Annotated in this window: 55 protein-coding genes (2 of these 55 running past the window's edge); 27 read left to right on the forward strand and 28 right to left on the reverse strand. The window is 59.5% G+C overall.

Annotation, left to right across the window (positions count from 1 at the left end):
• From purT to ACA056_RS23440, 5 genes are all read right to left on the reverse strand, one after another.
• Positions 1-471, reverse strand: the start of a protein-coding gene (purT, locus tag ACA056_RS23420; RefSeq protein ID WP_497268114.1) for a formate-dependent phosphoribosylglycinamide formyltransferase. The gene continues 711 nt to the left of window position 1, outside the view; the window shows 471 of its 1,182 coding nt (coding positions 1-471); its start codon is at positions 469-471; its stop codon lies beyond the left edge, outside the window.
• 99 nt (positions 472-570) lie between these two features.
• A complete protein-coding gene (locus ACA056_RS23425; protein WP_497268116.1) occupies positions 571-1,038 on the reverse strand; it encodes a preQ0 transporter in 468 nt (155 codons plus the stop codon).
• 255 nt (positions 1,039-1,293) lie between these two features.
• A complete protein-coding gene (locus tag ACA056_RS23430; protein WP_497268118.1) occupies positions 1,294-1,515 on the reverse strand; it encodes a DUF1289 domain-containing protein in 222 nt (73 codons plus the stop codon).
• A complete protein-coding gene (locus ACA056_RS23435) occupies positions 1,512-2,036 on the reverse strand; it encodes a gamma carbonic anhydrase family protein (protein WP_497268120.1) in 525 nt (174 codons plus the stop codon). Before ACA056_RS23435 ends, ACA056_RS23430 begins: the two co-directional genes overlap by 4 nt.
• A 68-nt stretch (positions 2,037-2,104) precedes the next feature.
• Positions 2,105-2,704 (reverse strand): CoA pyrophosphatase, encoded by a 600-nt coding sequence (locus tag ACA056_RS23440; protein WP_497268122.1) that lies wholly within the window; start codon positions 2,702-2,704, stop codon positions 2,105-2,107.
• Positions 2,705-2,850: 146 nt separating this feature from the next.
• Between ACA056_RS23440 and ACA056_RS23445 the strand changes: the two genes are divergently transcribed.
• The 7 genes from ACA056_RS23445 to nagE all read left to right on the forward strand — a co-directional run bounded on the left by ACA056_RS23445 (position 2,851) and on the right by nagE (position 11,452).
• Positions 2,851-3,402, forward strand: a complete 552-nt coding sequence (locus tag ACA056_RS23445; RefSeq protein WP_497268124.1) for an NUDIX hydrolase — start codon at positions 2,851-2,853, stop codon at positions 3,400-3,402.
• A gap of 64 nt (positions 3,403-3,466) precedes the next feature.
• Complete coding sequence (locus tag ACA056_RS23450; RefSeq protein ID WP_497268126.1) at positions 3,467-3,970, forward strand: L,D-transpeptidase family protein; 504 nt, start codon at positions 3,467-3,469, stop codon at positions 3,968-3,970.
• A 308-nt stretch (positions 3,971-4,278) separates the two neighbouring features.
• Positions 4,279-5,010, forward strand: coding sequence for a GntR family transcriptional regulator (locus ACA056_RS23455; protein WP_008151596.1), 732 nt, complete (start codon positions 4,279-4,281; stop codon positions 5,008-5,010).
• Positions 5,011-5,043: 33 nt separating this feature from the next.
• The gene (gene nagA, locus ACA056_RS23460; protein WP_497268128.1) at positions 5,044-6,150 is read left to right on the forward strand and encodes an N-acetylglucosamine-6-phosphate deacetylase; all 1,107 of its coding nucleotides are present in this window, start codon (positions 5,044-5,046) and stop codon (positions 6,148-6,150) included.
• Positions 6,131-7,153, forward strand: coding sequence for an SIS domain-containing protein (locus ACA056_RS23465; RefSeq protein ID WP_497268130.1), 1,023 nt, complete (start codon positions 6,131-6,133; stop codon positions 7,151-7,153). The genes nagA and ACA056_RS23465 overlap by 20 nt, the downstream gene beginning before the upstream one ends.
• Before the next feature lie 37 nt (positions 7,154-7,190).
• Entirely contained in the window at positions 7,191-9,707 is a 2,517-nt protein-coding gene (gene ptsP / locus ACA056_RS23470) for a phosphoenolpyruvate--protein phosphotransferase (RefSeq protein ID WP_497268132.1), read from the forward strand.
• A 29-nt stretch (positions 9,708-9,736) separates the two neighbouring features.
• Positions 9,737-11,452, forward strand: coding sequence for an N-acetylglucosamine-specific PTS transporter subunit IIBC (nagE, locus tag ACA056_RS23475; protein WP_497268134.1), 1,716 nt, complete (start codon positions 9,737-9,739; stop codon positions 11,450-11,452).
• A 200-nt stretch (positions 11,453-11,652) separates the two neighbouring features.
• On the opposite strand, the gene ACA056_RS23480 is transcribed toward nagE, so the two are convergent.
• Both ACA056_RS23480 and purL read right to left on the reverse strand, forming a co-directional pair.
• Complete coding sequence (locus tag ACA056_RS23480; protein ID WP_497268136.1) at positions 11,653-11,964, reverse strand: NGG1p interacting factor NIF3; 312 nt, start codon at positions 11,962-11,964, stop codon at positions 11,653-11,655.
• A gap of 5 nt (positions 11,965-11,969) precedes the next feature.
• The gene (gene purL / locus ACA056_RS23485) at positions 11,970-15,866 is read right to left on the reverse strand and encodes a phosphoribosylformylglycinamidine synthase (protein WP_497268138.1); all 3,897 of its coding nucleotides are present in this window, start codon (positions 15,864-15,866) and stop codon (positions 11,970-11,972) included.
• Between the two features lie 274 nt (positions 15,867-16,140).
• Between purL and mltF the strand changes: the two genes are divergently transcribed.
• Positions 16,141-17,601, forward strand: a complete 1,461-nt coding sequence (mltF, locus tag ACA056_RS23490) for a membrane-bound lytic murein transglycosylase MltF (RefSeq protein WP_497268140.1) — start codon at positions 16,141-16,143, stop codon at positions 17,599-17,601.
• Positions 17,602-17,725: 124 nt separating this feature from the next.
• On the opposite strand, the gene pdxJ is transcribed toward mltF, so the two are convergent.
• The 8 genes from pdxJ to lptF all read right to left on the reverse strand — a co-directional run bounded on the left by pdxJ (position 17,726) and on the right by lptF (position 26,301).
• On the reverse strand, positions 17,726-18,469 hold the full coding sequence (pdxJ, locus tag ACA056_RS23495) for a pyridoxine 5'-phosphate synthase (protein ID WP_095130562.1): 744 nt from the start codon (positions 18,467-18,469) through the stop codon (positions 17,726-17,728).
• Between the two features lie 209 nt (positions 18,470-18,678).
• Positions 18,679-19,362 (reverse strand): DNA repair protein RecO, encoded by a 684-nt coding sequence (recO, locus tag ACA056_RS23500; protein ID WP_497268142.1) that lies wholly within the window; start codon positions 19,360-19,362, stop codon positions 18,679-18,681.
• A gap of 166 nt (positions 19,363-19,528) precedes the next feature.
• Entirely contained in the window at positions 19,529-20,431 is a 903-nt protein-coding gene (gene era, locus ACA056_RS23505; protein ID WP_008151577.1) for a GTPase Era, read from the reverse strand.
• Positions 20,424-21,113, reverse strand: a complete 690-nt coding sequence (gene rnc / locus ACA056_RS23510; RefSeq protein WP_010463056.1) for a ribonuclease III — start codon at positions 21,111-21,113, stop codon at positions 20,424-20,426. The genes era and rnc overlap by 8 nt, the downstream gene beginning before the upstream one ends.
• A 184-nt stretch (positions 21,114-21,297) precedes the next feature.
• The gene (gene lepB, locus ACA056_RS23515) at positions 21,298-22,152 is read right to left on the reverse strand and encodes a signal peptidase I (RefSeq protein ID WP_497268145.1); all 855 of its coding nucleotides are present in this window, start codon (positions 22,150-22,152) and stop codon (positions 21,298-21,300) included.
• Between the two features lie 5 nt (positions 22,153-22,157).
• Positions 22,158-23,957: a translation elongation factor 4 gene (lepA, locus tag ACA056_RS23520; RefSeq protein ID WP_497268147.1), complete on the reverse strand. Its 1,800-nt coding sequence runs from the start codon at positions 23,955-23,957 to the stop codon at positions 22,158-22,160.
• Positions 23,958-24,128: 171 nt separating this feature from the next.
• Positions 24,129-25,190: an LPS export ABC transporter permease LptG gene (gene lptG / locus ACA056_RS23525; RefSeq protein WP_497268149.1), complete on the reverse strand. Its 1,062-nt coding sequence runs from the start codon at positions 25,188-25,190 to the stop codon at positions 24,129-24,131.
• On the reverse strand, positions 25,183-26,301 hold the full coding sequence (gene lptF / locus ACA056_RS23530) for an LPS export ABC transporter permease LptF (protein WP_497268151.1): 1,119 nt from the start codon (positions 26,299-26,301) through the stop codon (positions 25,183-25,185). Before lptF ends, lptG begins: the two co-directional genes overlap by 8 nt.
• A 306-nt stretch (positions 26,302-26,607) precedes the next feature.
• Between lptF and ACA056_RS23535 the strand changes: the two genes are divergently transcribed.
• From ACA056_RS23535 to ACA056_RS23550, 4 genes are all read left to right on the forward strand, one after another.
• Complete coding sequence (locus ACA056_RS23535; RefSeq protein WP_497268153.1) at positions 26,608-28,098, forward strand: leucyl aminopeptidase; 1,491 nt, start codon at positions 26,608-26,610, stop codon at positions 28,096-28,098.
• Between the two features lie 60 nt (positions 28,099-28,158).
• Positions 28,159-28,587 carry a DNA polymerase III subunit chi gene (locus ACA056_RS23540; protein ID WP_046048214.1) on the forward strand — a complete coding sequence of 143 codons (429 nt, stop codon included), beginning with the start codon at positions 28,159-28,161 and terminating at the stop codon, positions 28,585-28,587.
• 8 nt (positions 28,588-28,595) lie between these two features.
• Complete coding sequence (locus tag ACA056_RS23545) at positions 28,596-28,991, forward strand: DNA polymerase III subunit chi (protein ID WP_497268155.1); 396 nt, start codon at positions 28,596-28,598, stop codon at positions 28,989-28,991.
• Positions 28,992-29,129: 138 nt separating this feature from the next.
• Positions 29,130-31,976 (forward strand): valine--tRNA ligase, encoded by a 2,847-nt coding sequence (locus tag ACA056_RS23550; RefSeq protein ID WP_201185831.1) that lies wholly within the window; start codon positions 29,130-29,132, stop codon positions 31,974-31,976.
• A 58-nt stretch (positions 31,977-32,034) separates the two neighbouring features.
• Here the strand turns inward: ACA056_RS23550 and ACA056_RS23555 are convergent, their stop codons facing one another.
• Positions 32,035-32,445: a hypothetical protein gene (locus ACA056_RS23555; protein WP_497268157.1), complete on the reverse strand. Its 411-nt coding sequence runs from the start codon at positions 32,443-32,445 to the stop codon at positions 32,035-32,037.
• Positions 32,446-32,663: 218 nt separating this feature from the next.
• Between ACA056_RS23555 and rlmF the strand changes: the two genes are divergently transcribed.
• Entirely contained in the window at positions 32,664-33,686 is a 1,023-nt protein-coding gene (rlmF, locus tag ACA056_RS23560; RefSeq protein WP_056743581.1) for a 23S rRNA (adenine(1618)-N(6))-methyltransferase RlmF, read from the forward strand.
• A gap of 207 nt (positions 33,687-33,893) precedes the next feature.
• Here the strand turns inward: rlmF and ACA056_RS23565 are convergent, their stop codons facing one another.
• Complete coding sequence (locus ACA056_RS23565) at positions 33,894-34,175, reverse strand: HU family DNA-binding protein (RefSeq protein WP_007905514.1); 282 nt, start codon at positions 34,173-34,175, stop codon at positions 33,894-33,896.
• 394 nt (positions 34,176-34,569) lie between these two features.
• Between ACA056_RS23565 and yejK the strand changes: the two genes are divergently transcribed.
• Positions 34,570-35,574 (forward strand): nucleoid-associated protein YejK, encoded by a 1,005-nt coding sequence (gene yejK, locus ACA056_RS23570; RefSeq protein ID WP_008147593.1) that lies wholly within the window; start codon positions 34,570-34,572, stop codon positions 35,572-35,574.
• On the forward strand, positions 35,574-35,924 hold the full coding sequence (locus tag ACA056_RS23575) for a glutaredoxin family protein (RefSeq protein ID WP_497268160.1): 351 nt from the start codon (positions 35,574-35,576) through the stop codon (positions 35,922-35,924). The genes yejK and ACA056_RS23575 overlap by 1 nt, the downstream gene beginning before the upstream one ends.
• 48 nt (positions 35,925-35,972) lie before the next feature.
• On the opposite strand, the gene ACA056_RS23580 is transcribed toward ACA056_RS23575, so the two are convergent.
• The 5 genes from ACA056_RS23580 to ACA056_RS23600 all read right to left on the reverse strand — a co-directional run bounded on the left by ACA056_RS23580 (position 35,973) and on the right by ACA056_RS23600 (position 39,918).
• Positions 35,973-36,908, reverse strand: coding sequence for a glutathione S-transferase family protein (locus ACA056_RS23580; protein ID WP_497268161.1), 936 nt, complete (start codon positions 36,906-36,908; stop codon positions 35,973-35,975).
• Between the two features lie 88 nt (positions 36,909-36,996).
• Positions 36,997-37,317, reverse strand: a complete 321-nt coding sequence (locus tag ACA056_RS23585; protein WP_497268162.1) for a GIY-YIG nuclease family protein — start codon at positions 37,315-37,317, stop codon at positions 36,997-36,999.
• Positions 37,318-37,357: 40 nt separating this feature from the next.
• Positions 37,358-37,828, reverse strand: a complete 471-nt coding sequence (locus ACA056_RS23590) for a nuclear transport factor 2 family protein (RefSeq protein ID WP_497268164.1) — start codon at positions 37,826-37,828, stop codon at positions 37,358-37,360.
• 124 nt (positions 37,829-37,952) lie between these two features.
• Positions 37,953-39,269 carry a CynX/NimT family MFS transporter gene (locus tag ACA056_RS23595; protein ID WP_497268166.1) on the reverse strand — a complete coding sequence of 439 codons (1,317 nt, stop codon included), beginning with the start codon at positions 39,267-39,269 and terminating at the stop codon, positions 37,953-37,955.
• On the reverse strand, positions 39,259-39,918 hold the full coding sequence (locus tag ACA056_RS23600; protein WP_008147581.1) for a FadR/GntR family transcriptional regulator: 660 nt from the start codon (positions 39,916-39,918) through the stop codon (positions 39,259-39,261). Before ACA056_RS23600 ends, ACA056_RS23595 begins: the two co-directional genes overlap by 11 nt.
• A 167-nt stretch (positions 39,919-40,085) precedes the next feature.
• On the opposite strand from ACA056_RS23600, the gene ACA056_RS23605 reads away from it, so the two are divergent.
• On the forward strand, positions 40,086-40,397 hold the full coding sequence (locus ACA056_RS23605; protein ID WP_497268168.1) for a type II toxin-antitoxin system MqsR family toxin: 312 nt from the start codon (positions 40,086-40,088) through the stop codon (positions 40,395-40,397).
• Entirely contained in the window at positions 40,394-40,876 is a 483-nt protein-coding gene (locus tag ACA056_RS23610) for a type II toxin-antitoxin system MqsA family antitoxin (protein WP_076029853.1), read from the forward strand. Before ACA056_RS23605 ends, ACA056_RS23610 begins: the two co-directional genes overlap by 4 nt.
• 55 nt (positions 40,877-40,931) lie before the next feature.
• Here the strand turns inward: ACA056_RS23610 and ACA056_RS23615 are convergent, their stop codons facing one another.
• From ACA056_RS23615 to ACA056_RS23630, 4 genes are all read right to left on the reverse strand, one after another.
• A complete protein-coding gene (locus tag ACA056_RS23615; RefSeq protein ID WP_008147575.1) occupies positions 40,932-41,696 on the reverse strand; it encodes an amino acid ABC transporter ATP-binding protein in 765 nt (254 codons plus the stop codon).
• 10 nt (positions 41,697-41,706) lie between these two features.
• The gene (locus tag ACA056_RS23620) at positions 41,707-42,804 is read right to left on the reverse strand and encodes an amino acid ABC transporter permease (RefSeq protein ID WP_497268171.1); all 1,098 of its coding nucleotides are present in this window, start codon (positions 42,802-42,804) and stop codon (positions 41,707-41,709) included.
• 10 nt (positions 42,805-42,814) lie between these two features.
• Entirely contained in the window at positions 42,815-43,996 is a 1,182-nt protein-coding gene (locus tag ACA056_RS23625) for an amino acid ABC transporter permease (RefSeq protein ID WP_497268173.1), read from the reverse strand.
• A gap of 65 nt (positions 43,997-44,061) precedes the next feature.
• Entirely contained in the window at positions 44,062-45,090 is a 1,029-nt protein-coding gene (locus ACA056_RS23630; RefSeq protein WP_309677008.1) for an amino acid ABC transporter substrate-binding protein, read from the reverse strand.
• Positions 45,091-45,557: 467 nt separating this feature from the next.
• Between ACA056_RS23630 and ACA056_RS23635 the strand changes: the two genes are divergently transcribed.
• From ACA056_RS23635 to ACA056_RS23655, 5 genes are all read left to right on the forward strand, one after another.
• Positions 45,558-46,214: an alpha/beta hydrolase gene (locus ACA056_RS23635; protein WP_046048230.1), complete on the forward strand. Its 657-nt coding sequence runs from the start codon at positions 45,558-45,560 to the stop codon at positions 46,212-46,214.
• Positions 46,215-46,312: 98 nt separating this feature from the next.
• Positions 46,313-47,800, forward strand: coding sequence for an ATP-dependent RNA helicase RhlB (rhlB, locus tag ACA056_RS23640; protein ID WP_497268176.1), 1,488 nt, complete (start codon positions 46,313-46,315; stop codon positions 47,798-47,800).
• Positions 47,801-47,926: 126 nt separating this feature from the next.
• Positions 47,927-48,883 (forward strand): ornithine cyclodeaminase family protein, encoded by a 957-nt coding sequence (locus ACA056_RS23645; RefSeq protein WP_497268178.1) that lies wholly within the window; start codon positions 47,927-47,929, stop codon positions 48,881-48,883.
• Between the two features lie 23 nt (positions 48,884-48,906).
• On the forward strand, positions 48,907-50,034 hold the full coding sequence (locus ACA056_RS23650; protein ID WP_497268180.1) for an NAD(P)/FAD-dependent oxidoreductase: 1,128 nt from the start codon (positions 48,907-48,909) through the stop codon (positions 50,032-50,034).
• Between the two features lie 92 nt (positions 50,035-50,126).
• A complete protein-coding gene (locus ACA056_RS23655; RefSeq protein WP_497268182.1) occupies positions 50,127-50,783 on the forward strand; it encodes a helix-turn-helix transcriptional regulator in 657 nt (218 codons plus the stop codon).
• 53 nt (positions 50,784-50,836) lie between these two features.
• Here ACA056_RS23655 and hmpA read toward each other — a convergent pair whose 3' ends face one another.
• The gene (hmpA, locus tag ACA056_RS23660; protein WP_497268184.1) at positions 50,837-52,018 is read right to left on the reverse strand and encodes an NO-inducible flavohemoprotein; all 1,182 of its coding nucleotides are present in this window, start codon (positions 52,016-52,018) and stop codon (positions 50,837-50,839) included.
• Between the two features lie 156 nt (positions 52,019-52,174).
• Between hmpA and norR the strand changes: the two genes are divergently transcribed.
• The 5 genes from norR to ACA056_RS23685 all read left to right on the forward strand — a co-directional run bounded on the left by norR (position 52,175) and on the right by ACA056_RS23685 (position 56,637).
• Complete coding sequence (norR, locus tag ACA056_RS23665; protein WP_497268185.1) at positions 52,175-53,728, forward strand: nitric oxide reductase transcriptional regulator NorR; 1,554 nt, start codon at positions 52,175-52,177, stop codon at positions 53,726-53,728.
• A 317-nt stretch (positions 53,729-54,045) separates the two neighbouring features.
• Positions 54,046-54,948 carry a chemotaxis protein CheV gene (locus ACA056_RS23670; RefSeq protein WP_008147551.1) on the forward strand — a complete coding sequence of 301 codons (903 nt, stop codon included), beginning with the start codon at positions 54,046-54,048 and terminating at the stop codon, positions 54,946-54,948.
• Between the two features lie 27 nt (positions 54,949-54,975).
• Positions 54,976-55,434: a GNAT family N-acetyltransferase gene (locus ACA056_RS23675; protein ID WP_497273590.1), complete on the forward strand. Its 459-nt coding sequence runs from the start codon at positions 54,976-54,978 to the stop codon at positions 55,432-55,434.
• A gap of 43 nt (positions 55,435-55,477) precedes the next feature.
• Positions 55,478-55,804: a hypothetical protein gene (locus ACA056_RS23680; protein WP_497268187.1), complete on the forward strand. Its 327-nt coding sequence runs from the start codon at positions 55,478-55,480 to the stop codon at positions 55,802-55,804.
• A gap of 83 nt (positions 55,805-55,887) precedes the next feature.
• Positions 55,888-56,637, forward strand: coding sequence for a YkgJ family cysteine cluster protein (locus tag ACA056_RS23685; RefSeq protein WP_497268189.1), 750 nt, complete (start codon positions 55,888-55,890; stop codon positions 56,635-56,637).
• A 67-nt stretch (positions 56,638-56,704) separates the two neighbouring features.
• Here the strand turns inward: ACA056_RS23685 and ACA056_RS23690 are convergent, their stop codons facing one another.
• A protein-coding gene (locus ACA056_RS23690) for a transporter substrate-binding domain-containing protein (RefSeq protein ID WP_497268191.1) crosses the window boundary here: on the reverse strand, positions 56,705-57,671 show its 3' portion. The gene runs 173 nt beyond the window's last position; only the last 967 of its 1,140 coding nucleotides appear in the window; its start codon lies off the right edge, out of view — the gene reads right to left on this strand; it ends in the stop codon at positions 56,705-56,707.

Genomic DNA, 57,671 nt, shown 5'->3' on the forward strand with positions numbered 1-57,671 from the left:
CACCGGTTTAACCACACATGGGAAGCCGAGGTCTTCGACAGCCTTGCTGTAATCCTCAAAGGTGTCGGCGAAGTGGTACGGCGAGGTCGGCAGGTCCAGCTCTTCGGCGGCCAGGCGACGGATGCCTTCGCGGTTCATAGTCAGCTGCGCGGCGCGAGCGGTCGGGATCACGGTGAAGCCTTCGGCTTCCAGCTCCACGAGGGTCGCGGTGGCAATAGCTTCGATTTCCGGCACGATGAAATGCGGCTTTTCGGCTTCGATCACCGCACGCAAGGCGGCGCCGTCGAGCATGTTGATCACATGGCTGCGATGGGCAACCTGCATGGCAGGCGCATTGGCGTAGCGATCCACGGCAATCACTTCAACGCCCAGGCGTTGCAGCTCGATCACCACTTCCTTGCCCAACTCGCCACAGCCACACAGCAATACGCGGGTCGCGGTTGGCGACAATGGAGTTCCGATACGGGTCATCTCAGGTCCTCAAGAAGCGGATCATCGAGGGTAGCTGCGCCTGGCGCGCTTCCCATGGGGAGAAAGCGCGGCATTTTACATGAACCGAGGGGTTTGGCTTTAACCGGGAATCGCGTTCTTGCGCAGACGCCAGGCCATTGCGATCCACACAATGGTCACGCCGGCGAACTTCGAGCCCAAGGCGGTGAGGATCACGCCTGGAGTGAACACATCGATCATGCCGAAGAAGATGAAGGTATCGAGGGGAATACTCAGGGCCGAACTTATCCACAGGCGGTCGTGCAAGGGACGCTTGGTGATGCTGAACACCAGCCAATCGATGCATTCGGACACCGCGAACGCAGTGGCGCTGGCCAGCGCGATGGAGGGATCGGATGTCACGTATGACAACACCAGCGCTGCCAGCATCGCCGCGATCGCGCCATGGCCGAAACGGGTTTGCACCATGTCGCGTAAAACGAACACCAAACCACCCCAGGCCGACCAGATGATGTCCAGGTGCGGAGCGGTGGAAAAGGCGAAGTTGATCAGCACGACGCTGCTGATGTAAGCGATCAGGAAGAGCATGGGGTGGCGGGATACCTGTCAATTTGGCGCACAGGTTACTTCAGGGGGTGGGGGTGGACCAAGGAAGGGGTGGTGGTCGTTCGAGTTTTTTGCTGGATTCAGGAGCCACCCCTCACCCCGGCCCTCTCCCCACGGGGGAGAGGGGGAAAGGGAGCCGATCGGGGACGTTTCAAAACCTGAGTCCGACTCGATATTTCAGGTCGATGTAGCTCAAAAGAACGACCTGGTCAGTCCCCTCGCCCCTCGGGGAGAGGGTTAGGGTGAGGGGGTGGATTTCGAAGGCAACATCCAGAGCAGACCACTCGATTTGGCCCGCTCATGACACAACCCCAACACCTTGCGGCGCTCTTCGTTGTCCATCCGGCTCCAGCGCGTAATCTCCTCGACCGTGCGCTGACACCCGGTGCAGATATCATCCTCATCCAGCGCACAAATATTCACGCAGGGCGATAGCACCGGTCGTTCGGTGGCGTTCATTCTTCCTGCTCAGCCAGATCGCGGGCATAACGCTGCGAGTTGTGCACATAGTGCGCAGCGCTGGCCTCCAGCATTTTCTTTTGCGGTTCGGTCAGCTCACGAACCACTTTGCCCGGCGAGCCCATGACCAGCGAACCGTCTGGAATCACCTTGCCCTCACCGATCAGTGAGTTGGCGCCGATGATGCAGTTCTTGCCGATTTTCGCGCCGTTGAGGATCACCGCGTTAATCCCGATCAAGCTGTAATCACCCACCGTGCAGCCATGAAGCATGGCGTTATGGCCGATGGTCACGCCGGTGCCGATGGTCAGCGGGTAACCCATGTCGGTGTGCATCACCGTGCCGTCCTGGACGTTGCTGTTCTTGCCGATCAGGATCAGTTCGTTGTCGCCACGCAGCACAGCGTTGAACCAGACGTTGGCGCCCTCTTCCAGCCTGACCTTACCCACCAGCACGGCATTGGGTGCGACCCAGCTCTGCGGATGGGTTTCGACGCGGGCGTCGCCCAAGCGATATTTCATCTTATTGTCCTCAAGGCCAGGCTGGCTCACTTGCAAAGAGCGGGGTTCACGCCATACGAGCGATGGCTTCAGGTATTGATAAACGTCTTGGGTGGCTGGTGCAGGCTGATTTTGGCGTCATAGAGCAGGTTGATCAACTCGACGATCATAATCGCCGTCAGGCCCCAGATTTTGTACTCGCCATATCGATAGCTCGGCACATACCAACTGCGACCCTGGTAATCGATGCGATGGGTGTGTTCGCGCGGATCCTTGCGGAAGAACTCCAGCGGTACGTTGAAGACTGCGGCAATCTCGGCATCGTTGGCCCGGTACTCGACAAAGTCCGGAATCACACCGACATAGGGTGTGACCTTGATGCCGTGCAGGGAGATCAACGGGCTCAGCGGGCCGATCACTTCGACCAGCCCCGGCGGCAGGCCGATTTCTTCTTCGGCTTCGCGCAGGGCGGTGAAAATAAGGTCCGGGTCTTCAGGGTCGCGTCGCCCGCCGGGAAAGGCGACTTCGCCGCCATGGGTCGAGAGCCCGCTGGCGCGCAGGGTCAGAACCAGTTCCGGTTCGTCACTGCGAGTGATGGGCACCAGTACCGCGGCTTCAGGGAAACGTTTGTCGGTTTCCAGTGTGCGTGGGGTGTGGTTGCTTACTCGATGCAGTAGCTCGTCCAGCATGAGACTTCTCGATTTATTCGCTACCTCGCATCATGCACCAATCGAACCGACCGCCCAACCCCATAACCACTGCATGTCGCTAAACGACAACTTGCCGACAGACACCGCCGCACGCCAAGATAGGCGCAGCATTCAGGAACCCAAGCATGAAATTTTGCAGTCAGTGCGGCAACCCGGTGACCCAGCGCATTCCCGAGGGCGATTCGCGCCTGCGTTTTGTCTGTGACAGCTGTCAGGCGATTCACTACCAGAACCCCAATATCGTCGCCGGTTGCGTGGCGACCTGGGGCTCCAAGGTCTTGTTGTGTCGACGCGCCATCGAACCTCGGCTCGGTTACTGGACCCTGCCCGCCGGTTTCATGGAAAACGGTGAAACCATCGAGCAGGCGGCCATTCGCGAGACAGCCGAAGAAGCCTGCGCGCGGGTGCGCAACCTGAACATCTATACGTTGATCGACGTGCCGCATATCAGCCAGGTGCATGTGTTCTTCCGCGCCGAGCTGGTGGACCTGGATTTTTCCGCCGGTCCCGAGAGCCTGGAAGTAGCGCTTTTCGAAGAAGCCGACATCCCTTGGTCCGAGCTGGCTTTCCGCACGGTGGGCCGTACCTTAGAATGCTTCTTCGCTGACCGGCGGACCGAGGTCTACCCCGTGCGGTCAGAATCGATCCCGCCGCTTGCCCAGCCTGCCATCACATAAAGCTCCTTGAGCTAAAATCACCTATAACTAAATAGTCGCGACACCTCTTAGGGATATCGTTTCAATGCGCTGGTTGCTTGCCCTGTTTTGCTTGTCGTTCGTCGCTGTCTCCCAGGCTTCCGTTGCGGAAACGCTGGACGGCAAAGTCATCGAAAAAGTTCTCGTGCTCAAGTCCGCCCACCAATTGCAATTGATCAATGACGGCAAGCCGCTCAAGACCTATCGCATCTCGTTGGGAAAAAGACCCATCGGCCCGAAACTCATGGAAGGCGACAAACGCACGCCTGAAGGTTTCTATTGGCTGGACTGGCGCAAGGTCAGCGATAAATTCAATCTGGCGATGCACATCTCCTACCCGAACATCAGTGACTCCGTGCGCTCCCGGCGTGAAGGCGTCGAACCCGGTAGCATGATCATGATCCACGGCACCCCGGACACTGAAGAAAACCCCGAAGACCTGTTCCACACGCTGGACTGGACCGACGGCTGCATCGCCATGCGCAATATGGACATGCGCGAGGTTTGGGGTTTGGTGCCGGACGGCACGATGATCGAAATCCGTCCGTAATCCCCCCCGCAAACTGGCTACCGTTGGTCGCTCCTCGAAAAATAAAATCAAAAGATCGCAGCCTTCGGCAGCTCCTACCGGGTAGATACCACTCCCATCGGTAGGAGCTGCCGCAGGCTGCGATCTTTGCTTTCAAAACCCGCACCGCTAATACCACTTCAAACCAGCAGCCCTATTGCCCATCAATCAGGGCAGGCTTACCCGCGCCAACAGCAAAGTGGTCTCATTGACATGGTATTTAAGTGGTATTAGGTTTCACCCCACCACCGGGCGACAACACTCCAATATCCGCATCGGACCAAACCTACATGAATGACCTCCAGGCCCTACGCCCTGACGACACCCAGCCGACGCCGTTGTACTTGCAACTGGCGCGCAATCTGGAAGCGGCGATCCATGCCGGCCAGTGGAAAGCCGAACAGGCCATGCCGTCGGAGCGCAACCTCAGCGAAATGCTGGGCATCTCCCGCGTCACTGCACGCAAAGCGCTGGAAGTTCTGTTCGAGCAAGGCCTGATCCGCCGCAACCAGGGTTCCGGCACCTTTATCACCCCTCGCCTGGAACAACCGCTGTCGCGCCTCTCGGGTTTCAGCGAGATGCTGCGCCTGAAAGGTTTCGTCCCCGGCTCGCAATGGCTGGAGCGTGAAATCACTCCGCCGACCCACGAAGAACTGATCCGCCTGGGTCTCTCGCCGAACGACAAGGTCGCGCGGCTCAAACGTCTGCGTAAAGCCGATGACACGGTAATGGCGATCGAGATGAGCACCCTGCCCGCCTCGATCATTCCAAAGCCGCAAGCGGTGGGCGACTCCCTGTACGAATACCTCGACGGCATCGGCAAACCGATCGTCCGTGCCCTGCAGCACATTCAGGCGATCAACGCCTCGGACGAATTCGCCGCTCTGGTAGGTATCGCCCCCGGCACCGCCATGCTGTTGATGACCCGGGTCGGTTACCTGGAAGACAACACGCCGATCGAAGTCACCGACACCTATTGCCGCAATGACTACTACGACTTTGTCGCAGAGCTTCGTCGATAACCCGCTTCGCCGCTAAAGAACCGAGAACCGATCATGTCCGAAGACAACATCCTCACCGCCCGCGGCTGGATTCGCGGCCGGCTGATTCACGAACACGGCAAGGTCGTGTCGATCGAAGGCCAACCGTGCGATCCGGCCGACAACGACCTGCCTTACCTGCTGCCAGGTTTCATCGACCTGCACGTTCACGGCGGTGGCGGCAAAGACATCATGGAAGGCGCAACCGCCTTCGAGACCATCACCAAAACCCACGTGCGTTTCGGCACCACGTCGCTGCTGGCGACCACCATGACCGCGCCGCCTGCAGAAATTTCCAGCGTGCTCAAAGCCGTCGGCGAATATTGCGAACAGCGCCCGAAAGGCAGCGCCCGAGTCCTCGGCGTGCACCTAGAAGGCCCGTACATCAACCCCGGAAAACTCGGCGCCCAACCGAATTTCGCCCACACCGCGTTGATGGCCGAAGTTGAAGAATACTTGGCACAGGCGCCGATCCGGGTGATCACCATCGCCCCGGAAATCGCCGGCCACGACGCGTTGATCCGTGACCTCAGCGCTCGCGGCGTGCGCATGCAAATCGGCCACACCCTCGGCAGCTACGAGGAAGGCGTTGCCGCGCTGAACGCCGGCGCCAGCAGTTTCACCCACCTCTACAACGCCATGAGCCCGCTGCATCACCGCGAGCCGGGCATCGTCGGCGCGGCACTGGCTCACGCCAAATACGCCGAACTGATTCCGGACTTGCTGCACGTACACCCCGGCGCCATCCGCGTGGCCTTGCGCTCGATCCCATGCCTGTATTGCGTCACCGATTCCACCGCCGCCGCTGGTATGCCCGACGGTGAATACAAGCTCGGCAGCCACACCGTGACCAAATGCCTGGGCGGTGTGCGCTTGCCCGACGGTACTTTGGCCGGCAGCACCCTGACCATGGATCAGGCCCTGCGCAATCTGGTGAAGATCGGTTTGCCAATCGCCGAGGCCTCGCAACGTCTTTCGCAATTCCCCGCCGACTACCTCGGCCTTACCGAACGCGGGTGCCTGCAACCGGGCAGCTGGGCCGACTGCGTGCGGCTCGATCGCTCACTCACACTGACCGCCGTCATGGTCGAAGGAGAAGACATTGACTTCAAAAATGCTTGAAGAGGCGCTGTCCTCGTTCGAGGCCGTGCAAGCCCAACTTCAACAACTCGACCCGCAGATGATCGAGATCGCCGGGCGCCTGCGCCGTCAGCCGCCGCAAGTGGTAATGACTGTCGCTCGCGGTAGCTCTGATCATGCCGCCAGTTACTTCGCCTACCTGACCATGCAGCAATTGGGCTTCCCGGTGGCGTCGTTGCCGATGTCGGTGGTGACCATGCTGCAAGCGCCGTTGAAGGTCAGCGGCCAAGTGGCGTTCGCCTTCTCGCAGTCCGGGCAAAGTCCCGATCTGGTGAACAGCATGCGTCTGCTGCGCAAGCGCGGTGCCCTGAGCATCTCGATGGTCAACGCCGAGAGTTCGCCGCTGGAGGCCGCGTGTGAGTTCAGCTTGCCGCTGTGTGCCGGCACCGAAAGCAGCGTCGCCGCGACCAAGAGTTTTATCGCCACCCTCAGCGCCAGCGCCCGTTTGATCGCCCACTGGAAAGAGGACGTGGAATTGCTGGAGGCCGGCCTCGCGCTGCCAGAAGGTTTGCGCGAGGCGGCGAAACAGGACTGGAGCCTGGCCATCGACGCCCTGCGTGATTGCCAGCGCCTGATGGTGATTGGTCGTGGCGCCGGTTTCGCCATCGCCCAGGAAGCCGCGTTGAAATTCAAGGAAACCTCGGCGATCCAGGCCGAAGCCTTCAGCAGCGCCGAGGTCCGTCACGGTCCGATGGCGTTGATCGATGAAAATTATCCACTGCTGATCTTCGCCCCTCGCGGTGCCGAGCAGGCCGGTTTGCTGAGCCTCGCCGCCGACATGCGCCAGCGCGGTGCCCGCGTATTGCTGGCCGCACCGGATGACATTGCCGAACGCGACCTCACCCTGACCCGCGCCGAACACCCGGCCCTCGACCCGATTCTGGCAATCCAGAGTTTCTACGTCATGGCCGCCGGTTTGGCCGTCGCCCGAGGCATGGACCCGGACCAGCCGCGGCACTTGAGCAAAGTGACCCGCACGCACTGAGTCCGAATCCGTACGTATTTCCTGATGAGACCGAGCCATGCACAACAATAATAAAGAGCTGACCCTCAGCGCCCCGCTCAGCGGCCCGGTGCTCACGCTCGCCAAAGTCCCGGACCCGGTGTTCGCCAGCGGCGCCATGGGCGACGGGATCGCCATCGACCCGCTGAATGACACCCTCCACGCCCCGTGCGCCGGCGTCGTGGTGCACGTCGCGCGCACCGGCCACGCCGTCACCTTGCGTGCCGACAACGGCGCCGAATTGCTGCTGCACCTGGGCCTCGACACGGTCGAGTTGCAAGGCGAAGGCTTCTCGATGCTGGTCAAGGAAGGTGCGCGGGTCAGCAACGGCCAACCGTTGTTGCGCTATGACCTGGACAAGGTCGCGCAACAGTGCAAAAGCCTCGTCAGTTTGATGATCCTGACCAACAGCCAAGACTTTCAGGCGCGGCCGATCACGCTGAAGTCGGTGAAAGTTGGCGAGCCATTGCTGCACATCATTCGTCGGCACGCGTCGGGTGCGCAGGCTGAAGCGGAGCTATCCGGGGAAGAAATTCATGGCTACGTTCGCGTCGCCCATCGGGGCGGTTTGCATGCTCGTCCGGCAGCGCTGATACGTCAGACAGCGCAAGGTTTCAAAAGCAAATCGCAGCTGCACTTCTCTGGCAAATCGGCGACCTGCGACAGCTTGATCGGACTGATGGGTTTGGCCATCGGCGAGCAGGACGAGGTTCAGGTCAGCTGCCAGGGGCCGGACGCCGAAGCCGCGTTGCAAGCGCTGCTGATCGCGTTATCCACAGCGCTGGCCGAAGACAGCCACGCCGCCGCGCCGACACCGATTACCCGACGCAATCGAGCAGCCGAGGCGGGCGTGCTGCACGGCGTCTGCGCCGCTCCCGGTTTGGTTGGCGGGCCGTTGTTCCGCTTGAACGCAATCAGCCTTCCGGTGGACGCTGGCAACCATGATCCCGAGCAACAGCTGCTCGTTCTCGACACCGCGCTGACCGTTGTGCGCAGTGAAATCGACCACACGCTGGCCCAAGCCAGGAAACATAAAAACACCGACGAAGAAGCGATCTTCGCCGCGCACCTCGCCTTGCTCGAAGACCCCGCGTTGCTAGACGCGGCGAACACTTCCATCGACCAAGGCATGGCCGCGACCCACGCCTGGAGCCAATCGATCGACGTGCAGTGCGAGGTTCTCCAGCAACTCGGCAGCCCGCTGTTGGCAGAACGCGCCAACGATCTGCGCGACCTCAAACAACGCGTGCTGCGTGCCCTGCTCGGCGAAACCTGGCACTACGACGTGCCGGCCGGCGCCATCGTTGCCGCGCATGAGTTGACGCCGTCCGACCTGCTGCAACTCAGTCAGCAAGGTGTCGCCGGGTTGTGCATGGCCGAGGGCGGTGCGACTTCCCACGTGGCGATTCTCGCGCGCGGCAAAGGCTTGCCGTGCATGGTGGCACTGGGTTCGACGCTGCTGGATCAGCAGCAAGGCCAATCGGTTGTGCTGGATGCCGATGGCGGTCGCCTCGAACTGATGCCAAGTGCCGAACGTTTGGCCGAAGTGCATCAGGCACAACTCGATCATCAACAGCGCCGCGCCGAGCAACAGGCTCACGCTCACACCCCGGCGCTGACGCTCGACGGTTTGCAGATTGAAGTCGCCGCCAATGTGGCCTCCAGCGCTGAAGCGGCCGAGGCGTTGGCCAATGGTGCAGACGGCGTCGGCTTGCTGCGCACCGAGTTTCTGTTTGTCGATCGCAACACTGCGCCGGACGAAGAAGAACAGCGGATCGCCTATCAAGCCGTGCTCGACGCCATGGGCGACAAGTCGGTGATCATCCGCACCATCGACGTTGGCGGCGACAAGCAACTCGACTACCTGCCGCTGCCGGCTGAGGCCAATCCAGTACTCGGCCTGCGCGGTATTCGCCTGGCTCAGGTCCGTCCGGAAATCCTCGATCAGCAATTGCGCGCGCTGTTGCACGTCAGCCCGTTGTCGCGCTGCCGGATCCTGTTGCCGATGGTGACCGAGGTCGATGAGTTACTGCACATCCGCCAGCGCCTTGATGCGTTGTGTACTGAGCTCGGTATCAGTGAACGCCCGGAACTGGGGGTGATGATCGAAGTCCCGGCCGCCGCGCTGCTGGCCGAACAACTGGCCGAACACGCGGACTTCCTGTCCATCGGCACCAACGATCTGTCCCAATACACCCTGGCCATGGACCGCGACCACGCCGGCCTCGCCTCGCGCGTCGACGCCATGCACCCTGCCCTGTTACGGCTGATCGCCCAGACCTGCGCCGGGGCGGCGCTGCATAACCGTTGGGTCGGTGTCTGCGGCGCGCTCGCCTCCGATCCGCTGGCCACGCCAGTTTTGATTGGCCTGGGCGTCAGCGAGTTGTCGGTCAGCCCGGTGCAGATCGGTGAAATCAAGGACCGCGTCCGCCACCTGGATGCGAGCGAATGCCGACGCATCAGCCACGACCTGCTCAAGTTGAGCAGCGCCGGGGCGGTACGTCACGCCTGTCACCAGCAATGGCCTCTGAGCTGAACAACTACAAAAATCCAGGGAGAACCGCCATGTACCAATACTTCATCGAAGGCCTGCAACGCCTCGGTCGCGCACTGATGCTGCCGATCGCGATCCTGCCGATTGCCGGCCTGTTGCTGCGCCTGGGCGACACCGACCTGCTGAACATCGCGATCATCCACGACGCCGGCCAGGTGATCTTCGCCAACCTGGCGATGATCTTCGCCATCGGCATCGCGGTCGGTTTCGCCAAGGACAACAACGGCACCGCGGGCCTAGCCGGAGTCATTGGCTACCTGGTGATGATCTCCACCCTCAAGGTGCTCGACGCGAGCATCAACATGGGCATGCTCGCCGGGATCGTCAGCGGCTTGATGGCGGGCGCGCTGTACAACCGTTTCAAGGACATCAAACTGCCGGAGTACCTGGCATTCTTTGGCGGCCGGCGCTTCGTGCCAATTGTCACCGGGTTCGCCGCCGTCGGCCTGGGCGTCATCTTTGGCTTGATCTGGCCGCCCATCCAACACGGCATCAACAGCTTCGGCACGTTGATGATGGAAAGCGGCAGCTTCGGTGCGTTCGTCTTTGGCCTTTTCAACCGCCTGCTGATCGTCACCGGGCTGCACCACATTCTCAACAACATGGCGTGGTTCGTCTTCGGCAACTTCACCGACCCGACCACCGGCGCCATCGTCACCGGCGACCTGTCGCGCTACTTCGCGGGTGACCCGAAGGGCGGCCAGTTCATGACCGGCATGTTCCCGGTGATGATCTTCGGCCTGCCCGCCGCCTGCCTGGCGATGTACCGCAACGCCCTGCCGGAACGCCGCAAGGTCATGGGCGGGATCTTCCTGTCGATGGCGCTGACTTCATTTTTGACAGGTGTAACTGAGCCGATCGAATTCGCCTTCATGTTCCTCGCGCCGCTGCTTTATCTCGTGCATGCGTTGCTGACTGGCCTGTCGATGGCAATCACCAACCTGTTGAATATCCATCTCGGCTTTACGTTTTCCGGTGGTTTGATCGACATGATTCTCGGCTGGGGAAAATCCACCAACGGCTGGTTGATGGTACCGGTCGGCCTGGCGTATGCAGTGATCTACTACGTGGTGTTTGATTTCTGCATTCGTCGGTTCAACTTGAAAACGCCGGGGCGTGAAGATGTTCTGCATGGCGACAAAGTGGTCATCGCTGAGAATGAACGGGCCGGGGCTTACATCAAGGCGCTGGGTGGTGCGCAGAATTTGATCACCGTGGGTGCGTGCACCACTCGGTTGCGGCTGGACATGGTGGATCGCAACAAGGCAAACGATGCGGAGTTGAAAGCCCTGGGTGCGATGGCGGTGGTGCGTCCGGGCAAGGGTGGGAGTTTGCAGGTCGTGGTCGGGCCGATGGCCGACAGCATTGCCGATGAGATTCGCTTGGCGATGCCTGCGCTGGGGCGCGCACTTGTTTCCTCCCCTCCTGCTGTTATCGATGCGCCGAAACCTGCTGCGGTGGCGAATTCAGAAGCACAGCAATGGCTGAATGCGTTGGGCGGTGGCGAGAACGTATTGCAGATGGATTGCATCGCCATGACCCGGATTCGATTGCAACTGGCGGATGGCAAGGCGTTGTCGGAATGTGATTTGAAGGCGTTGGGTTGCCAGGGTGTCAGTCAGTTGGAAGGCAGCGTTTGGCACCTGTTGATTGGCGATAAGGCGCCGAGTCTGAGTCATGCGCTGGAGGTGTTGGTCAATCGCAGTGAGGTGAGCGCCAAGGTTTAACCCTCACCCCCCTGTAGGAGCTGTCGAGTGAAACGAGGCTGCGATCTTTTGATTTTGATTTTCACAAGCAAGATCAAAAGATCGCAGCCTCGTTTCACTCGACAGCTCCTACAGGGGTTGGGGGTGTTTCTTGATTTTTCGGCAATAAAAAACCCGCTGAAATCACTTCAGCGGGTTTTTCATTTCAGCGATCCGGAAGATCAGAAATCCTCCAGCCGCCACACCTCATAAGCCGGTGTCTCGTAGGGATGACTGAGTTTCAATGCAGCCACCACGGCCACCATCAACTCATCCGCCACCACCAGCTCAACCTTCCATTCCTCAACCTGCTCGACCTGCCCCGCTTCACCAATGAACGGCTGACTGCCATCCAATGGACGAAACTGGCCAAGGCCGAGCACTTGCCAGGCGCAATGGTCATAAGCGCCGATCCGTCCGCCACCAGCGGCGAATACGGCACTTTTGACCTGTTCCACATGACTGGTCGGAACAAAGAAGCTGAGCTTGTACACGGCGCTTAGTTAACCCAGACGCGCGCATTACGGAACATACGCATCCAAGGTGCGTCTTCGTTCCAGTCTTCCGAACGCCACGAGTTCTGCACCGCGCGGAACACACGCTCCGGGTGCGGCATCATGATCGTCACGCGACCGTCACGGCTGGTCAAACCGGTGATCCCGCGCGGCGAGCCGTTCGGGTTGGCCGGGTAGTTTTCGGTGACCTTGCCGTGGTTGTCGACAAACCGCATCGCCACGCAACCCGACAGATCAGCTTCCAGCAACGCTTCTTCGCTGGCGAACTCGGCATGACCTTCACCGTGAGCAATGGCGATCGGCATACGCGAACCGGCCATGCCTTGCAGGAAGATCGAGTTCGATTCCTGAACCTGAACCATCGCCACGCGCGCTTCGAACTGCTCGGAACGGTTACGCACGAAGTGCGGCCAGAACTCGCTGCCCGGGATCAGCTCGTGCAGGTTGGACATCATCTGGCAACCGTTGCACACGCCGAGGGTGAAGCTGTCGTTACGTTCGAAGAAGCCCTGGAACGCATCGCGAGCGCGGCTGTTGAACAGCGCGGACTTGGCCCAGCCTTCGCCGGCACCCAGTACGTCGCCGTAGGAGAAACCACCGCAAGCGACCAGACCTTTGAACTCGTTCAGGTCGACACGGCCGGCCAGAATGTCGCTCATGTGCACGTCGATTGCGTTGAAACCGGCGCGGTCGAACGCGGCCGCCATTTCCACCTGACCGTTGACGCCCTGCTCACGCAGCACGGCAACCTGTGGGCGGATGCCTTTCTTGATGTAAGGCGCGGCGACGTCCTGGTTGACGTCGTAGCTCAGCTTGACGCTCAGGCCCGGGTTGTCTTCTTCCAGCAGCACGTCGAACTCTTGTTCGGCGCAGTCGGCGTTATCACGCAGACGCTGGATCTGGTAGCTGGTTTCAGCCCACTGACGTTGCAGCAGACGACGCTGGCCTTCGAACACGGTTTCGCCGTTGAAGGTGATGTTGATCTGGCCGTTGTTCATCGGCTGACCGACCACCGAAACGCAGTCACCCAAACCGGCAGCACTGAACTGCGCGAGGATGTCTGGAGTAGCGTCCTGGCGAACCTGGATCACGGCACCCAGTTCTTCGTTGAACAGGATTGCTGCGATGTCGGCAGAAGTTTCTGCCAAACCGTCGAGGTTCAGGCTCAGACCGCAGTGGCCGGCGAAAGCCATTTCCACGGTGCTGGTCAGCAGACCACCGTCGGAACGGTCGTGGTAAGCCAGCAGGTGACCGTCGGCGTTGAGGCCCTGGATCACGGCGAAGAAAGCTTTGAGGTCTTCGGCATCGTCGACGTCCGGCGCTTGCGAACCGAGCTTGCCGTGTACCTGGGCCAGGATCGAGGCGCCCATGCGGTTCTGGCCACGGCCCAGATCGATCAGGATCAGGTCGGTGGTGCCCTTGTCCATGCGCAGTTCCGGCGTCAGGGTCTGACGGATGTCAGCCACAGGCGCGAAACCGGTCACGATCAGGGACATCGGCGAGGTGACGGTCTTGTCGACGCCTTCGTCGTTCCAGCGCGTGGCCATGGACATGGAGTCCTTGCCCACCGGAATGGTGATGCCCAGCTCAGGGCACAGTTCCATGCCGACCGCTTTCACGGTGTCGTACAGACGCGCGTCTTCACCCGGGTGACCGGCAGCGGACATCCAGTTGGCCGACAGTTTGATGTCGGAGATTTTGTTGATGCGCGAAGCCGCGATGTTGGTCAGGGTTTCGCCGATGGCCATACGGCCCGACGCCGGAGCGTCCAGCAGAGCCAGCGGAGTACGCTCGCCCATGGCCATGGCTTCACCGGTGTAAACGTCGAAGCTGGTGGCGGTGACGGCAACGTCGGCCACCGGAACCTGCCACGGGCCGACCATCTGATCGCGGGCCACGAGGCCGGTGATGGTACGGTCGCCGATGGTGATCAGGAAGCTTTTGCTGGCCACGGCCGGGTGATGCAGAACGCGTTCGACGCAGTCTGCAATCTCCAGAGTCGACGGATCGAAATCGTCGCCCAGTTCGTTTTCGCGAACGGCCGAACGGTGCATGCGCGGGGCTTTGCCCAACAGCACTTCCAGTGGCATGTCCACCGGGCTGTTGCCGAAGTGACTGTCGGTGACGGTCAGTTGCGGCTCGGCAGTGGCTTCGCCGACGACGGCAAACGGGCAACGCTCGCGCTCGCAAATAGCCTGGAAGCGTTCAAAGTCAGCCGGACCGACCGCCAGAACGTAGCGTTCCTGGGATTCGTTACTCCAGATTTCGTGCGGGGCCATGCCCGGCTCGTCGTTTGGAATGTTGCGCAGTTCGAAGCGACCGCCACGGTTGCCATCGTTGACCAGTTCCGGGAAGGCGTTGGACAGACCGCCCGCGCCGACGTCGTGGATGAAGCTGATCGGGTTGTGTTCACCCAACTGCCAGCAACGGTCGATGACTTCCTGGCAGCGACGCTCCATCTCAGGGTTTTCGCGCTGAACAGAAGCGAAGTCCAGGTCTGCCGAGCTGGTGCCGGTGGCCATGGAGGAAGCGGCGCCGCCGCCCAGGCCGATCAACATCGCCGGGCCGCCGAGTACGATCAGCTTGGAGCCAACGGTGATCTCGCCTTTCTGTACGTGTTCGGCACGGATGTTACCCATACCACCGGCCAGCATGATCGGCTTGTGGTAACCGCGAACTTCGTCGCCACGCGGGGTGGTGATCGACTGTTCGAAGGTACGGAAATAACCGGTCAGGGCCGGACGACCGAATTCGTTGTTGAACGCGGCGCCACCCAGTGGGCCTTCGATCATGATGTCCAGCGCAGTAACGATGCGCTCAGGCTTGCCGTACGGCACTTCCCATGGCTGTTCGAAGCCCGGGATTTGCAGGTTGGACACGGTGAAACCGGTCAGGCCAGCCTTTGGCTTGGCGCCGCGACCAGTCGCACCTTCGTCGCGAATCTCGCCGCCACTACCGGTGGACGCGCCCGGGAACGGGGCAATCGCGGTCGGGTGGTTGTGCGTTTCGACTTTCATCAGGATGTGCACCGGTTCCTGCACCGCGCCGTACTGGCGGGTTTCAGGGTCCGGGAAGAAACGGCCGGCGACGTTGCCGACGATTACCGAAGCGTTGTCCTTATAAGCGGACAGAACGCCTTCGCTGTGCATCACGTAGGTGTTCTTGATCATGCCGAACAGGCTTTTTTCCTGGCTCTGACCGTCGATGTCCCAACTGGCGTTGAAGATCTTGTGACGGCAGTGCTCGGAGTTCGCTTGGGCGAACATCATCAGTTCGATGTCGTGCGGGTTGCGCTTCAAGCCGACGAAGGCGTTGACCAGGTAGTCGATTTCGTCTTCGGCCAGGGCCAGGCCCAGCTCGGTGTTGGCTTTTTCCAGCGCGGCGCGGCCGCCACCCAACACGTCGATCGCGGTCAGCGGTTTCGGCTCGGCATGGCTGAACAGGCCGGCGGCTTGTTCAAGGTTGCCGAGGACGATCTGGGTCATGCGGTCGTGCAGCGCATCGGAGATCAGTTGCGCTTCGGCGTCGCTGAACTGGCCGGCGACGTAGAACGCGATGCCGCGTTCCAGGCGCTGGATTTTCGTCAGGCCGCAGTTGCGAGCGATGTCGCTGGCTTTACTGGACCATGGCGAGATGGTGCCGAACCGCGGCAACACCAGGAACAGACGACCGGTCGGCTCTTGTACCGGAACACTTGGGCCGTACTTCAGAAGGCGCGCGAGCACCTGCTGTTCGTCGCCGGTCAGGACGCCGGTAACTTTGGCGAAGTGAGCGAATTCAGCATACAAGCCGCTGACAGCCGGAACTTTCTGGCTCAGTTGCTCAAGGAGTTTGCTGTGGCGAAAGGCAGAAAGGGCAGGAGCGCCGCGCAGGATCAACATCTTCGGGACAGCCTCGGGAAGGGGTGTGCTTTGAGGCCGTGCATTCTAGCCTAAACGGGCCGCGACATCACCCGAAACGGTACGGGCGGCTGCACCCGGGCGTCGGGCCGGGTGTTCGGACAACAAACAGGTGCGCGCCGAGGGTTATTTTTTCTGTCGCAAAATGCTGCTCGGGCCCATTCCTGCGGGCTCCGGAGAGGTTTTCAGTTGCCTAGCAGACAAGCCCTTCGCTGTCGAGATATGGCGCTCGTGGTCCTTTGCGTATACTGCGCAAATGTTTTCCCCAACGGCTTTGCGTCCGCGGTTCGCCAAATGGCTGATCGCAACCGGACTCTTCCTGGTGCTCAGTGGCTGTGTTGATAAACCCAACACGCTGGAGCGCGTAAAGGAGGATGGCGTGCTGCGGGTGGTTACCCGTAACAGCCCCGCCACCTACTTTCAGGATCGCAACGGTGAAACCGGCTTCGAATACGAGCTGGTGAAGCGCTTCGCCGACGATCTGGGGGTGGAACTCAAAATCGAAACCGCCGACAACCTCGACGACCTGTTCAATCAGGTGGGCAAACCCAACGGCCCGGTGATCGCTGCTGCCGGCCTGGTCAGCAGCGACAAACGCAAACAGCAGGTGCGGTTTTCCCACTCTTACCTCGAAGTCACCCCGCAGATCATCTATCGCAACGGCCAATCGCGGCCGACCGACGCGAAGGATCTGGTGGGCAAGAAGATCATGGTGCTCAAGGGCAGCACCCACGCCGAGCAATTGGCGGAGCTGAAAAAGAAATATCCCGGCATTGAATACGAAGAGTCCGACGCCGTTGAAGTCGTCGACTTGCTGCGGATGGTCGATGAAGATCAGATAGATCTGACCCTGGTCGATTCAAACGAAGTCGCGATGAACCAGGTCTACTTCCCCAAAGTACGGGTAGCCTTCGACCTCGGTGACGCCAGCAACCAGAGCTGGGCGGTGGCCGCCGGCGACGACAACAGCTTGCTCAACGAGATCAACGACTACCTCGACAAGGTGAAGAAAAACGGCACCCTGCAACGCCTGAAAGACCGCTATTACGGGCATGTCGATGTGCTGGGTTACGTGGGCGCCACGACCTTTGCCCAACACTTGCAGCAACGTCTGCCCAAATACGAACAGCACTTCAAGGCGTACGCCAAGAAAGAGAAAGTCGATTGGCGCCTGCTGGCCGCGGTCGGCTATCAGGAATCGCTATGGCAAGCGGCCGTCACGTCGAAGACCGGTGTGCGCGGCCTGATGATGCTGACCCAGAACACTGCGCAGGCCATGGGTGTGTCCAATCGACTGGACCCTAAACAAAGCATCATGGGTGGCGCCAAGTACCTGGCCTACATGAAGGAACAGCTGGATGAGTCGATCCAGGAGCCGGATCGCACATGGTTTGCACTGGCGGCCTACAACGTTGGCAGCGGTCACCTGGATGACGCGCGCAAACTGGCGGCCAAGGAAGGACTGAACCCGGACAAGTGGCTGGATGTGAAAAAGATCCTGCCGCGGCTTTCAGAAAAGAAGTGGTACAGCAAGACGCGTTATGGCTATGCCCGGGGCGGCGAACCGGTGCATTTCGTGGCGAACATCCGTCGTTACTACGACATCCTGACGTGGGTCACTCAGCCGCAGCTTGAAGGCAATCAGGTGGCTGAAGGCAACCTGCATGTGCCGGGGGTCGACAAGACCAAGCCGAATCAGGAAACCCCTCAGCTCTAACGATCACCACAACACATTGTGGGAGCGAGCTTGCTCGCGATAGCAGTCTTTCAGTCAACATCTTCGTTGAATATTAAGACGCCATCGCGAGCAAGCTCGCTCCCACAGGGTTTTGTGTTTGGCTTTAGGCTTTTGCGGCGGCCAGGATCAATGCCTTCATCTCCGAAACCGCCGACTTGAACCCGACAAACAACGCATGAGCCACCAGCGCGTGGCCGATGTTCAGTTCGTTGATGCCCTTGATTGCTGCGACCGCTTCAACGTTATGGTAATGCAGACCGTGACCGGCATTGACGATCAAACCTTGAGCCAGACCAAACGCCACCCCATCCGCCACACGCTTGAGCTCTTCAGCCACATCGGTCGGCGTCTCGGCATCGGCATAACGACCGGTATGCAGCTCAATAGCCGGCGCACCAACACGACGGGACGCTTCGATCTGCCGCTCGTCAGCATCAATGAACAGCGACACTTCACAGCCGATCTTTGACAGGCGATCCACCGCAGCCTTGATCCGCGCTTCCTGCCCCGCCACGTCCAGACCACCTTCGGTCGTCAGCTCCTGACGGGTTTCCGGTACCAGGCAAATGTGCGCCGGACGAATGCGTTCGGCGAACGCCATCATCTCTTCGGTGACGCCCATTTCGAAGTTCATGCGGGTTTGCAGCACATCCTTGAGCAGCAACACGTCGCGCTCCTGAATGTGCCGACGGTCTTCGCGCAGGTGCACAGTAATGCCGTCAGCGCCCGCCTCTTCCGCGTCCAGTGCTGCCTTGACCGGATCCGGATAGCGCGTGCCCCGGGCCTGACGCAAGGTGGCAACATGGTCGATGTTCACGCCAAGAAGAATGCGATTGCTGGTGGTCACGGAAGCGCTCCTGAAAATGGAAAAGTTCGGCGCACAGCATACACGGGGAGATAGGGTCTGTTGATGTTTGGCAGCGGCCGCGACGGATGACCACTTGGCGCAGGGCAAGGCGCGAGGAACGTAGTTTGGTTGTTCCAAATAAGTTCCGAGCAACGCAGCCCTGCGCCAAGTGGGCGCCCGGCGCGGCCGCTGCCAAGCATCAACAGACCCTATGGCTTGCGAAACAACTCGCGACTGACCAAGGGACGACCGCCCAGATGAACGGCCAGTGCCTGGCGCATCAATCGCTTGGCTGCCGATAGCGCGCCAGGGGCTGACCAATCTGCATCGGCCATGGCCAACAGCTCGGTGCCATTGAACAGACCGGGTTGCAGCAGGTAAACCCGTTCGAGCCCTGCATCCACTTGCAAACGGTAAAGACCGTCCGGCGCGATCGGATCGCCATGGATGTCGGTGGTCAAGGCGAAGCCGTAACCGAGATCATCGAGCAGCCGCCACTCGAAAGAACGCAACAACGGTTCCAGCGGACGACCTTCGGCCAGCGCAAGCAGGGTCGCGGCGTAGTGCTCAAACACAGCAGGATGCGGGTCTTCGGACGGCAACAGCCGAATCAACAGCTCATTGAGGTAGAGACCGCTGAACAGCGCCTCACCATTGAGCCAGGTGGAGACGCCAGCGCTTTCCATGCGACCGACGTTCTTCAATTCACCACGCCCCCGGAACTCGACTTCCAGCGGCACGAACGGCCGCGCCAACGTCCCGGCCTTGCCTCGTGCACTGCGCAACACCGCCCGCAGCCGACCTTGCGGCGTGAGGAAATCCACCAGCGCGCTGTTTTCGCGGTAGGCGCGACTGTGGAGCACGAAGGCGGGTTGGCCGAGGGGTTGGGACATGGAGTTCTCAATGACGGAACGCAGTTTTACAAACAACCCAAACCCAATGTGGGAGCGAGCTTGCTCGCGATGAGGGCATGACATTCAACATCGATGTTGACTGGCAGACCGCTATCGCGAGCAAGCTCGCTCCCACAGGGGTTCTTCGGTGTATCAGGAACCGGTGTTACAGGTCGCCGTAACCCAGCGAACGCAAGGCGCGTTCATCGTCGGACCAGCCGCCTTTCACCTTGACCCAGAGGTTGAGCATGATCTTGGAGTCGAACAGCAACTCCATGTCCTTGCGTGCCTCGGTGCCGATGCGCTTGATCCGCTCGCCCTTGTCGCCAATAATGATTTTCTTTTGGCCGTCGCGCTCGACGAGGATCAAGGCATGGATGTGCAGGGTTTTGCCTTGTTGCTTGAACTCTTCGATTTCGACCGTGATCTGGTACGGCAGCTCGGCGCCCATCTGGCGCATGATTTTCTCGCGAACCAGTTCAGCGGCGAGGAAGCGGCTGCTGCGGTCGGTGATCTGGTCTTCCGGGAAGAAGTGATCGTTTTCCGGCAGGTAACCGGCAATCACGCGCTCCAGCGTTTCAAGGTTATGCCCGTGCTGGGCCGAGATCGGCATGATCTGCGCGTTCGGCAACTGTTCCTGCAACCAGGTCAGGTGCGGCATCAGCTCGGCTTTATCTTCGATGCGGTCAGTCTTGTTCAGCGCCACGATCAGCGGGCCGGTCACGTATTGAACGCGCTCGAGCACCATCTGGTCTTCGTCGGTCCACTTGGTGCGGTCAACCACAAAGATCACCACGTCGACGTCTTTCAACGCCGCCGAAGCGGTCTTGTTCATGTAGCGGTTCAGGGCTTTCTCGCCACCTTTGTGCATGCCGGGGGTGTCGACGTAGATCGCCTGCACGGCGCCTTCGGTCTTGATGCCGAGCATGTTGTGGCGAGTGGTCTGAGGCTTGCGCGAGGTGATCGCCAGCTTCTGACCGAGGATGTGGTTCAGCAGCGTGGACTTGCCCACGTTGGGACGGCCGACGATGGCGACATAGCCACAGCGAGTTGCAGTTGAATCAGTCATTGCCATTCTCCACACCCAGGGCAATCAGTGCTGCGGCGGCCGCTACCTGTTCGGCAATACGACGACTCACACCCTGACCTCGGCTTTTTTCATTCAGTAAGGTGATTTCACATTCGACGAAGAACGTCCGGCAATGCGGCTCACCCTGGATATCCACCACTTCGTAACGCGGCAGCTCACAACCACGCGATTGCAGGAATTCCTGCAAGCGGGTTTTTGGATCTTTGTTGGTGTCGACCAGCGTCAGGCCTTCGAACTCACCGGCCAGCCAGGCCAACACGCGCTCGCGCGCCATGTCCATGCCGGCGTCCAGATAGATCGCACCAATCAGCGCTTCAAGGGCATCGGCCAGAATCGACTCGCGACGGAAGCCGCCGCTTTTCAGTTCACCGGAGCCCAGGCGCAGGTATTCGCCCAGGTCAAAACCGCGAGCCAGCACGGCCAGCGTCTCGCCTTTCACCAGACGTGCGCGCAAGCGCGACAACTGACCTTCGCGGGCCAGCGGGAAGCGATCGAACAGCGCCTCGCCAGCGACAAAGTTAAGGATGGCATCACCGAGGAATTCCAGGCGTTCGTTGTTACGCCCGGCAAAGCTGCGGTGAGTCAGGGCCAGGACCATCAGTTCCTGATCCTTGAAGGTGTAGCCGAGCTGACGCTCTAGACGGCTTAAGGAGACGCTCACGGTTTACCCACGCTGAGTTCGTGGCTGGATTCCACCGCCATGGCCGTGATGCGGCGCAGGCTTGGGACAATTAACGCTGTGTTCAAAAATTACGTCCTGAATATCATTGTTTTCATGCTTTCGGCGCCGATTATGCCGACTCCAAAAATGCATTCGGCGCTGTGTTCAACAGCGCCGTGTGTGATTACTTGATCAGGCCAACCCGCGAGAAATTCGGCAGGTGACTGAGTTTGGGTTCCGGCCAGCTCATCCAGACTGCGAAGGCCTTGCCGACGATATTCTTGTCGGGAACCATGCCCAGCAGATCCTTGGGAATGCTCGGATCATCCCAGTAGCGACTGTCGTTGGAGTTGTCGCGGTTGTCGCCCATCATGAAGTAATGCCCGGCCGGCACGGTCCACGAACGGTCCGGCGTTGCGCGGTAACGGCTCATTTCCTTGCGGATCAGGTGCTCTGCGACGCCGAGTTTTTCCTTGTAGAGCTCGGCGCTGCCCAACGTGCCCGGCTCGGAGCCGACCAGTTTTTCGGCAATCGACTCACCGTTGACGAACAGACGCTTGTCGGCGGTGTAACGAATCTGGTCACCCGGCAGGCCCACCACACGTTTAATGTAGTTGACGTTCGGATCGCTCGGGTAACGGAACACCATCACATCGCCGCGCTGTGGATCACCGACTTCGATGACTTTCTTGTCGATCACCGGCAAGCGGATCCCGTAAGAAAACTTGTTTACCAGAATGAAGTCGCCAACGTCCAGGGTCGGTTTCATCGAGCCGGAAGGAATCTGGAACGGTTCCACCAGGAACGAACGCAGTACCAGCACGATGAACAACACCGGGAAGAACGACTTGCCGTATTCGACCAGCAGCGGCTCTTTGTTCAGTTTCTCGACCACCACTCCATCAGGCTGGCTGACGCTGCCCTGATAGGAGGTAATGGCGGCACGCCGACGCGGCGCCAGGAAAACCAGATCGAGCAACGCCAACAGACCGCAGACGAACACGGCGATGACCAGCAACAGCGGGAAATTTAGTGACATAGGACCTAACTATCCAACCTGAGCACTGCAAGGAAGGCTTCTTGTGGAATTTCCACGTTACCGACTTGCTTCATGCGTTTCTTACCGGCCTTTTGCTTTTCCAACAGCTTGCGCTTACGGCTAACGTCACCGCCGTAGCATTTGGCCAATACGTTCTTTCTGAGCGCCTTGACAGAGGTCCGCGCAATAATCTGCCCGCCAATGGCGGCCTGGATTGCTACGTCGAACATCTGACGTGGAATCAGTTCTTTCATCTTCTCGGTCAACTGGCGACCTTTGTAGTGCGCGTTATCCTTGTGCACGATCAACGCCAGGGCGTCGACCTTGTCACCGTTGATCAGCACATCCAGTTTCACCAGATTAGCCGATTGATAACGATCGAAATGGTAATCCAGCGAAGCATAGCCACGACTGGTGGACTTCAGACGGTCGAAGAAGTCCAGGACCACTTCGTTCATCGGCAAATCGTAGGTCACTTGAACCTGGGTACCGAGGAACAGCATGTCGTGCTGTACGCCACGCTTCTCGATGCACAGGGTAATGACGTTGCCCAGGTGTTCTTGCGGCACAAGAATATTGGCCCGCACGATCGGTTCGCGCATGTCTTCGATCGAGGACAGGTCTGGCAGCTTCGACGGGTTGTCGACGTAAATCGTTTCACCGGTTTTCAGCAGCAGTTCGAAAATTACCGTCGGCGCCGTGGTGATCAGGTCCAGGTCGTACTCGCGCTCCAGGCGCTCCTGGATGATTTCCATGTGCAGCATGCCGAGGAACCCGCAACGGAAACCGAAGCCCAGGGCGTCGGAGCTTTCCGGGGTGTATTGCAGGGACGAGTCGTTGAGCGTGAGCTTTTGCAGGGCTTCACGGAAATCTTCGAAGTCGTCGGAGCTGACCGGGAACAGGCCGGCGTATACCTGCGGCTGAATGCGTTTGAAACCTGGCAGCACGTCGACGTCCGGCGTGGCGCTCAAGGTCAGGGTGTCACCGACCGGTGCACCGTGAATGTCCTTGATGCCGGCGATGATGAAGCCCACTTCGCCAGCCTTCAGGTCAACGGTGGCGGTGTGTTTCGGGTTGAAGACACCGACGCTGTCCACGAGGTGGATCTTGCCGGTGGACTTGACCAGGATCTTGTCGCCCTTCTTCACACGACCGTGGCGCACGCGAACCAGGGAAACAACGCCCAGGTAGTTGTCGAACCAGGAGTCGATGATCAACGCTTGCAGCGGATCTTCATAGTTGCCGGTCGGCGCAGGAATGGTCTTGACCAGACGCTCCAGCACTTCGTCGACACCCAGACCGGTCTTGGCACTGCACTCGACCGCGTCGGTGGCATCGATGCCGATGATTTTTTCGATTTCTTCTTTCACGCGGTCCGGATCGGCCTGAGGCAGATCGATCTTGTTCAGGACCGGCATCACTTCCAGGCCCTGCTCAATCGCGGTGTAGCAGTTGGCTACCGACTGCGCTTCAACGCCCTGACCGGCATCGACCACCAGCAACGCGCCTTCACAGGCCGCCAGCGACCGGCTGACTTCATAGGTGAAGTCGACGTGGCCCGGGGTGTCAATGAAGTTCAGCTGGTACTTGATGCCATCGCGAGCGGTGTAATACAGGGTGACGCTGTGGGCCTTGATGGTGATCCCGCGTTCACGTTCCAGGTCCATGGAGTCCAGAACCTGGGCTTCCATTTCGCGCTCGGCAAGGCCGCCACACATCTGGATGAAGCGATCGGCCAGCGTCGACTTGCCATGGTCAATGTGGGCGATGATGGAGAAATTGCGGATATGACTCAAATCACTCACGGATCAACACTCAAAAAGGCTGCAGGCATAGCCCGCCGAAAAATAGCCGGGAATTGTACCTGATCCACGGCGCAAGCGTCACGTTCGCAGGTCAGACGGCGCTTACAAAAACGCCCCGGTCTTGCGACAGGGGCGTTTTGAGTGACCATCAAGGTCAGGAGAAACCCTTGATCAACCGGCCCGGCGCAACAACCAGACCCCGGCCAAGGCACAAACACCCGCCGGCACAAGTACCGCAAACAGTGGCGAGAAACCGAACACCAGGCTCGAAGGACCGAGCAAATCCTGGACGATGCGGAAGGTGAAGCCCACCAGCACGCCGGTGAACACTCGCTGACCGAGGGTCACCGAGCGCAATGGACCGAAGATGAAGGAAATCGCCATCAGCACCAGCGCGGCAGTGACCAACGGCTGCAATACCTTGACCCAAAATGCCAGCCAGTAACGACCATTGTTCAGGCCCTGGTCAGCCAGGTAGTGGATGTAACCCCACAGACCGCTGATCGACAGCGTGTCAGGGGACATGACCACCGTACTCAACAGCTGCGGACTCAAGGCGACATTCCAGCGCTCGTCCGGGGTGGTGACCACTTCGGTGCTCTTTTCATGGAACAGCGTGGTGGTGACGTCGCTCAATTGCCAGTGATCCTGATCGAACTTCGCCCGTTTGGCGAAGCTGGAAGACAGCATGTGACGCTCATTGTCGAAACGATAACGGGTGACGCCATACAGCAGACCGTTGGGTTGCACAGAGTTGACGTGAATGAACTCATCACCCTGGCGATGCCACAAACCATGCTTGGCGCTCTGCGCATCCCCGCCTCCCTGAGCCAGGGACCGATTGGCCTGAGCGGTGACTTCGGTGGCCGGCGCGATATATTCGCCGATCAGCACACCCACCACCATCAGGACCAGCATTGGCTTCATGACCGCCCAGACGATTCGCCCGATCGACACGCCCGCAGCGCGCATGATGGTCAGCTCGCTGTGACTGGCCAGACTGCCGAGGCCTATCAGGCAACCGATCAGCGCCGCCATCGGCAACATGTCGTAAAGACGACGCGGCGCGGTCAACAGGACATAACTCAACACGTCGACCAGGGTGTAGGTATCGCTGGCATCCCCCATCTCGTCGATGAACGCAAACAGCGTCGCCAGACCGAGAATGATCCCCAGTACCGCCAGAATCGCCACGAACACGCTGCTACCTATGTAGCGATCGAGCTTATCCACGAGCCACCTCCAGCGCGCTGCGGCGACTCGCCAGCTTCAACTGCAAGGGTTCCCAATAGAGCAAGCCCAGGCCGATGGCCAGGAAGATTGCATGCACCCACCACAACCCCAGAGCTGGCGGGATTTTGCCCTTTTCAAGGGCGCCGCGGGCGGCAATCAGGATGGACAGGTAAGCCATATATAGAAGAATCGCCGGCAACAGCTTGAGGAAACGGCCCTGACGCGGATTGACCCGCGACAGCGGCACCGCCATCAGGGTCACGATGAAGACCAGCAACGGCAGGGATAGACGCCATTGCAGTTCGGTGCGGGAGCGAATGTCATCGCTGCCGATCAGGGAGCTGGTGGTCATCGCATCACGGTCGGTCACTTCGTCGCTAACGTCCGGCTTGGGCAGCAATACGCCGTACTCCTCGTATTTGATCGCCCGGTAGTCGGCCTGCCCCGGATTGCCGTCATAGCGATAGCCGTTGTCGAGAATCAGGTAACGATTACCGTCTGGGCGAATTTCCTGACGGCCCTTCTCAGCCACCAGCACGGAAATCCCGCGATCCTTCTTATCGGACGAGACGTTCTTCTGCGAAATGAATACCCCGCCGAGGTTGATGCGGTCATCCGACAGCGTTTCGGTGTAGGTCACCCGTGTCCCGTCGCGCAGCGCCTGGAAGCGACCCGGCTCGAGAGTGTCGAACTCGGTCAGGGCATCCTGCTTGTTCAACAGCAACTGAAATTGGTTGGCACCTTGTGGTGCCAGGCTCAGGCTCAGCCATGCCACCACCAGTGCGACCAGGGTGGCTGGAAAAAGGGTCATGGCAAACAGACGCTGCTGGCTCATGCCGGTGGCAGACAGCACCGTCATTTCGCTTTCAAGGTACAAGCGACCGTAGGCCAGCAGGATTCCGAGAAACAGGCCCAAAGGCAAAATCAACTGCAGGAAACCCGGCAGACGAAAGCCCATGATCAGGAATAGCGAGCCCGGATCCAGGAGGCCAGAGGCCGCCTGGGCGAGGTACTTGATGAAGCGACCGCTCATGATGATGACCAGCAGCACAGCGCTGACGGCGCTCAAGGTCAACAGGACTTCGCGGGATAGGTAACGGAAGACGATCAAACCAGACACTCCAGGGTTGTCAGGCTAAGGCGGCCAAACAAGCAAACGTATCAGACGGCCCGCAGGGCAGAGCCGCCGAAAAAGTTGGCGCATTATCCTGTGATTGGGTGCGCCTGTCACTGCGCATGCTCAAGCAGGCGGGTAAAGCGCTGAAGATCGTACGACCGAGGGTTGTCAGGCTCGGGGCACGAGGTTCAAACTGCGGCCTTTGTCGCGGGCCGTGACCTGCGTCTTTCTATTTATAAGCAAACTCGAATGCATGCCGTCGAGCTCTTGCGTGTTGACCATTAATTCAGGGACCCGGACATGGAACTGGTTGTAAAAAGCGTTAGCCCAGAAACGTTGAAAACCGCCACTCTGGTGGTCGCCGTCGGCGAAGGCCGCAAGCTCGGCGCCGTTGCCAAACAACTCGACGAACTGAGCGGTGGCGCCATCAGCGCTGTGCTCAAGCGCGGCGACCTGGCTGGCAAAGTCGGTCAGAGTCTGTTGCTGCACAGCTTGCCGAACCTCAAGGCCGAGCGCGTGCTGCTGATGGGCGTGGGCAAAGACGAAGAGCTGGGCGACCGCCCGTTCCGCAAAATCATCGCCGGCATCCTTAACACCCTCAAAGGCCTGGGCGGCAGCGACGCAGTGCTGGCCCTGGACGAAGTCGTGGTCAAAGGCCGTGACAGCTACGGCAAGACCCGCCTGCTGGCCGAAACCCTGGTGGACGGCGAATACACGTTCGACCAGTTCAAAAGCCAGAAAGCCGAGCCTCGCGCCCTGAAGAAAGTCACCCTGGTGACCATCAAGGCTGCCCAGGCTGAAGTCGAGCGCGCCGTGGCCCACGCCACTGCCATCGCCAACGGCATGGCGTTCACCCGCGACCTGGGTAACCTGCCGCCGAACATCTGCCACCCGACGTTCCTCGGTGAGCAAGCGAAGAACCTGGGCAAAGAATTCAAGAGCCTGAAAGTCGAAGTCCTTGATGAGAAGAAGATCAAGGACCTGGGCATGGGCTCGTTCTACGCCGTCGGCCAAGGCAGCGCCCAGCCACCGCGCCTGATCGTCATGCAATACAACGGCGGCAAGAAATCCGAGAAGCCGTACGCACTGGTCGGCAAAGGCATCACCTTTGACACTGGCGGCATCAGCCTGAAACCGGGCGCCGGCATGGATGAAATGAAATACGACATGGGCGGCGCTGCCAGCGTATTCGGTACCCTGCGTGCCGTGCTCGAGCTGAAACTGCCGATCAACCTGGTGTGCATACTGGCCTGCGCCGAGAACATGCCGAGCGGCAATGCTTCGCGTCCTGGCGACATCGTCACCACCATGAGCGGCCAGACCGTGGAAATCCTCAACACCGACGCCGAAGGCCGTCTGGTGCTGTGCGACGCCCTGACCTACTCCGAACGCTTCAAGCCGCAAGCGGTGATCGACATTGCGACCCTGACCGGCGCGTGCGTTGTTGCACTGGGTTCCCACACGTCGGGCCTGCTGGGCAACAATGACGAGCTGATCGGCCAACTGCTGAGCGCCGGCCAATCGGCTGACGATCGCGCCTGGCAACTGCCGCTGTTCGATGAGTACCAGGAACAGCTGGACAGCCCGTTCGCCGACATCGCCAACATTGGCGGCCCGAAAGCCGGCACCATCACCGCTGCCTGCTTCCTGTCGCGCTTCACCAAGAACCTCAACTGGGCGCACCTGGACATCGCCGGCACGGCCTGGACCAGCGGTGGCAAGGACAAGGGCGCCACTGGCCGCCCGGTTCCATTGCTGACCCAATACCTGCTGGACCGCGCCAAAGCCTGAAACCGATGAACCTGGACGGCGTCACTTTCCGGTGACGCCGTTCAAGGCTCAGGAACCGCAATGACCAAAGTCGACTTCTATATCCTGCCCAGCGCCGATCCTTCAGCGCGGCTGGATTTTGCCTGCAAACTCACCGAAAAAGCCTGGCGCATGGGCCACCGCATCTATCTGCATTGCAGCGATGCTGCCCAGCGTGACGATCTCGATGCGCGTTTGTGGGCCTTCAAGGGCGAAAGCTTCGTGCCCCACGGCCCAGCTGAAAATGAGCCGGACGGTTTGATTGTGCTGGGCCTTGGCGATGACTGCGGTCCGCATCAGGACCTGTTGGTCAATCTCGCCCTGAAAGTCCCGGCATTCGCCAACAAGTTCGCCCGCGTGGCGGAAGTGGTGGTGGAAGATCCGACCATTCGTACGGCTGCGCGGGAGAGTTTCCGTTTCTACCGCGAACAGGGCTATCCTCTGCAAGATCACCGTTTACAGCGACTCTGAGCATTCCGATGGACACTCCAAAACCGCTGCAAAAGTCCGCGCACCTGCTGGATGACCTTGAGTCGATCCGTCAATTGCTCGGCGATGACAACCTGCAACCGCCCCTGCTCACCGACACGGTCGAGGAAGGTGATCAGGAACAGATTCCGATGCTGTTCGATACGGTCGGCGCCAGCCCGCCAACCCTCGAACCGGCGCCACCCGCCCCTGCCGCCCCTGCCGCCCAACCGGCGCCCGCCACCAGCAAGGGCCCCGACGACCTGCTGCACCTGAACACCGAACTGCGCGCCGCCGCGCAACTGATCATGCAGGACGTGATCGACGACTTCGCCCCGCACATCGAAACCGAAATCAAACGCCGCCTCAGCGCGCGGATGGAACGGTTGTTGAGTCAGTACGAGTAACACCCATCTCCTATGGGAGCAGGTTTGCCTGCTCCCACATTTGGTCTGCGCCCTGTCTGCACCCGCTCGCCCTGCGCCCCATGCCCCGCTATACTTGCCGGCTTTTCCTGAATAAATGCCAATAGGGTCCCGCCGCGCATGGATAAGACCTACCAGCCGCACGCCATTGAAACTTCCTGGTACAACACCTGGGAGTCAGAGAATTACTTCGCCCCGCAAGGCGCGGGCGAGTCCTACACCATCATGATCCCGCCGCCGAACGTCACCGGCAGCCTGCACATGGGTCACGGCTTCAACAACGCGATCATGGACGCCCTGATCCGGTTCCGCCGCATGCAGGGTCGTAACACCCTCTGGCAGCCGGGTACCGACCACGCCGGTATCGCCACGCAAATGCTGGTGGAACGCCAACTCGAAGCTCAGGGCCAGAATCGTCACGATCTGGGCCGCGAAAAATTCCTCGAGAAAGTCTGGGAATGGAAGGATCAGTCCGGCGGCAACATCAGCCGTCAGATCCGCCGTCTCGGCTCGTCCGTGGACTGGGGCCGCGAGCGCTTCACCATGGACGACGGCCTTTCGGAAGCCGTTAAAGAAGCCTTTGTGCGCCTGCACGAAGACGGCCTGATCTACCGCGGCAAGCGTCTGGTCAACTGGGACACCAAGTTGCACACGGCGATTTCCGACCTCGAAGTGGAAAACCACGACGAGAAAGGTTTCCTGTGGAACCTGAAATACCCGCTGGCCGATGGCGCCAAGACCGCTGAAGGCAACGATTACCTGATCGTCGCGACCACTCGCCCGGAAACCATGCTTGGCGACGCCGCCGTAGCGGTTAACCCGAACGATGAACGCTACCAAGCCCTGATCGGCAAATTTGTCGAGCTGCCGCTGGTCGGCCGCCGTATCCCGATCATCGCCGACGATTACTGCGACCCTGAATTCGGCACCGGCTGCGTGAAAATCACCCCGGCCCACGATTTCAACGACTATGAAGTCGGCAAGCGCCACAACCTGCCGCTACTGAACATCTTCGACAAGAACGCCGCTGTATTGCCGGCCTGTCAGGTGTTCAACCTCGACGGCACGCTGAACGAAAGCATCGACGGCAAGATCCCGGCCGAATACGCCGGTCTGGATCGCTTCGAAGCGCGCAAGCAGATCGTTGCTGCGTTTGATGCTGCCGGCCTCTTGGTCAGCGTCAACGATCACGCGTTGAAAGTGCCGAAAGGCGACCGTTCCGGGACCATCATCGAGCCGTGGCTGACCGACCAGTGGTACGTGTCGACCAAGCCATTGGCTGAGCCTGCCATCGCTGCTGTTGAAGACGGCCGCATCGCCTTCGTGCCGAAACAGTACGAAAACATGTACTTTTCGTGGATGCGCGACATCCAGGATTGGTGCATCAGCCGTCAGCTGTGGTGGGGCCACCGGATTCCGGCCTGGTACGACGAGTCGGGCAAGGTCTATGTCGGTCGCGACGAAGCCGAAGTACGTGCCAAGCACAACCTCGGCCCGGACGTTGCACTGCAACAGGATAACGACGTACTGGACACCTGGTTCAGTTCGGGCCTGTGGACATTCTCCACGCTCGGCTGGCCTGAGCAGACCGAATTCCTGAAGAAATTCCACTCCACCGACGTGCTGGTGACCGGTTTCGACATCATTTTCTTCTGGGTTGCCCGGATGATCATGCTCACCATGCACTTGGTGAAGAACGAAGACGGCACACCGCAGGTTCCGTTCAAGACCGTTTATGTTCATGGCCTGGTGCGAGATGGCCAGGGCCAGAAGATGTCCAAGTCCAAGGGCAACGTCCTGGACCCGCTGGACATCATCGACGGCATCGAGCTCGAAGACCTGGTGCAGAAACGCACCTCCGGCATGATGCAGCCGAAACTGGCGAAGAAGATCGAGAAGCAGACCCGCGACGAGTTCGCCGACGGCATCGCCAGCTACGGCACCGATGCCCTGCGCTTCACCTTCTGCTCGCTGGCGTCCACCGGTCGCGACATCAAGTTCGACATGGGCCGTGTCGAGGGCTATCGCAACTTCTGCAACAAGATCTGGAACGCCGCGCGCTACGTGCTGGACAAGGGCGAAGACTGCGGTCAGAACGGCGAAGCTTACGAGCTGTCGCTGGCGGATCGCTGGATCATTTCGCAGCTGCAACGCACCGAAGCCGAAGTGACCCGTCAACTCGATCAGTTCCGCTTCGACCTGGCCGCACAAGCCTTGTACGAGTTCATCTGGAACCAGTATTGCGACTGGTACCTGGAACTCTCCAAGCCTGTGCTGTGGGACGAAAACGCGCCGGTCGAACGTCAGCGTGGCACCCGCCGCACGCTGGTTCGGGTATTGGAAGTCGCGCTGCGTCTGGCACATCCGTTCATGCCGTTCATCACCGAAGAAATCTGGCAGCGCATCGCACCGCTGGCCGGTATCGAAGGCAAGACGATCATGCTGCAGCCTTGGCCAGTGGCCAATGAAGAGCGCATCGATCCGGCCGCCGAGAACGACATCGAGTGGCTCAAAGGCCTGATGCTCGGCACGCGTAACATTCGTGGCGAAATGAACATCGGTCCAGGCAAGCCGTTGAACCTGTTCCTGAAAAACGTCAGCGCCGAAGATCAGCGTCGTCTCACCGAGAACGAAGCCCTGCTGAAGAAGCTGGCTCGCCTCGAATCGATCACCGTGTTGGCTGCCGGCGAAGAAGCACCGCTGTCCGCCACCGCACTGGTTGGCGAGATGGAAGTGCTGGTGCCGATGGCCGGCCTGATCGACAAAGACGCCGAACTGGCGCGTCTGGACAAGGAAATCCTGCGTCTGCAGGGCGAAGTTCAGCGGGTTGGCGGCAAGCTGTCTAACGCCGGTTTCGTCGACAAGGCCCCGGCCGAAGTCATCGAGAAGGAACGCGCCAAACTGGCTGAAGCTGAACAGGCTTTGGGCAAGTTGGCCGAGCAGCATGCGCGGATTGCCAGCCTGTAACGGCAAATCGCAATGAAAAAGGGAGACCAAGCGGTCTCCCTTTTTTATGCTCGTTTTTTTATTCGGGGCACATGCCGCCTTCTGGGAGCAAGAGGTCGACTTTCACCAATGCTGTCGGCGAAATAATGGGAGCACTCCCCCTAGTCGCCACTGAGTAATAAGCCTTCAACGACCCCGACCCGATAGGTTTGATCGCAGTAGAATATGGCCCGATTATGAAATCAACAGCCTTCCCCACATCGTTAGAGGTTAATACATGCTCAAATTGAGTCTTTGTTTCTGGAATCGGGTCTACGCCATTGAAATTTTTAAATCCTTGTGAAAACAGCGTCAATACATCGCCTGGTTTGACACCCATTATCGGCGGAACTCTGGCAATGATGCCTTGCACAGGGCTGGGCTTGCTTGAGCAGTTAATAAATTCGAAATTATTGGCGCTTGGAAATGTTGCGGCAATCAAAACATCCATTACGATCACTCCAAAAATAAGTGCCCTGCATTTGGCAGAGCTCGCCGTTGAGTAAATCGAACAAAACGCATCTCAAACACTGTCATAAATAACAGTTCTTCAAGATCTTTTTGGCATAAAAAATGCCGCACGATGCACACAACACTACTTTGGCCGCGTGCAGTTTAGATGTGGGACAATACCCGCCACTTTTAGCCATACCCGAATCGACCACGCCCATGAACGCCCCCCGCACACCAAGACCTGCGCGCAAAAAGCCTGATTCCGCGACCCCGGCCAAAGCCGTGGAGCCCCGCGAAAAGGCCAGCCTGCATCCGCGCAACCGCCATCAGGGTCGTTACGACTTCCCGGCGCTGATCAAAACCACGCCGGAACTGGCGAAGTTCGTGATCATCAATCCGTACGGCAAGGAAAGTATCGACTTCGCCAGCCCGGACGCGGTGCGGGTGTTCAACCGGGCGCTGCTCAAGTCGTTCTACGGCGTCGCCCATTGGGACATCCCGGCCGATTACCTCTGCCCTCCGGTTCCGGGGCGTGCCGATTACGTGCACTTCCTGGCCGACCTGCTGGCCAGCGTCAACGACGGCGAGATCCCTCGCGGCGCACCGGTCAAGGTGCTCGATATCGGCATGGGCGCCAACTGCGTCTATCCGTTGATCGGCTACAGCGACTACCGCTGGCACTTCCTCGGCTCGGAAATCGACCCGACAGCCGTGGCCGCCGCCAAAGCCATCGTGCAGTCCAACGGGCTGAACAAGGCCATCCAGTTGCGCCAGCAAAGCAACCCCAAGCACATTCTGCTGGGCCTGCTCGAACCCGGCGAACGCTTTGACCTGACCATGTGCAACCCGCCGTTCCACGCCTCGATGGACGAAGCGACCAAGGGCAGCGAGCGTAAATGGCGCGCGCTGGGCCGCGCCGATCCAAAACGCAAACTGCCTGTGCTGAACTTTGGCGGTCAATCGGCAGAATTGTGGTGTGAAGGTGGCGAAGCACGGTTTGTGACGCAACTGATCGCCGAGAGCGCGCATTTCCAACACAAAGTGCTTTGGTTCAGCACCCTGGTCTCGAAAGCCTCCAACCTGCCGGCGATCCAGACGGCGCTGAAAAAGGCCGGCGTACTGGAAAGCCAGGTTGTGGAAATGTCCCAGGGGCAGAAGCAAAGCCGCTTCGTGGCCTGGACGTTCCAGACCAAATCCGAGCAGCAGGTGTGGCGTGAGCGCTGGGCGCGCAAAAGCTGAGTCACTGACCACCGCAGATCAACTGTAGGAGTGAGCCTGCTCGCGATGGCGGCGTGTCAGTTAACGATGATGTCGACTGATCCACCGCCATCGCGAGCAGGCTCACTCCTACATTGACTTAGTGGTGTTGCAGCTCAATCGCTGAATCGCAGACACAAAAAAGCCGTGCCCGGATCACTCCGGGGCACGGCTTTTTTTTACTGCGTCTTACTTGTTAACAGCGTCGGTCAGGCCTTTGGCCACAACCAGCTTGATAACTTTCTTGGCAGCGATTTCGATGGCAGCGCCAGTCGAAGGGTTGCGGCCGGTACGGGCAGGACGCTCAGTCACTTTCAGTTTGCCGATACCTGGCAGAGTGATTTCGCCGCCGTTTTCCAGCTGATCGGCAACGATTTGGCCCAGTTGGTCCAGAGCGTTACGCGCGGTGGTTTTTGGCGCGTCGATAGCTTCAGCGATGTCGGCGATCAGTTGGTCTTTAGTAAGAGCCATGTAGTGTTCCTTCCCTATCAAATTCATATGGATTGCAGAGTGCAGTGTCAGCCATCGAGCCCGATCTTCTGGATCTGGCACCCTCGGCCAATAACCACTGGATCGGGGTTATAGATACCGAAATCAGGGTTTGGTTCGACCTGACAAATGCTGAATGCACGCTTAACGCAGTGACTTCGCGTAAGACCGGGCAAAACTAGCACAGAGACGGCGAAATATCCGCCTCTAGCTACCCATTTGGTCAGCTTTATTGCTCTAAAACTGTAAAAAACAGCATAAGCGCCATCGGACACCTGCGAATTGCCCTTCGTGCCGCGCCAAAACCAGTGGTTGCGGTACACTTGGCACTTTTTGGGGGAGCACGCCCTCCTCTCTTCAATCAGCCGAGAAGCCCATGCCGATCCGTCATTGCATCGTCCACCTGATCGACAAAAAACCCGACGGCACGCCCGCAGTTCTCCACGCTCGCGACTCCGAACTGGCCGAGTCGAGCGCCATCGAGTACATGCTTGCCGACCTCAATGAGAGCTACAACGCCAAACAAGGCAAGGCCTGGGGTTTCTTCCATGCCGAGTCCGGGGCGCATCCGTTCAGCGGCTGGCTGAAGGAATACCTCGATGGCGGCAAGGATTTCACAGCATTCAGCCGGGTGGCGGTGGAACACCTGCAAAAGCTGATGGAGGAATCGAACCTCTCTGTGGGCGGCCACGTGCTGTTTGCGCATTATCAGCAAGGCATGACCGACTACCTGGCGATCGCCCTGCTACACCACAGTGAAGGCGTTGCAGTGACCGATCAGCTGGACGTGACCCCGTCCCGGCACCTGGATCTGGGCCAACTGCACCTGGCGGCGCGGATCAACGTGTCCGAGTGGCAGAACAACAAGCAGTCCAAGCAGTACATTTCGTTCATCAAAGGGAAGAACGGGAAAAAGGTTTCGGAGTATTTCCGCGACTTCATCGGCTGCCAGGAAGGCGTCGACGGCCCCGGCGAGACCCGCACCCTGCTCAAGGCCTTCAGTGACTTCGTCGAAAGCGAAGACCTGCCGGAAGAATCCGCCCGCGAGAAAACCAAGACCTTGGTGGATTACGCCAGCAGCCAGGCAAAATTGGGCGAACCCATGGGCCTGGAAGAACTCTCGGAGCTGATCGACGAAGAGCGCCCGAAAGCCTTCTACGATCACATCCGCAACAAGGACTACGGCCTGTCGCCGGAGATCCCGGCAGATAAACGTACTCTTAACCAGTTCCGCCGCTTCACCGGTCGCGCCGAAGGCCTGTCCATCAGCTTCGAAGCGCACCTGCTGGGCTCGAAGATCGAATACGACGAAGAAGCCGGCACGCTGATCATCAAAGGTCTGCCGACCCAGCTCACCGATCAGCTCAAGCGACGTAACTGATGCTCGGCGGCGTACTGAAGAAATGCCTGCTGATCCTGCTGGTGGTCGTGGTCTACCAGAACTGGGGCAAGGTCGAGCGGGTGTTCCATCCGGCGCAGGTGGTGTCCGAGCAGACTCAGGCCAAGGCCAACGTCGTGCTCTATGCTACCGAATGGTGCGGGTACTGCAAGTTGACCCGGCGCTTTCTCGATCAAAAGGGCATTCCTTATAAGGAGTTCGATATCGAAAAGGATGCCGAGGCGCGCAAGGCCTACGAGGCGCTGGGTGGCGGCGGAATTCCGATCATCGATGTGAACGGGTCGTTGATTCGCGGGTATGACCCGGACGCCATTCTCGCCGCGTTGAAATAATCCAGACATGAAAACGCCCGGCATTGCCGGGCGTTTTTTGTTCCGCATTTATAGGGCTTCAATGCGAAACCCGAACCGCGGAAAGTGCACATGCACCACGCCGCCCCGCGCGTCTTCACGGCGCAAAATCAATTCTTCACTGCCCGCAAACAGCAACTCACCCGCCACCGGGTCAACGCCGTAATCGATGGCGGCAATGACCACCTTCTGGCCAGCCTCAAAACCATTCGGCTCGTCGAATTGCTCATCCGGCAATGCGGCCGGTGTGGCATTGCGTGCAACCTCCAGCGCCTCTTCGGAGCTCATCTCGCTGAACGCGCCATGACCGAAGCCCAACACGCGCCCCAGCCATGCCGAAACAGCCGGATAAGCATCGACCAACGGTGACGTGACGGGCGTGGCTTTGAGGAACCACAACGGATGGGCCAGGGCGAAGTCGGCAATCGACGGCTCGCCGAACAGGAAGTCGCCCTGCTCGCGCTGAAGCTGTTGCTCCAGACGCGCCATGATGGTCGGCCATTGATGCCGGGCTTGCTCGGCCGACAACCGTGTGGCGCTGCCACCGCTGAACAACTCCGCGCGATCGGCAATGAACGCCTTGATCGCTTCCGGTGGCATATTACCGAAGCGCACGGCGATCGATTCCGGTTGAAACACCAGGCTGACCGCGTGCTGGAACACCACCGAATCCGCCCACACGGCGAAGGTCGCGGCGATCATTTCCTGGCCTTCCGGGAAGAACGCCGGCAAGGCTTTTTCCTGTTCCAGACGACGGGCGATCAGCGACGTGTCGCAATAGATATCCGCGCCAATCTGCAACACCGGCGTCTTGCGGTAGCCGCCGGTCAGCGCGGTCAGATCGGGTTTTGGCATCACCGGCGAGATCTTCACCGAACGCCAGGACAGCCCCTTGAAGCCCAGCAGCAAGCGGGCCTTTTCGGCGAAAAGGGACGTCGGGTAATGATGAAGAATCAACTCGGACATACTCGGCTCCGCCGCACGGATTGGGAATCCGCAGCTTAGCGCGCATTCCATGTGCAGCCCACCCATCTGCCTGATGGGCACTTATCAGTCAGATTGATAAGCCCGCAGCGGCGCTCGCTACCAAGCATTCCTTGGCGCTTTTCTTGAGTTTTTTGATCAGCCGTTCCTGACGCAGCGCTTCGCTTTTGTCGCGGCAGGCTTCGGTGTAAACCAATGCCACGGCAGGGCTGGAGAGAAAAAAGCGCGCGCCCTTGCCGCTCTGGTGGGTGGCGAAGCGGCGCACGGGATCATCGCTGACCCCGCAGTAGAGCGAACCATTGGCCGCGCGAACGAGGTAGACGAACCAGGGTTTGCTGACGGGCAGCGTCGGTTCGGCGGCAATGACGGAAGATTCGCTGGCGGTGTTCACGTGACGATCAAGGCTTGAAAGGAAACAAGCCGCGATCTTATCAGCGACTGGCCTGGAATGCCTTCAGCCCCTTCAAGGCTTGCGTGCGCACGGCGTTTCTCACCGCCGGCGTCCAGCCCAACAACAACCCTTTGAAACCCAGCGCCTGTCGGGACCAGGCCCACAGATCGAAACTGTCGTGATGCTCGCAAATCTTGCCATCGCGAAAAACAAAACGCGCCTGAATGTCGTTGACCACGGTGTTGCCAGTCTGGCTGAACAAGTACGTTGCCACCCAATGGGCGCCGCCCGTGCGCTCATCGCTGCGCACGTTATCGAACGTCAGGGAAAAATCCTTGGCCCGAGTGGTGAGCATGCGCCACATGTCACCGGCATCGCGGCCGCGCAGTTCGCCGAACGCCGGATCACTGAACACCACGTCGTCGGTATAGCAGGCAGCCATAGCCTCGGCATCCAGCCGCTGGAAGGCTTGGTAGAACTGGGTGATCAATGCGTTGTGGGCATCACTCATGGGCAGGCTCCCTGATGTGCAAATAGATGTGCAAAGTGGTTTCAAAAGATTGCCTGCACGATAGTCAACAAAGGCGCGGAACACTATCGGCATTCGTGGGACGAATACCGATAGTGTGCGGCTGTCAGACCTTTTCGCTTTCGACCTGAACGTACAGCGAACGTCCGGCGCCGAGACCGGCGATGATCGCCCCAAGGCCGATGATGCCGAATATCCAGCCCAAAGCATTCCAGCCGCCGGTCCAGTCATGCACGATGCCGACCGCGAACGGTCCCATGGACGCCAAGGTGTAGCCGAAGCCCTGGGCCATGCTCGACAGGTTCGCCGCGACATGGGCGTCCCGCGAACGCAGCACGATCAGGGTCAACGCCAGACTGAACGCACCGCCCTGCCCCAGACCCAGCAGGATCGCCCAGCCCCACAAACCTTCGATCGGTGCGTAGAGGCAACCGAACAAGCCGCCAAGGGTCAGCAGCATGACGATGATGATCGCCAGACGCTGATCCTTGCCACGCGTCGCCAGCCATGGCGCCGCCAGTGAACTCGCCAACTGAACGATGACCGAGCCTGACAGCACCAGACCCGCCTGGGTCGGGGTCAGGCCGCGACCGATAAGGATCGACGGTAACCAACCGAACACGATGTAGGCCAGAGAAGATTGCAGGCCCATGTAGAGCGTCACTTGCCAGGCCAGTGGATCACGCAACAGGCCGCGAACCCGATACGCGACGTTGTGCGCGCCGTGTTTCTGGCCGACTTGTGGCACCCAGAAAATCGCCGCGACCAATGCCGGAACCACCCAGAAGCCGAGGCCCAAGGCCCAGCTCTTGTCGAAATGCTCGCTCAACGGCACGGTCGCGCCCGCAGCCATCGCCGCCCCCAGGCACAAGGCCATGGTGTAGACGCCGGTCATGGTGCCCGCGTGTTTCGCAAAGTCGCGTTTAACGATGCCGGGCAGTAATACGCCGATCACGCCGATGCTCGCGCCGGCCACTACGCTGCCGGCAAACAGGCCGATCTCGCCGAACGAACTGCGCAGGATGATCCCGCCGGCCAACATCAAGAGAATGCCCAGCACCACTCGCTCGGCGCCGAAACGTCGTGCCAGCACGGGCGCCAGCGGTGCAAACAAGCCGAGGCACAGCACCGGCAACGTCGTCAGCAAACCGGCCTGGGCTGCCGACAAACCGAGGGTTTTCGAAACCTCGCTGAGCATCGGTGCCATGCTCGACAGCGCCGGGCGCAGGTTCAGCGCCACCAGAATCAGGCCCAGCAACAGCAGCCACGGCCGCCGCAGGATCGGGTGACTTTGCTGGACCTGTTCGTCATCCGCCTCGGCGTCGATCAGCAGCTCTTCGAGCTCCGCCGTGCGCTTGGCTTGGGGGATGCTGCTTTTGTTGACCTGCTGGCTGGACATGGGGTTCTCGGTTTCAAGGTTCATTGATCAACTGCCTCGACAGGGCTTTGGCCCGTTCCGGGTCGCGTTGCTCGACGGCATCAAGCAGTTCGATATGAAGGTCGAACACCTCTTGGCGTCGAGGGGAAATGTTCAGGGTCTCGCGCAATTGCGCACCGATGACGCTGGAGAAATAGCGGTACAGCTCGCTGAGGGTCGGGTTATGCGCGGCGTCAACCAGACGGCGGTGGAACACCAGATCGCAGGCGATATACGTGTCGAGATCGCCATGGTAGTGACTGCCGCTGACGCCCAACGCCTCGCGCAATGCCACCAGGTCTTCGTCGGTACGGCGCAACGCAGCCAGGCCGATGGCCTCGACTTCCAGAATGTGCCGAGTTTCCCGGGCTTGCTCGTGGGAGCAGCGGGACAACGCCTTCATGGTGTCGAGCGGATCGACCACCGCCCGCAGATAACTGCCGTCGCCCTGACGGATTTCGATCAATCCGGAAAACGCCAGTACGCGCATGGCTTCACGCACGGTGTTGCGGCTGATGCCTAGCTCTGCGGACAGCTCAGGTTCTGTGGGTAAACGCTGGCCGACCGTCCACACGCCTTCGGTGATGCGCAAGCGCAACTGATCCAGGGCCTGATCGACCAAGGAACGCTTTATGAGTGGAGAAATTTCTGACATTGGATTCGCCCTTTCATCCAATCATAGGATGAATTTTCTGACATGTTAGTCAGCTACGCGTAGGACGGCAACCGCCTACGGTCAGGGAGAGGGAAATGGAGCGGGATTTTCGATTAGTCAAAATTACCCTTTAAGGGTAATTTTAGGGACAGGGTTAGCGGCTTCTTATGGAAAAGAACACACCCCATTACGACTTGGCGGTGATCAAAGCGGATGTCAGGCGACTTGAAGGCAAAGCATTCACCAGCAGTGCTAAAAACGGCGGCAGGGTTCTTGGCTTAAACCTCGTGGAGATGCAGGAGGTCATTTTCGAGCTCCAGGGAAAGATGCTGTACAAGTCGATGACCACCTATGACGATCATCGCGTCTGGCAAGACGTTTATCACATCAACTCATACGGTCTGGAGATTTATATCAAGGTGACGTATCGCCCTGGCGGTGGTCCACCCGTAATCTCCTTCAAGGAGAAATCCCAATGAAAACCCGGCAGTGTTTTAGCTGTGGAGCCCAGGAAGGAATGCGACATTTCGAGGGTCGCGGCGAAACCATGAGCGTCAAAGGTATGGAGCGCCGCGTAAATGATTTATCTGGCTGGGAATGCCAGATGTGTGGCGAGGTCGAGTTAGACGACAGTTGTTCAGAGCGTCATTCAGATGCGGGCGACGAACTGGTTATCGCAGCAAGGCAGATGATCGGCGACGAGATGAAGCGAATCCGTCGCAAACTGCATCTGACGCAAAAAGAAACTGTGCAACTACTGTCCGGTGGCGGGCACAACGCGTTTTCCCGTTACGAGCGCGGCGAAATACTTCCTCCGAAAACATTGGTGCTGCTGATGCGCCTACTTGACCGCTATCCGCATTTGCTCGCCGATGTGAAATCACTGGGTGAAGGGGCGGATTTGAGGGGTTTCAAGCATACAGCGCACAAAGAGCACGAAACCCTCACTGTTTCCTGAGCGCAAAAAACAAACCCGGCGCGAGGCCGGGTTTATTTCTACGAGTCAGCTGGCATCAATGCAAAATCTGGCTCAAGAACAGCTTGGTACGCTCATTCTGCGGATTATCGAAGAAGTCGTTCGGCGCAGCCTGCTCAACGATTTCACCCTTGTCCATGAAGATCACACGGTTGGCCACGGTGCGAGCGAAGCCCATTTCGTGGGTCACGCAGAGCATGGTCATGCCGTCTTCGGCCAGGCCGATCATGGTGTCGAGAACCTCTTTCACCATCTCCGGGTCGAGTGCCGAGGTCGGTTCGTCGAATAGCATGATTTTCGGTTTCATGCACAAGGCACGGGCAATCGCCACACGCTGTTGCTGACCGCCGGACAGTTGCCCCGGGAATTTATGCGCCTGCTCCGGAATGCGGACGCGTTCCAGGTAATGCATGGCGATTTCTTCGGCCTTGCGCTTGGGCATCTTACGCACCCACATCGGCGCCAGGGTGCAGTTCTGCAGGATGGTCAGGTGCGGAAACAGATTGAAGTGCTGGAACACCATGCCGACTTCACGGCGAACCGATTCGATCTGCTTGAGGTCGTTGGTCAGCTCCACGCCATCGACTACGATGCGACCTTGCTGGTGCTCTTCCAGACGGTTGAGGCAACGAATGGTGGTGGACTTGCCGGAGCCCGACGGGCCGCACAGGACGATTCGCTCGCCCTGTTTGACGTTCAGGTTTATGTCTTTCAACACGTGGAACTGGCCGTACCACTTGTTCACGCCCTGCATCTGAATAATGCCTTCAGGGCTCACAGGCTTTTTGATTGCTTCGCTCATTACAGAACTCCTAACGCTTGTGGCCAGTGTCGAGCTTGCGTTCCAGATGCATGGAATAGCGCGACATACCAAAACAGAAAATCCAGAACACCAGGGCCGCGAACACATAGCCTTCGGTGGCCATGCCCAACCATTTCGGGTCGGCGGCGGCTTGTTTGACGCTGTTGAGCAAGTCGAACAGGCCGATGATGATCACCAGGCTCGTGTCCTTGAACAGCGCAATGAAGGTGTTGACGATACCGGGGATCACCAGCTTCAGGGCTTGCGGCAGAATCACCAGGCCCATGCTGCGCCAGTAACCGAGGCCCATCGCTGCAGCCGCTTCGTACTGACCTTTGGGAATCGCTTGCAGACCGCCACGCACCACTTCGGCGACGTAGGCCGACTGGAACAGGATCACGCCGATCAACGCCCGCAACAGTTTGTCGAAGTTCATGCCTTCAGGCAGGAACAACGGCAGCATCACCGAGGACATGAACAGCACCGTGATCAACGGCACGCCGCGCCAGAATTCGATGAAGGTCACGCAGACCACCCGAATCGCCGGCATGTTCGAACGACGGCCCAGCGCCAGGACGATACCCAGCGGCAATGCACCGGCAATACCGACAGTGGCAATTACCAGGGTCAGCATCAGGCCGCCCCACTGGCTGGTCGCCACCTGGGTCAGGCCGAACACGCCACCGTGCAGCAGGCACCAGGCAACAATCGGATACACCACCAGAAAGCTCAGCCCATACACCGCTTTACGCGGGAAGCGCGAGATGAACAACGGCGCCACGCCGATGACCGCCAGCCACACGGTCAGGTCAACGCGCCAGCGCAGGTCCACAGGGTAGTAGCCGTACATGAACTGGCCGAAGCGTTGCTGGATGAACACCCAGCAGGCGCCTTCCTTGGTGCAGTCAGCCTGGCTGGTGCCAACCCAGTTGGCATCGAGGATCGCCCACTCCAGAATCGGCGGGACCACCAGGTAAATCAGATAGAACGCGAACAGGGTCAGCAGGGTGTTGAGCCAGCTGGAGAACATGTTGGCGCGCATCCACGCCACGACACCGATGCTACGGTTCGGTGGTGGCATGTCAGGTTTGAAAGTATGAGTACTCATGCGCTTTTCCTTACCGCTCGATCAGCGCAATGCGCTTGTTGTACCAGTTCATCAGCAGGGAGATGCTGATACTGATCGCCAGGTACACGCTCATGGTGATGGCAATCACCTCGATCGCCTGCCCGGTCTGGTTCAGCACCGTACCGGCAAACAACGAAACCATTTCCGGATAACCGATACCGGCCGCCAGCGAGGAGTTCTTCGCCAGGTTCAGGTATTGGCTGGTCAGCGGTGGAATGATCACGCGCAGGGCTTGCGGGATGATCACCTTGCGCAGGGTCGGACCGTTGCGCAGGCCCAACGAGTGCGCCGCTTCGGTCTGGCCGTGGCTGACCGACTTGATGCCCGAACGCACGATCTCGGCGATGAACGCCGCGGTGTACACCGTCAGGGCCAGGGTCAGCGCCAGCAGTTCCGGGATCAGCACCCAGCCACCGACAAAGTTGAAGCCCTTGAGCTCCGGCATTTCCCAGTGCAGCGGCGCGCCGAAGATCAATGCGCACAGCGCAGGGATCACCAGAAACAGCGCCAGGCCGACCCAGAATTTGTGGAACGGTACACCCGTCGCTTCAAAACGCTTGTTGGCCCAGCGGCACATCAGCACGATGGCGACAATGGCTACAACGACGCTGACCACAAACGGCCAGAAACCGTCCGCCGCCAACGCTGCGGGCATATTCAGGCCGCGGCTGCTGACGAAGAAGGTGTCGCCGAAGTTGTGGCTGTTGCGTGGCCCCGGCATGGTCAGGAACACCGCGAAGTACCAGAACAGGATTTGCAGCAGCGGTGGAATGTTGCGGAAGACTTCCACATAAACAGTCGCCAGCTTGGCAATGATCCAGTTCTTCGACAGCCGTGACACGCCGACGATGAACCCGAGGATCGTCGCCAGGATCACGCCGATGAAGGTCACCAACAGGGTGTTGAGCAAGCCGATGACAAACACCCGGGCATAGCTGTCCGATTCGGTGTAGTCGATCAGGTGTTGAGCGATGCCGAAACCGGCACTGCGCTCCAGAAAGCTGAAGCCGGAGGTAATGCCCCGGTGTTGAAGGTTGGTCTGCGTGTTGTCGAACAGATACCAGCCCATCGAGACCACCGCCACAATGGTGATGATCTGAAATAGCCACGCACGCACTTTTGGATCGCTGAGGCTGAGCCTCTGCTTTGGTGCGCCGATTGAATTTTGCATGAAGTGCCCCGCAAATAATGGAACAGAACATCACCCGGTGGTTGGCCCACCGGGTGATAGAACCATCAGCGCACTGGTGGTGCGTATTGAATGCCGCCGTTGTTCCACAGAGCGTTCAGCCCGCGGTCGATGGCCAGTGGAGTGGTCTTGCCGAGGTTTTTCTCGAACACTTCACCGTAGTTACCCACTTGCTTGACGATCTGCACGACCCAGTCTTTCTTCACTTTCAGGTCTTTGCCGTATTCACCGTCAGCGCCCAGCAGACGAGCAACGTCCGGGTTCTTGGTGGCTTTGGCTTCAGCTTCAACGTTTTTCTGGGTGATGCCCATTTCTTCAGCGTTGAGCATGGCGAACAGGGTCCACTTGACGATGCTGAACCACTCTTCGTCGCCTTTACGCACGACCGGGCCCAGAGGCTCCTTGGAGATGGTTTCCGGCAGAACGACGTAGTCGGTCGGGGTCGCCAGCTTGCTGCGTTGTGCGTAGAGCTGGGATTTGTCGGAGGTCAGCACGTCGCAACGACCGGATTCCAGCGACTTGGCGCTTTCATCGGAGGTGTCGAAGGTGATCGGGGTGTATTTCAGACCGTTACCGCGGAAGTAGTCGGAAACGTTCAGCTCGGTCGTGGTACCGGCTTGAATGCAGATGGTGGCGCCGTCGAGCTCTTTAGCGCTCTTCACGCCCAGCTTGTTGTTCACCAGGAAGCCGATGCCGTCGTAGTACGTCACGCCGGCAAACACCAGGCCCATGCCCGAATCGCGGGAGCTGGTCCAGGTGGTGTTACGCGACAGCACGTCGATTTCGCCGGACTGCAGCGCGGTGAAGCGCTCTTTGGCGTTCAACTGGCTGAACTTGACCTTGGTCGCATCGCCGAAAACGGCAGCGGCCACAGCGCGGCAGACGTCAGCATCGATGCCGATGATCTTGCCAGTGGAGTCCGGAACCGAGAAGCCCGGCAGGCCATCACTGACACCGCACTGTACGAAACCTTTCTTCTGCACTGCATCCAGGGTTGCACCCGCCTGAGCGAACCCACTGACACCGAGTACTGCGGCTGCAGTCACGATAGCCAGGGTGGATTTCAACATCTTCATTCAAACCTCCAGTTTTGCTCTTGTTGTGTCGGAGCTTGAGTCCAGTCGCACCCTTATGAGGCGTTGTTGACCCGTGTTGGCTTTTTTTGGGGTCAACCGACGTAAGACCTGCGCTATGAGTCTAGTAGGAGAAAATCCACATCATGGACAACTCGCTTCTCACCAATCGGCCGAACGGGCTGTAGCCCTTTCACGTTCGCGAAGCCCGTAGCGGCCACTGGCGAACATCCATCACCGGATTCTTTGCTATCCCGCCGCCAGCAGTACACTGATAGTGTTACCGCAAGGCGCGAGATGGGTTGCACCGTTTCCCCATAGCAAAGCCCGTACCAGACCGCTCGCCGAAGCGATTGCGCGACAGGTCAATAGCAAAACTTGTAGCCTTGCGACATCTTATTAACTGATCAACCAGGCACGCCCTCAGACCTCGCACTCAATGAGAGCGACTGCACAACATTGGAGCAACCATGACCGAGCCCTTGATTCTTCAGCCCGTCAAGCCCGCAGATGCCTGCGTTATCTGGCTGCACGGCCTCGGCGCCGATCGCTACGACTTCTTGCCGGTGGCCGAGGCGTTGCAGGAAAGCCTGTTAACCACCCGCTTCGTTCTGCCCCAGGCACCGACCTGCGCCGTGACCATCAACGGTGGTTACGAGATGCCAAGCTGGTACGACATATTGGCCATGAGCCCGGCGCGCGCGATCAATCGCGAGCAGCTGGAAGAGTCGGCGCAGAGGATCGTGAATTTGATTGAAGTGGAGCGCGCCATCGGAATAGACGCCTCGCGGATATTCCTGGCAGGTTTTTCCCAGGGGGGCGCGGTGGCGTTACACACCGCGTTTCTGAAATGGCAGGGGCCGCTGGGTGGCGTACTTGCCCTCTCGACCTACGCACCGACCTTCAGCGATGAACTGGAGCTTTCCGCCAGTCAGCAGCGCATTCCCGTGCTGTCTTTACACGGCCAGTACGATGACGTCGTTCAAAACTCAATGGGCCGCACCGCTTACGAGTATTTAAAGCAGCATGGTGTCACCGTGACATGGCAGGAATACCCAATGGGCCACGAAGTGTTACCCGAGGAGATTCGCGACATTGGTGTCTGGCTCGCCGAGCGCTTGCGTTAACTGTTTATGTGAAAAGCAGCCCATTGATCCATCCCACTACGCCGCGCCCGATTCTTGCATTACACTGGCCGGCGTATATTCCTTAACCAATTGATGAGATGACCGTGCTCAAAGCACTCAAGAAAATGTTCGGTAAAAGCGAGACTGAGCAGCTCGCGCCAGTCTCCAGCGCTCCGTCTCACCATCCCAGCCACCGCACCGACGGTAATCAGTCTGGCCGGACCGCAACCGTAGCGGTACCGAAGCACGAGCCGATGACCACACCGGCCGTCCAACCCGTTGAGGCTCAAGCCTCTGAAGAACCGCACAGCGAAGCTGCAAAAGCTGCCCGACCGCGTCGCGAACCGAAGCCAAAAGCACCGGTTATCCCCTGGAAACTCGAAGACTTCGCCGTCGAACCCCAGGAAGGCAAAACCCGTTTCCACGATTTCAAACTCGCCCCCGAACTGATGCACGCCATCCAGGACCTGGGCTTCCCGTATTGCACGCCGATCCAGGCGCAAGTGCTTGGCTTCACCCTCGCAGGCAAAGACGCCATCGGTCGCGCCCAGACTGGCACCGGCAAAACCGCTGCATTCCTGATTTCAATCATCACCCAGTTGCTGGAAACCCCGCCGCCGAAAGAGCGTTACATGGGCGAACCGCGGGCGCTGATCATCGCGCCGACCCGGGAACTGGTGGTGCAGATCGCCAAGGATGCAGCCGACCTGACCAAATACACCGGCCTCAACGTCATGACGTTCGTCGGCGGCATGGACTTCGACAAGCAGCTCAAGCACCTCGAAGCCCGTCATTGCGACATTCTCGTGGCCACCCCGGGTCGTCTGCTGGACTTCAACCAGCGCGGCGACGTGCACCTGGACATGGTCGAAGTCATGGTCCTGGACGAAGCCGACCGGATGCTCGACATGGGTTTCATCCCACAAGTGCGTCAGATCATTCGCCAGACTCCGCCGAAGAACGAGCGCCAGACGCTGCTGTTCTCCGCGACTTTCACTGAAGACGTGATGAACCTGGCCAAGCAATGGACCACCGACCCGTCGATCGTCGAGATCGAGTCGCAGAACGTGGCCAGCGAAAACGTCGAGCAACACATCTACGCCGTCGCCGGTGCCGACAAATACAAACTGCTCTACAACCTGGTCAACGACAACGGTTGGGAGCGGGTCATGGTGTTCGCCAACCGCAAGGATGAAGTGCGGCGCATCGAAGAACGCCTGGTGCGTGACGGCGTCAACGCCGCGCAACTGTCCGGCGACGTACCGCAGCACAAGCGCATCAAGACTCTGGAAGGTTTCCGCGAAGGCAAGATCCGCGTCCTGGTCGCCACCGATGTGGCCGGTCGCGGCATTCACATCGACGGCATCAGCCACGTGATCAACTTCACCCTGCCGGAAGTCCCGGACGACTACGTTCACCGCATCGGCCGTACCGGTCGTGCCGGCGCCGATGGCGTGTCCATCAGTTTTGCCGGTGAAGACGACTCCTACCAGCTACCGTCCATCGAGGCGCTGCTGGGTCGCAAGATCAGCTGCGAAACACCACCGACGCATCTGCTGCGGGCGGTTGAGCGCAAGCGCCCGTAACGCGGGTCGCATTAAAAGAGGCGCAGCCGGAAACGGACTGCGCTTTTTTTTCGTCCGGACATTGATCGAGACAACTAAAAGTCCATAATGGACAAATTAGTTTACTTCCAGCTCCCGGAGCCGACCATGTCCAGTACGCCTTACGTGATCACCCAAGCTCAGGCCAGCGAGTTGCTGGCGCAGGTCGACGTGCCGCAGATCCTGCGCAAACTGTTCCGCGACCTGGCCGCCGGGCAAGCTGTGCAACCGGCGCAGCAACTGGTGGAGTTTCCACAGGGCGCTGGCGACTTCATCAACTACCTGGGCGTTCTGGCCGAAGACGGCGTTTACGGGGTCAAGACTTCACCGTACATCGTGCGTGAACAAGGCCCGCTGGTGACCGCCTGGACGCTGCTGATGTCGATGCAGACCGGTCAGCCGTTGCTGCTCTGCGATGCCGGTGAACTGACCACGGCACGCACCGCCGCAACAACCGCAGTAGCGGTCGACGCCCTCGCCCCGCTCAAGGCCGAACGTCTGGCGATCATCGGCAGCGGCAAGGTCGCCCAGGCGCACTTGCATTACGTCAAAGGTTTGCGCGAATGGCAGAGCATCAGCCTCTATTCACCGAGCCTGAGCGACAAGAATCCCGAAGTATTGGCACAGCTCCAAAGTCTCGATCCACGGCTGACCATCGTCGACAGTCGTGAAGCAGCGGTTCAAGACGCCGACGTGATCATGCTCTGCACCTCGTCCGCAGGCCCGGTGATCGACCCGTCAAGCTTGAGCAAACCGGCGCTGATCACCTCCATCAGCACCAACGCACCGCGTGCCCACGAAGTGCCGCCGCAGAGCCTCAATGACATGCAGGTGTTCTGTGACTATCGTCTGACCACCCCAGGCTCGGCCGGCGAGATGCTGATTGCCGGTGAACAACATGGCTGGGACAAGGGCGCGATCATCGGCGACCTGCCCGATCTGCTCGGCGAAAAAGTCCAGCGCCCCGACTACGACCGTCATGTGTTCTTCCGCTCCATTGGCCTGGGCCTGGAAGATATCGCACTGGCCAATGCCCTTTATCATTTGCAACGGCACGGTGCTTGAGCCCGGCCCCACAGGAGACGTTCATGAGCCAGGCAGATTTCATCATCATCGGCGGCGGGATTGCCGGTGCTTCCACCGGTTTCTGGTTGTCGCAGCACGCCCGAGTAATTGTGCTCGAACGCGAATCCCATCCGGCTTACCACTCCACTGGACGTTCAGCTGCACTGTTCACCGCCGCATACGGCACACCGCAGGTTCGGGCGCTGACCCAAGCCAGCCGCGACTTCTTCGACTCGCCGCCGGCCGGTTTCTGCGAACACCCGCTGCTGACCCCGCGTGGCGAGATGACCGTGGACTTCACCGGCGATCCGGACGAACTGAACAATCAATACCTGAGCGCCAAAGCCACGGTGCCGGAGATGCAGCTGCTCAGCGCCGACGAGGCCTGCGTGCGCCTGCCGATCCTGCGTCGGGAAAAAGTCCATGGTGCGATTTACGACCCGACCGCCAGCGACATCGACACCGATGCCTTGCACCAGGGCTACCTGCGCGGTATCCGACGCAACAAGGGTGAAGTTCATACCGACAGCGAAGTCATGAGCCTGACCCGTGACGCCGAAGGTGTGTGGCACGTGCAAACCGATGGTCAGACCTTCAGCGCCCCGATCATCATCAACGCGGCAGGCGCCTGGGCCGACAAAATCGGCGAGCTGGCCGGTGCCAAACCACTGGGCCTGCAACCCAAGCGCCGTGCGGCGTTCATCTTCGCCGGCCCCGAGGGCGTGGACATCCACCATTGGCCAATGCTGGTCAGCCTCGACGAATCCTTTTACATGAAGCCCGACGCCGGAATGTTCCTCGGCTCGCCAGCCAACGCCGACCCGGTGGAACCGCACGACGTGCAGCCCGAAGAGCTGGACATCGCGATGGGCATCTACCAGATCGAAGAAGCCACCACCCTGACCATCCGCCGTCCGACCCGCACCTGGGCCGGCTTGCGCAGTTTCGTGAGCGACGGTGATTTGCTGTCCGGTTTCGATCCGCAGGTGCCGGGGCTATTCTGGGTAGCGGCACAAGGCGGTTATGGCATCCAGACCTCGCCGGCCATGGGCCAGGCCAGCGCTGCATTGGTGCGCGGTGAAGTGTTGCCCGAGCAACTGACTCGCTTTGGTCTGAACACCCAGATGCTTTCCCCTTCGCGACTGGGCTGACTTTCGGACGCAGGTGACGTGTCGACACGATTGCGGCAAACTTCCAGCGCCCTTTTTTGACGGGGCGCTGATGCTGTCTGGAGCTCCACTTTATGAACGCCCAAGAAAAAGAACCGGCCGGTGATGACTCTGCATTGAAGAGCTCGCCGCTGGACAATTTCCGCGCGATCGCCGATGCCATCGCCACGTTGTTCTTTCCTCACGCCGAGGTGGTGCTGCACGATCTGCGCACACAGAAGGTCGACTACATCGCCAACAACCTGTCCAAACGGGAAATTGGTGACGACTCGGCGCTGGAGGACATGCTCAGCGAAGAGATCAGCGAACGAAACATCGGGCCGTACGAAAAGCTCAATTGGGATGGCCAGAAGATTCGCAGCCTGAGCAGCGTGCTGCGCGACAGCGAAGGTCATCCGCTGGCGGTGCTGTGCATTAATCTGAATATTTCGTTGTTCGAAAATGCCAAGGCCGCACTGGACCTGTTCCTGTCGCCGAGCAAGTTGATTCCGCAACCGGACTCGCTGTTTCGCGATGACTGGCAGGAGCGGATCAACACTTTCCTCCACGCCTGGCTGCGCGAGCGTCAGCTGAGCCTGAACCTGCTAACCCGTGACCATAAGCGCGAACTGGTGCTGGCACTGCACGCCGAAGGCGCCTTCAAAGGCAAAAGCGCCTCCAACTATGTGGCGAACGTGCTGAACATGGGGCGGGCGACTGTGTACAAACATTTGAAAGAACTGAAGGGCTGAAAACCTGTGGCGAGGGAGCTTGCTCCCTCGCCACAGAGTACCCGGCGTTAGCGTTACTCCAGCGCCGAAGCCGGCCCGAAGAATTCGTAACGGCTTTGCTTCTCCGGCACACCCAACGCTTTCAGGTGACGCTTGACCGCCGCCATGAAGCCTTTAGGACCGAGGAAGTACGCGTCCAGATCGCGCTGCTGCGGTAACCACTCACCCAGTTGCTCCTGGCTCAACAACCCAACCTTGTCCGCCGCCGGGCTCACGCCATCATCTTCGTCGTAGCAATAGAAGCGTTTGAGTTGCGGATGACGCTCGGCCAAGCCATCGATCCAGTCGCGGAAAGCATGAACGCTACCGTTACGCGCGCAGTGGATAAAGTGCACCGGCCGCTCGGTCGCCAGCGCCGCTTCGAGCATCGCCAGAGTCGGAGTGATGCCGACGCCGCCGCTGATCAGCACCAACGGTTTGTCGCTTTCGGTCAGGGTGAATTCGCCCGATGGCGGGAACAGCTGGATGCTGGAGCCCACATGCAGTTGATCGTGCAAATGGTTGGAGGCGCGACCACCGGTTTCACGTTTGACACTGATCCGGTACTGGCCCTTGTTCGCCAAGGCCGACAGCGAATAGTTACGACGAATCTCTTCGCCATCGAGAATCAGTTTCATGCCGATGTACTGGCCGGGTTCTGCCGCCAGAATCGGGCCTTTGTCAGCCGGTTCGAAGTAGAACGAGATGATTTCCGCGCTCTCCTCGACCTTGGCCACCACGATGAATTCCCGCGCCCCGCGCCAGCCGCCCGGTGCCTGTTCCTTTTGGTCATAGATGCTGGTTTCGGCGCCGATCAGAATGTCGGCCAATTGACCGTAAGCAGCCCCCCAGGCGGCCATCACTTCAGGTGTGGCGATCTCGTCACCCAGCACTTCGGAGATGGCTCGCAGCAGGCAGGCGCCGACAATCGGGTAATGTTCCGGGAGGATTTGCAGAGCCACGTGCTTGTTGATGATCTTGGCCACCAGGTCGCCCAACTGGTCGAGCTGGTCGATGTGCCGCGCATACATCAATACACCGTTTGCCAACGCGCGCGGCTGATCACCGCTGGCCTGGTGAGCCTGGTTGAACAGCGGGCGGACTTCCGGGTACTCGGACAGCATCATGCGGTAGAAATGAGTGATCAACGCTTCGCCACCACTTTCCAGCAAGGGCACAGTGGATTTGACGATTGCACGGTCTTGAACGCTAAGCATAAGGCGACTCCTGAACTACTTGGATTGCTAACTGACTGCCTTGTACTTATCAGATTTCGTGCCAAAAAATAAAACCTTATAAATCAATTGCTTAAATTACTTATAGTCATATCGACACGCCCTGACTTATAGTCATACCGACTACACGGAGTCACTATGACTGCAAAATCCCTGCTGACCGCCCTCCTGCCGCTGGTCTCCGACCTGTCCCGCGAACTCCCCGAAGGCGAGCGCTATCGGCGCCTGCTGGAATCCATGCGCGCCCTGCTCCCCTGCGATGCCGCCGCCCTGCTGCGCCTTGATGGCGAATGGCTGGTGCCACTGGCCGTCGACGGGTTGAGCACCGACACCCTCGGCCGACGCTTCAAAGTCAGCGAACACCCGCGTTTCGAAGCGCTGCTCAGCAGCCATGGCCCGACCCGTTTCGCCGCCGACAGCGACTTGCCCGACCCTTACGACGGACTGGTCGATGGCCTCGATGAGCATCTGGAAGTCCACGACTGCATGGGTTGCCCGCTGTTTATCGACGAGCGTCCATGGGGTTTGCTGACCCTCGACGCACTCGATCCGGAGCGCTTCGAACCGATCGAACTGGACGCCCTGGAAGCTTTCGCCAGCCTCGCCGCCGCCACGGTCAACGCCGCCGAGCGCATCGAACGCCTGGCCAATCGTGTCGAAGACGAACATCAGCGTGCCGAGGTTTACCGACAAGCCAGCGGCCAGCAGAACCGCGAGATGATTGGCCAGAGCAAGGCCCACAAACGGCTGGTAGAAGAAATCAATCTGGTGGGCGGCAGCGATCTTACCGTGCTGATCACTGGCGAAACCGGGGTCGGCAAGGAACTGGTCGCCCAAGCCATCCACGCCGCATCGCCCCGGGCCGACAAGCCGATCATCAGCCTCAACTGTGCCGCGCTGCCGGACACGCTGGTGGAGAGCGAATTGTTTGGCCATGTCCGCGGCGCCTTCACCGGCGCGATGAACGATCGGCGCGGCAAGTTTGAACTGGCCAATGGCGGCACGCTGTTTCTCGATGAGGTCGGTGAGCTGTCCCTGACCGTCCAGGCCAAATTGCTGCGAGTTCTGCAAAGCGGTCAGCTGCAGCGATTGGGGTCGGATAAAGAACATCAGGTGGACGTACGACTGATCGCCGCGACCAATCGCGACCTTGCCGAGGAAGTGCGCAGCGGCCGCTACCGTGCCGACTTCTATCACCGCCTGAGCGTTTATCCGTTGCTGGTGCCAGCACTGCGTGATCGTGGGCGGGATGTGCTGCTGCTCAGCGGCTATTTTCTGGAGCAAAACCGCTCTCGCATGGGCCTCAACAGCCTGCGTCTGAACAGCGATGCCCAAGCTGCATTGCTGGCGTATGCATGGCCGGGCAATGTGCGGGAACTGGAGCACTTGATTGGCCGCAGCGCCTTGAAGGCGTTGGGTAACTGCAAAGAGCGGCCGAAGATTCTCAGCTTGAGCGCGGCGGATCTGGATTTGCCCAATGGCAGCGTTGAGCTTGCAACCGAGCCAGTCCCTGTCAGCCCTGCTGCTTTGGTCTCGGGAGACTTGCGGGCGGCGACCGAGGATTATCAGCGTCGACTGATCAACGCCTGTCTGGAACGGCACCATAACAATTGGGCGAGTGCGGCGCGTGAGCTAGGCTTGGATCGGGCGAATCTTGGAAGAATGGCGAAGCGGTTGGGGTTGAAGGATTAAGTGTGGCGGTATCTGAATCCACCCCTCACCCCAGCCCTCTCCCCAGAGGGTAGAGGGAGCCGACCGAGCTGAATGGGAAATTACGTCGACCTGAGAGACCGAATTGGATTCACCGTGGTTTCTCAGGTCGAAGCAAACCCCGCATCATCCCCGATCGGCCCCCTCTCCCCCCTGGGGAGAGGGCTGGGGTGAGGGGTGGATCCGACAACCAACCCATAACTACCCTAAAGCCCACCCCGTTCAGGTCGATAACCCGGCATCGATAGCTGTTGGCGATCCTCGCGATCTCCCATCACCTTTTTCCACAGAAGGTTTTTATGTCTTCAAACAAAGCCCGCGCAGATTCACTTTCGCTTCTGCTGTTTACCTTGCGCAGCGGCAAGCTGATGGCGATCAACCTGCTGAAAGTCAGTGAAATCATTCCCTGCCCACCGCTGACCAAACTGCCGGAGTCGCATCCCCACGTCAAAGGCATCGCCACCCTGCGCGGTGCCTCGCTGTCGGTGATCGACCTCAGCCGTGCCATCGGCGAACGGCCGCTGGAAGATCCGAACGGTGGTTGCCTGATCGTCACCGATGTCAGCCGCTCCAAGCAGGGTTTGCACGTTCAAGCGGTGAGCAAGATCGTCCACTGCCTGACCACCGACATCCGTCCGCCGCCCTTTGGCTCTGGCGGCGTGCGTTCGTACATCACTGGCGTGACCTCGGTCGACGGCACGTTGGTCCAGGTGCTGGACATCGAAAAAGTGATTCATGGCATCGCCCCGGCACAGATCGAAACGGCCCCGACCGAACTGAGCATGGAAGACGCCGAAGTACTCGGCAACGCGCGGATTCTGGTGGTCGATGACAGTCAGGTGGCGTTGCAGCAATCGGTTCACACCTTGCGCAACCTCGGCCTGCAATGCCACACCGCCCGCAGTGCCAAGGAAGCCATCGACTGCCTGCTGGACCTGCAAGGCACGGCCCAGCAGATCAACCTGATCGTCTCGGACATCGAAATGTCGGAGATGGACGGTTATGCATTTACCCGAACCCTGCGCGAAACCCCTGACTTCTCGCACCTCTATGTGCTGCTGCACACCTCTCTGGACAGCGCGATGAACAGCGAAAAGGCCCGTCTTGCCGGCGCGAACGCGGTGTTGACCAAGTTCTCCTCGCCAGAACTGACCAAGTGCCTGATCGAAGCAGCCAAGGCTGTCGCTGAACAAGGACATTGAGTCTTGGCCAAGGACTTCTGCTTTCTGATGCGGCGCAACCTCGCTGAAGGTGTGCCTGCGATTACTTGGCCTCAGGGAATCGTCCTCAGCGAATACCGCCCCGAACTGGCAGAAGCCGTTCATCGTTTGATGGAGCAGGGTTATCAGCAAGGTGGCGGTCGCGTGCCGGCACTCGACGTCTGGCAACAGCGTTTTGAAACCGATCCTGAATATGATCCGACCCTGTGCTTCATCGCTCTGGATGCCGAAGGTATTGTGGGTGTTTGCCAATGCTGGACAAGTGCCTACATCAAAAACCTGGTGGTGCATCCACGAGCTCAGAGGCAAGGATTAGGACGTGTGTTGCTGCTACATGCTTTCAAGATATTTCAGCAACGACGCGAAGGATTTGTGGATTTGAAGGTACTGGAAGACAACCTTCGGGCGCAGCGTTTGTATGAAAACGCCGGAATGCGCGTGGTCCGCCGGGAACCTGTCCCGACCTGACATACTCAGACCTTGGTCAATACCCGCCCAAGGATGCCAGAACATGAAAGCCGCAACCCTGACCCTCCTCTGCCTCACCGCTCTCGCCTCCCAGGCCCACGCCTCCAGCTCCGACGCCTGGGCCGAGTACGACAAAGCCGTACTCGCCAGTTGCACCAAGGCCAGCGGCTTGAAAAATGCCAAACCCGTGGGCAACGCCGCGCAGTTCGATGACCGGGTTGGCTACACCGCACTTCTGTTGCAAGGCCAATACCCGCAAAAACACATGAAAGGCCAGCAAGGCACCGAACTGTGTCTCTACAACAAGAAAAGCAAAACCGCTTACGCCACCGAATGGGACTCCATCCGCCCAACCGCCAAGGCGCAGTGACTGGCGCATAACTTGCTTCGACAGTGGCCTTTGCGGCGGCATTCTGTCGCCGTTTCATGTCCTTTTATGCGACTGGCCGTTCAATGAATACGACGTTTTCCTGCGTAGGTTGTGGCAAATGCTGCAACGACCACCACGTGCCCCTGACCCTGCCCGAAGCCCGGATGTGGGCGGCCGATGGCGGTCAGGTGATCGTGCTGGTGGAAGGTTTCCTGGGCAATGGCCTGGGCCTGCCAGTGCAGCAACGCGAACACGCCGAACGCCGTTCGGTGAGGGTTCGAAGCGGCGCATCCGAGGCGTACATAGCCATCACCTTTGCCGCCTACAACGTCGGTCCTTGCCGGAATCTTGACGAAGACAACCTCTGCCGCATCTACGAACGCCGGCCGCTGGTGTGCCGCATCTACCCGATGGAAATCAATCCGCACATTCCCCTGAACACCGCAGTAAAGGAATGTCCACCCGAGTCGTGGGAAAAGGGACCGGATCTGATTGTGGGTGGTGAGTTGGTGGATCAGGAACTGGCCGGATTGATCCAGCGCTCCCGCCAGGCGGATCGCGATGACATTCGGACCAAGGATGCGATTTGCGCGTTACTGGGGATTCGGACTACAGCACTGAAGGGCGATGGCTTTACTGCTTATCTGCCGGACATGACGGCGTTTGCGAGGGTTATCGATCAGGTTGCGGCGCAGCCATTGGCTGAGTCAGGCGCTGACTGGTTGTTTCATGTGTCGGGCGTGGACATTGCCGGGCAAGTGCAGGAGGCGGGTGCGCAAGTGGCGACAGATACGCCAGTGAACTACGCGTTTATTTCGTTGCGGGCAGCCTGAGACGCCGGGCGCCAGTCTTCAGAACCACTGCGCAATCCCGTTGCGCAGTGATTAGTCGTCAAGGGGGTTAGCTGGCCGTCACCGCCAGACATTCCACTTCTACCCGCGCGTTCTCGACCAACTTGCCGGCAAACGTCGTACGTGCTGGCAAACGATCCGCCGGAAAGAAACTGCGATACACAGCACTCATGGCGGAAAAATCCCTTATGTCGGCAAGGATGACCGTGCACTTGGCTACATGAGCCAGGGACGAACCGTTGCGTTGCAGCGCGGTACGCAAGTTCTCCATGGCCTGGGTCGTCTGCGGGCCGATGCCGCCCTTCACCAGTTCGCCATCAGCCCCGAGGCCGAGCATGCCGGAAAAGTAAAGGGTCTCGCCCACCTGTACCGCATCGGAGAATGGCAGACCTTCCTCATTCGGAAAGTAGCGTGGTGAGTCTGGTGCTGCGGGTGGCAAATAACGCTGGGTAATCGCCTGGTACTGGCCATTTTGCTTAAGACGCTCAAGCGCCGCATTCAGGTTATCGCGCAGCAGGGTATCGGTTTTTCGCACAGCCATGGCCACGCCACTGCCCAGCATCGGGTCCTTGAGCGCCGGACCGACAAAATCGAAACCTTGTCCCTGAGGCTGACTTAAAAGCGCCTGGGTGATTTCAATCGAGTCTTGAAGGGTCGCGTCGAGCTCACCCGTCAGCAGGCTGGCGACCAATTGGTTGTTGAAATTGAAACTGCGCACCGTCACCCCGGCTGCCGCCCAGCGAGCCTTGGCGAAAGCCTCGCGACTTGTGCCCGCAAGGACGCCGACACGCTTGCCTTTGAGTGATTGAACCTCCGGTTGAAGATTCGCCCCTTTGCGCGCCACCAGACGGCTGCTCAGGGGGTAAAGATTATCGGTGAAATCGACCCGTTCTCGACGCGCCGATGTTGCCGTCATCGGCATGATCACGTCGAAACGGTTGGCTTCAAGGGCGTGAATGTTGGTCGCGTAATCCTGATCAACCCAGACACAGCTGGATTTGAGTTCGGCACACAGT

This window comes from Pseudomonas sp. LBUM1666 (assembly GCF_059695775.1).

Bases quoted from the DNA above. Each gene is read 5' to 3' on its own strand.
- ACA056_RS23635 (WP_046048230.1), top strand. From the start codon at position 45,558: ATGACCGAGCCCTTGATTCTTCAGCCCGTCAAGCCCGCAGATGCCTGC.
- ACA056_RS23435 (WP_497268120.1), bottom strand. From the start codon at position 2,036: ATGAAATATCGCTTGGGCGACGCCCGCGTCGAAACCCATCCGCAGAGC.
- ACA056_RS23675 (WP_497273590.1), top strand. From the start codon at position 54,976: ATGCGGCGCAACCTCGCTGAAGGTGTGCCTGCGATTACTTGGCCTCAG.
- ACA056_RS23680 (WP_497268187.1), top strand. From the start codon at position 55,478: ATGAAAGCCGCAACCCTGACCCTCCTCTGCCTCACCGCTCTCGCCTCC.
- ACA056_RS23540 (WP_046048214.1), top strand. From the start codon at position 28,159: ATGACCAAAGTCGACTTCTATATCCTGCCCAGCGCCGATCCTTCAGCG.
- ACA056_RS23450 (WP_497268126.1), top strand. From the start codon at position 3,467: ATGCGCTGGTTGCTTGCCCTGTTTTGCTTGTCGTTCGTCGCTGTCTCC.
- ACA056_RS23670 (WP_008147551.1), top strand. From the start codon at position 54,046: ATGTCTTCAAACAAAGCCCGCGCAGATTCACTTTCGCTTCTGCTGTTT.
- ACA056_RS23650 (WP_497268180.1), top strand. From the start codon at position 48,907: ATGAGCCAGGCAGATTTCATCATCATCGGCGGCGGGATTGCCGGTGCT.
- nagE (WP_497268134.1), top strand. From the start codon at position 9,737: ATGTACCAATACTTCATCGAAGGCCTGCAACGCCTCGGTCGCGCACTG.
- ACA056_RS23685 (WP_497268189.1), top strand. From the start codon at position 55,888: ATGAATACGACGTTTTCCTGCGTAGGTTGTGGCAAATGCTGCAACGAC.
- ACA056_RS23425 (WP_497268116.1), bottom strand. From the start codon at position 1,038: ATGCTCTTCCTGATCGCTTACATCAGCAGCGTCGTGCTGATCAACTTC.
- ACA056_RS23565 (WP_007905514.1), bottom strand. From the start codon at position 34,175: ATGGCTCTTACTAAAGACCAACTGATCGCCGACATCGCTGAAGCTATC.
- yejK (WP_008147593.1), top strand. From the start codon at position 34,570: ATGCCGATCCGTCATTGCATCGTCCACCTGATCGACAAAAAACCCGAC.
- ACA056_RS23580 (WP_497268161.1), bottom strand. From the start codon at position 36,908: ATGTCCGAGTTGATTCTTCATCATTACCCGACGTCCCTTTTCGCCGAA.
- ACA056_RS23645 (WP_497268178.1), top strand. From the start codon at position 47,927: ATGTCCAGTACGCCTTACGTGATCACCCAAGCTCAGGCCAGCGAGTTG.
- ACA056_RS23455 (WP_008151596.1), top strand. From the start codon at position 4,279: ATGAATGACCTCCAGGCCCTACGCCCTGACGACACCCAGCCGACGCCG.
- nagA (WP_497268128.1), top strand. From the start codon at position 5,044: ATGTCCGAAGACAACATCCTCACCGCCCGCGGCTGGATTCGCGGCCGG.
- ACA056_RS23605 (WP_497268168.1), top strand. From the start codon at position 40,086: ATGGAAAAGAACACACCCCATTACGACTTGGCGGTGATCAAAGCGGAT.
- ACA056_RS23615 (WP_008147575.1), bottom strand. From the start codon at position 41,696: ATGAGCGAAGCAATCAAAAAGCCTGTGAGCCCTGAAGGCATTATTCAG.
- ACA056_RS23630 (WP_309677008.1), bottom strand. From the start codon at position 45,090: ATGAAGATGTTGAAATCCACCCTGGCTATCGTGACTGCAGCCGCAGTA.
- ACA056_RS23535 (WP_497268153.1), top strand. From the start codon at position 26,608: ATGGAACTGGTTGTAAAAAGCGTTAGCCCAGAAACGTTGAAAACCGCC.
- ptsP (WP_497268132.1), top strand. From the start codon at position 7,191: ATGCACAACAATAATAAAGAGCTGACCCTCAGCGCCCCGCTCAGCGGC.
- norR (WP_497268185.1), top strand. From the start codon at position 52,175: ATGACTGCAAAATCCCTGCTGACCGCCCTCCTGCCGCTGGTCTCCGAC.
- ACA056_RS23655 (WP_497268182.1), top strand. From the start codon at position 50,127: ATGAACGCCCAAGAAAAAGAACCGGCCGGTGATGACTCTGCATTGAAG.
- ACA056_RS23625 (WP_497268173.1), bottom strand. From the start codon at position 43,996: ATGCAAAATTCAATCGGCGCACCAAAGCAGAGGCTCAGCCTCAGCGAT.
- recO (WP_497268142.1), bottom strand. From the start codon at position 19,362: ATGTCCCAACCCCTCGGCCAACCCGCCTTCGTGCTCCACAGTCGCGCC.
- ACA056_RS23610 (WP_076029853.1), top strand. From the start codon at position 40,394: ATGAAAACCCGGCAGTGTTTTAGCTGTGGAGCCCAGGAAGGAATGCGA.
- ACA056_RS23430 (WP_497268118.1), bottom strand. From the start codon at position 1,515: ATGAACGCCACCGAACGACCGGTGCTATCGCCCTGCGTGAATATTTGT.
- ACA056_RS23545 (WP_497268155.1), top strand. From the start codon at position 28,596: ATGGACACTCCAAAACCGCTGCAAAAGTCCGCGCACCTGCTGGATGAC.
- lepB (WP_497268145.1), bottom strand. From the start codon at position 22,152: ATGTCACTAAATTTCCCGCTGTTGCTGGTCATCGCCGTGTTCGTCTGC.
- purL (WP_497268138.1), bottom strand. From the start codon at position 15,866: ATGTTGATCCTGCGCGGCGCTCCTGCCCTTTCTGCCTTTCGCCACAGC.
- ACA056_RS23600 (WP_008147581.1), bottom strand. From the start codon at position 39,918: ATGTCAGAAATTTCTCCACTCATAAAGCGTTCCTTGGTCGATCAGGCC.
- ACA056_RS23555 (WP_497268157.1), bottom strand. From the start codon at position 32,445: ATGGATGTTTTGATTGCCGCAACATTTCCAAGCGCCAATAATTTCGAA.
- ACA056_RS23550 (WP_201185831.1), top strand. From the start codon at position 29,130: ATGGATAAGACCTACCAGCCGCACGCCATTGAAACTTCCTGGTACAAC.
- rlmF (WP_056743581.1), top strand. From the start codon at position 32,664: ATGAACGCCCCCCGCACACCAAGACCTGCGCGCAAAAAGCCTGATTCC.
- hmpA (WP_497268184.1), bottom strand. From the start codon at position 52,018: ATGCTTAGCGTTCAAGACCGTGCAATCGTCAAATCCACTGTGCCCTTG.
- ACA056_RS23590 (WP_497268164.1), bottom strand. From the start codon at position 37,828: ATGAGTGATGCCCACAACGCATTGATCACCCAGTTCTACCAAGCCTTC.
- ACA056_RS23575 (WP_497268160.1), top strand. From the start codon at position 35,574: ATGCTCGGCGGCGTACTGAAGAAATGCCTGCTGATCCTGCTGGTGGTC.
- era (WP_008151577.1), bottom strand. From the start codon at position 20,431: ATGACTGATTCAACTGCAACTCGCTGTGGCTATGTCGCCATCGTCGGC.
- ACA056_RS23595 (WP_497268166.1), bottom strand. From the start codon at position 39,269: ATGAACCTTGAAACCGAGAACCCCATGTCCAGCCAGCAGGTCAACAAA.
- ACA056_RS23440 (WP_497268122.1), bottom strand. From the start codon at position 2,704: ATGCTGGACGAGCTACTGCATCGAGTAAGCAACCACACCCCACGCACA.
- ACA056_RS23445 (WP_497268124.1), top strand. From the start codon at position 2,851: ATGAAATTTTGCAGTCAGTGCGGCAACCCGGTGACCCAGCGCATTCCC.
- mltF (WP_497268140.1), top strand. From the start codon at position 16,141: ATGTTTTCCCCAACGGCTTTGCGTCCGCGGTTCGCCAAATGGCTGATC.
- rhlB (WP_497268176.1), top strand. From the start codon at position 46,313: ATGACCGTGCTCAAAGCACTCAAGAAAATGTTCGGTAAAAGCGAGACT.
- ACA056_RS23620 (WP_497268171.1), bottom strand. From the start codon at position 42,804: ATGAGTACTCATACTTTCAAACCTGACATGCCACCACCGAACCGTAGC.